General features: G+C 66.5%; 62 protein-coding genes (2 of these 62 running past the window's edge). 22 read left to right on the forward strand and 40 right to left on the reverse strand.

Features of this window, described 5'->3' with window-relative positions; genetic code table 11:
• The 3 genes in view from AB4Z10_RS16720 to epmA are tightly spaced (each overlapping or abutting the next) and all read right to left on the reverse strand, a layout consistent with a single transcriptional unit that may run on beyond the window.
• Positions 1-83, reverse strand: partial view of a DsbA family oxidoreductase gene (locus tag AB4Z10_RS16720; RefSeq protein ID WP_441471503.1) — the beginning only. 631 nt of this gene lie to the left of the window's left edge; 83 of the gene's 714 nt are visible here — the first part of the coding sequence; the start codon lies at positions 81-83; its stop codon lies beyond the left edge, outside the window.
• Complete coding sequence (locus AB4Z10_RS16725; protein ID WP_441471504.1) at positions 52-1,119, reverse strand: lysine-2,3-aminomutase-like protein; 1,068 nt, start codon at positions 1,117-1,119, stop codon at positions 52-54. Before AB4Z10_RS16725 ends, AB4Z10_RS16720 begins: the two co-directional genes overlap by 32 nt.
• Entirely contained in the window at positions 1,116-2,180 is a 1,065-nt protein-coding gene (gene epmA / locus AB4Z10_RS16730; RefSeq protein ID WP_441471505.1) for an EF-P lysine aminoacylase EpmA, read from the reverse strand. Before epmA ends, AB4Z10_RS16725 begins: the two co-directional genes overlap by 4 nt.
• Positions 2,181-2,297: 117 nt before the next feature.
• On the opposite strand from epmA, the gene efp reads away from it, so the two are divergent.
• The 4 genes from efp (at position 2,298) to AB4Z10_RS16750 (ending at position 4,735) form a co-directional block, all read left to right on the forward strand.
• Positions 2,298-2,867, forward strand: a complete 570-nt coding sequence (gene efp, locus AB4Z10_RS16735; RefSeq protein ID WP_441471506.1) for an elongation factor P — start codon at positions 2,298-2,300, stop codon at positions 2,865-2,867.
• 89 nt (positions 2,868-2,956) lie between these two features.
• Positions 2,957-3,475 (forward strand): DUF1993 domain-containing protein, encoded by a 519-nt coding sequence (locus tag AB4Z10_RS16740; protein WP_441471507.1) that lies wholly within the window; start codon positions 2,957-2,959, stop codon positions 3,473-3,475.
• Between the two features lie 19 nt (positions 3,476-3,494).
• Entirely contained in the window at positions 3,495-3,974 is a 480-nt protein-coding gene (locus tag AB4Z10_RS16745; RefSeq protein ID WP_441471508.1) for a GNAT family N-acetyltransferase, read from the forward strand.
• A 281-nt stretch (positions 3,975-4,255) separates the two neighbouring features.
• Entirely contained in the window at positions 4,256-4,735 is a 480-nt protein-coding gene (locus AB4Z10_RS16750) for a hypothetical protein (protein WP_441471509.1), read from the forward strand.
• A gap of 196 nt (positions 4,736-4,931) precedes the next feature.
• Here AB4Z10_RS16750 and AB4Z10_RS16755 read toward each other — a convergent pair whose 3' ends face one another.
• Together AB4Z10_RS16755 and AB4Z10_RS16760 are read right to left on the reverse strand one after the other, a co-directional pair.
• Positions 4,932-5,453, reverse strand: coding sequence for a rhodanese-like domain-containing protein (locus AB4Z10_RS16755; RefSeq protein ID WP_441471510.1), 522 nt, complete (start codon positions 5,451-5,453; stop codon positions 4,932-4,934).
• Complete coding sequence (locus AB4Z10_RS16760; protein ID WP_441471511.1) at positions 5,450-5,782, reverse strand: ArsR/SmtB family transcription factor; 333 nt, start codon at positions 5,780-5,782, stop codon at positions 5,450-5,452. Before AB4Z10_RS16760 ends, AB4Z10_RS16755 begins: the two co-directional genes overlap by 4 nt.
• A 48-nt stretch (positions 5,783-5,830) precedes the next feature.
• Here AB4Z10_RS16760 and AB4Z10_RS16765 point away from each other — a divergent pair, with 48 nt between their 5' ends.
• Positions 5,831-6,181, forward strand: a complete 351-nt coding sequence (locus AB4Z10_RS16765; protein WP_441471512.1) for a carboxymuconolactone decarboxylase family protein — start codon at positions 5,831-5,833, stop codon at positions 6,179-6,181.
• Positions 6,182-6,341: 160 nt separating this feature from the next.
• Here the strand turns inward: AB4Z10_RS16765 and AB4Z10_RS16770 are convergent, their stop codons facing one another.
• The 10 genes from AB4Z10_RS16770 to AB4Z10_RS16815 form a co-directional block, all read right to left on the reverse strand.
• Positions 6,342-6,998: an MBL fold metallo-hydrolase gene (locus AB4Z10_RS16770; protein WP_441471513.1), complete on the reverse strand. Its 657-nt coding sequence runs from the start codon at positions 6,996-6,998 to the stop codon at positions 6,342-6,344.
• A 35-nt stretch (positions 6,999-7,033) separates the two neighbouring features.
• The gene (locus tag AB4Z10_RS16775) at positions 7,034-7,363 is read right to left on the reverse strand and encodes a hypothetical protein (RefSeq protein ID WP_441471514.1); all 330 of its coding nucleotides are present in this window, start codon (positions 7,361-7,363) and stop codon (positions 7,034-7,036) included.
• On the reverse strand, positions 7,360-8,976 hold the full coding sequence (locus AB4Z10_RS16780; RefSeq protein WP_441471515.1) for a fumarate hydratase: 1,617 nt from the start codon (positions 8,974-8,976) through the stop codon (positions 7,360-7,362). Before AB4Z10_RS16780 ends, AB4Z10_RS16775 begins: the two co-directional genes overlap by 4 nt.
• A 167-nt stretch (positions 8,977-9,143) precedes the next feature.
• The gene (gene ptsN / locus AB4Z10_RS16785) at positions 9,144-9,611 is read right to left on the reverse strand and encodes a PTS IIA-like nitrogen regulatory protein PtsN (protein WP_441471516.1); all 468 of its coding nucleotides are present in this window, start codon (positions 9,609-9,611) and stop codon (positions 9,144-9,146) included.
• A gap of 86 nt (positions 9,612-9,697) precedes the next feature.
• On the reverse strand, positions 9,698-10,324 hold the full coding sequence (gene hpf / locus AB4Z10_RS16790; protein WP_441471517.1) for a ribosome hibernation-promoting factor, HPF/YfiA family: 627 nt from the start codon (positions 10,322-10,324) through the stop codon (positions 9,698-9,700).
• An 88-nt stretch (positions 10,325-10,412) separates the two neighbouring features.
• Positions 10,413-11,945, reverse strand: a complete 1,533-nt coding sequence (gene rpoN / locus AB4Z10_RS16795; protein ID WP_441471518.1) for an RNA polymerase factor sigma-54 — start codon at positions 11,943-11,945, stop codon at positions 10,413-10,415.
• 162 nt (positions 11,946-12,107) lie between these two features.
• Entirely contained in the window at positions 12,108-12,956 is an 849-nt protein-coding gene (gene lptB / locus AB4Z10_RS16800; protein WP_441471519.1) for an LPS export ABC transporter ATP-binding protein, read from the reverse strand.
• 55 nt (positions 12,957-13,011) lie between these two features.
• On the reverse strand, positions 13,012-13,710 hold the full coding sequence (locus AB4Z10_RS16805) for an LptA/OstA family protein (RefSeq protein ID WP_441471520.1): 699 nt from the start codon (positions 13,708-13,710) through the stop codon (positions 13,012-13,014).
• Position 13,711: 1 nt separating this feature from the next.
• Entirely contained in the window at positions 13,712-14,488 is a 777-nt protein-coding gene (lptC, locus tag AB4Z10_RS16810; protein ID WP_441471521.1) for an LPS export ABC transporter periplasmic protein LptC, read from the reverse strand.
• Between the two features lie 157 nt (positions 14,489-14,645).
• Positions 14,646-15,260, reverse strand: coding sequence for a ribonuclease D (locus AB4Z10_RS16815; protein ID WP_441471522.1), 615 nt, complete (start codon positions 15,258-15,260; stop codon positions 14,646-14,648).
• Between the two features lie 234 nt (positions 15,261-15,494).
• On the opposite strand from AB4Z10_RS16815, the gene AB4Z10_RS16820 reads away from it, so the two are divergent.
• The 3 genes from AB4Z10_RS16820 to AB4Z10_RS16830 all read left to right on the forward strand — a co-directional run bounded on the left by AB4Z10_RS16820 (position 15,495) and on the right by AB4Z10_RS16830 (position 17,810).
• Positions 15,495-15,920 carry a DUF805 domain-containing protein gene (locus tag AB4Z10_RS16820; protein WP_441471523.1) on the forward strand — a complete coding sequence of 142 codons (426 nt, stop codon included), beginning with the start codon at positions 15,495-15,497 and terminating at the stop codon, positions 15,918-15,920.
• A gap of 25 nt (positions 15,921-15,945) precedes the next feature.
• Complete coding sequence (gene dapE / locus AB4Z10_RS16825) at positions 15,946-17,157, forward strand: succinyl-diaminopimelate desuccinylase (RefSeq protein ID WP_441471524.1); 1,212 nt, start codon at positions 15,946-15,948, stop codon at positions 17,155-17,157.
• 68 nt (positions 17,158-17,225) lie between these two features.
• Positions 17,226-17,810: a hypothetical protein gene (locus AB4Z10_RS16830; protein WP_441471525.1), complete on the forward strand. Its 585-nt coding sequence runs from the start codon at positions 17,226-17,228 to the stop codon at positions 17,808-17,810.
• Between the two features lie 7 nt (positions 17,811-17,817).
• Here the strand turns inward: AB4Z10_RS16830 and truA are convergent, their stop codons facing one another.
• The 3 genes from truA to def all read right to left on the reverse strand — a co-directional run bounded on the left by truA (position 17,818) and on the right by def (position 20,358).
• Positions 17,818-18,558, reverse strand: a complete 741-nt coding sequence (gene truA / locus AB4Z10_RS16835) for a tRNA pseudouridine(38-40) synthase TruA (protein ID WP_441471526.1) — start codon at positions 18,556-18,558, stop codon at positions 17,818-17,820.
• A 156-nt stretch (positions 18,559-18,714) separates the two neighbouring features.
• A complete protein-coding gene (gene fmt / locus AB4Z10_RS16840; protein WP_441471527.1) occupies positions 18,715-19,644 on the reverse strand; it encodes a methionyl-tRNA formyltransferase in 930 nt (309 codons plus the stop codon).
• Between the two features lie 174 nt (positions 19,645-19,818).
• A complete protein-coding gene (def, locus tag AB4Z10_RS16845) occupies positions 19,819-20,358 on the reverse strand; it encodes a peptide deformylase (RefSeq protein ID WP_441471528.1) in 540 nt (179 codons plus the stop codon).
• A gap of 113 nt (positions 20,359-20,471) precedes the next feature.
• On the opposite strand from def, the gene AB4Z10_RS16850 reads away from it, so the two are divergent.
• Positions 20,472-21,656: a DNA recombination protein RmuC gene (locus AB4Z10_RS16850; RefSeq protein WP_441471529.1), complete on the forward strand. Its 1,185-nt coding sequence runs from the start codon at positions 20,472-20,474 to the stop codon at positions 21,654-21,656.
• Here the strand turns inward: AB4Z10_RS16850 and AB4Z10_RS16855 are convergent, their stop codons facing one another.
• Positions 21,657-22,166, reverse strand: a complete 510-nt coding sequence (locus AB4Z10_RS16855) for an OsmC family protein (RefSeq protein WP_441471530.1) — start codon at positions 22,164-22,166, stop codon at positions 21,657-21,659.
• Between the two features lie 42 nt (positions 22,167-22,208).
• On the reverse strand, positions 22,209-22,919 hold the full coding sequence (locus AB4Z10_RS16860) for an ATP-binding cassette domain-containing protein (RefSeq protein WP_441471531.1): 711 nt from the start codon (positions 22,917-22,919) through the stop codon (positions 22,209-22,211).
• A gap of 583 nt (positions 22,920-23,502) precedes the next feature.
• On the opposite strand from AB4Z10_RS16860, the gene AB4Z10_RS16865 reads away from it, so the two are divergent.
• The 3 genes from AB4Z10_RS16865 (at position 23,503) to AB4Z10_RS16875 (ending at position 27,604) form a co-directional block, all read left to right on the forward strand.
• Positions 23,503-26,271 (forward strand): [protein-PII] uridylyltransferase, encoded by a 2,769-nt coding sequence (locus AB4Z10_RS16865; protein ID WP_441471588.1) that lies wholly within the window; start codon positions 23,503-23,505, stop codon positions 26,269-26,271.
• A gap of 114 nt (positions 26,272-26,385) precedes the next feature.
• Positions 26,386-26,985, forward strand: a complete 600-nt coding sequence (grpE, locus tag AB4Z10_RS16870) for a nucleotide exchange factor GrpE (protein ID WP_441471532.1) — start codon at positions 26,386-26,388, stop codon at positions 26,983-26,985.
• Between the two features lie 4 nt (positions 26,986-26,989).
• Positions 26,990-27,604, forward strand: coding sequence for a trimeric intracellular cation channel family protein (locus AB4Z10_RS16875; RefSeq protein WP_441471533.1), 615 nt, complete (start codon positions 26,990-26,992; stop codon positions 27,602-27,604).
• A gap of 9 nt (positions 27,605-27,613) precedes the next feature.
• On the opposite strand, the gene AB4Z10_RS16880 is transcribed toward AB4Z10_RS16875, so the two are convergent.
• The 3 genes from AB4Z10_RS16880 to AB4Z10_RS16890 all read right to left on the reverse strand — a co-directional run bounded on the left by AB4Z10_RS16880 (position 27,614) and on the right by AB4Z10_RS16890 (position 30,287).
• Positions 27,614-28,231, reverse strand: a complete 618-nt coding sequence (locus AB4Z10_RS16880; protein ID WP_441471534.1) for an alpha-ketoglutarate-dependent dioxygenase AlkB family protein — start codon at positions 28,229-28,231, stop codon at positions 27,614-27,616.
• 2 nt (positions 28,232-28,233) lie between these two features.
• The gene (dapB, locus tag AB4Z10_RS16885) at positions 28,234-29,040 is read right to left on the reverse strand and encodes a 4-hydroxy-tetrahydrodipicolinate reductase (RefSeq protein ID WP_441471589.1); all 807 of its coding nucleotides are present in this window, start codon (positions 29,038-29,040) and stop codon (positions 28,234-28,236) included.
• A gap of 263 nt (positions 29,041-29,303) precedes the next feature.
• Positions 29,304-30,287: a Tim44 domain-containing protein gene (locus tag AB4Z10_RS16890; protein WP_441471535.1), complete on the reverse strand. Its 984-nt coding sequence runs from the start codon at positions 30,285-30,287 to the stop codon at positions 29,304-29,306.
• Between the two features lie 194 nt (positions 30,288-30,481).
• On the opposite strand from AB4Z10_RS16890, the gene AB4Z10_RS16895 reads away from it, so the two are divergent.
• A complete protein-coding gene (locus AB4Z10_RS16895) occupies positions 30,482-30,781 on the forward strand; it encodes a hypothetical protein (RefSeq protein WP_441471536.1) in 300 nt (99 codons plus the stop codon).
• A gap of 584 nt (positions 30,782-31,365) precedes the next feature.
• Positions 31,366-32,517 carry an extensin-like domain-containing protein gene (locus AB4Z10_RS16900; RefSeq protein ID WP_441471537.1) on the forward strand — a complete coding sequence of 384 codons (1,152 nt, stop codon included), beginning with the start codon at positions 31,366-31,368 and terminating at the stop codon, positions 32,515-32,517.
• A gap of 9 nt (positions 32,518-32,526) precedes the next feature.
• Here AB4Z10_RS16900 and mepA read toward each other — a convergent pair whose 3' ends face one another.
• Positions 32,527-33,465: a penicillin-insensitive murein endopeptidase gene (gene mepA, locus AB4Z10_RS16905; RefSeq protein WP_441471538.1), complete on the reverse strand. Its 939-nt coding sequence runs from the start codon at positions 33,463-33,465 to the stop codon at positions 32,527-32,529.
• A 263-nt stretch (positions 33,466-33,728) separates the two neighbouring features.
• Between mepA and AB4Z10_RS16910 the strand changes: the two genes are divergently transcribed.
• A complete protein-coding gene (locus tag AB4Z10_RS16910) occupies positions 33,729-33,899 on the forward strand; it encodes a DUF3309 family protein (RefSeq protein WP_441471539.1) in 171 nt (56 codons plus the stop codon).
• 43 nt (positions 33,900-33,942) lie between these two features.
• Here AB4Z10_RS16910 and lhpI read toward each other — a convergent pair whose 3' ends face one another.
• The 6 genes from lhpI to rpsA form a co-directional block, all read right to left on the reverse strand.
• Positions 33,943-34,890: a bifunctional Delta(1)-pyrroline-2-carboxylate/Delta(1)-piperideine-2-carboxylate reductase gene (lhpI, locus tag AB4Z10_RS16915; protein ID WP_441471540.1), complete on the reverse strand. Its 948-nt coding sequence runs from the start codon at positions 34,888-34,890 to the stop codon at positions 33,943-33,945.
• Complete coding sequence (locus tag AB4Z10_RS16920) at positions 34,890-35,228, reverse strand: LapA family protein (protein ID WP_441471541.1); 339 nt, start codon at positions 35,226-35,228, stop codon at positions 34,890-34,892. Before AB4Z10_RS16920 ends, lhpI begins: the two co-directional genes overlap by 1 nt.
• A gap of 38 nt (positions 35,229-35,266) precedes the next feature.
• Positions 35,267-35,551 carry an integration host factor subunit beta gene (ihfB, locus tag AB4Z10_RS16925; RefSeq protein ID WP_149133844.1) on the reverse strand — a complete coding sequence of 95 codons (285 nt, stop codon included), beginning with the start codon at positions 35,549-35,551 and terminating at the stop codon, positions 35,267-35,269.
• A gap of 28 nt (positions 35,552-35,579) precedes the next feature.
• Positions 35,580-36,551, reverse strand: coding sequence for a signal peptide peptidase SppA (gene sppA / locus AB4Z10_RS16930; RefSeq protein WP_441471542.1), 972 nt, complete (start codon positions 36,549-36,551; stop codon positions 35,580-35,582).
• Between the two features lie 173 nt (positions 36,552-36,724).
• Positions 36,725-38,014 carry an Hsp70 family protein gene (locus AB4Z10_RS16935; RefSeq protein WP_441471543.1) on the reverse strand — a complete coding sequence of 430 codons (1,290 nt, stop codon included), beginning with the start codon at positions 38,012-38,014 and terminating at the stop codon, positions 36,725-36,727.
• Between the two features lie 221 nt (positions 38,015-38,235).
• Positions 38,236-39,939: a 30S ribosomal protein S1 gene (gene rpsA, locus AB4Z10_RS16940; protein WP_441471544.1), complete on the reverse strand. Its 1,704-nt coding sequence runs from the start codon at positions 39,937-39,939 to the stop codon at positions 38,236-38,238.
• Between the two features lie 352 nt (positions 39,940-40,291).
• Here rpsA and AB4Z10_RS16945 point away from each other — a divergent pair, with 352 nt between their 5' ends.
• Together AB4Z10_RS16945 and AB4Z10_RS16950 are read left to right on the forward strand one after the other, a co-directional pair.
• A complete protein-coding gene (locus tag AB4Z10_RS16945) occupies positions 40,292-40,849 on the forward strand; it encodes a LemA family protein (protein WP_441471545.1) in 558 nt (185 codons plus the stop codon).
• 38 nt (positions 40,850-40,887) lie between these two features.
• Positions 40,888-41,961 carry a M48 family metallopeptidase gene (locus AB4Z10_RS16950; protein WP_441471546.1) on the forward strand — a complete coding sequence of 358 codons (1,074 nt, stop codon included), beginning with the start codon at positions 40,888-40,890 and terminating at the stop codon, positions 41,959-41,961.
• On the opposite strand, the gene AB4Z10_RS16955 is transcribed toward AB4Z10_RS16950, so the two are convergent.
• On the reverse strand, positions 41,962-42,870 hold the full coding sequence (locus AB4Z10_RS16955) for an NHL repeat-containing protein (protein ID WP_441471547.1): 909 nt from the start codon (positions 42,868-42,870) through the stop codon (positions 41,962-41,964).
• A gap of 4 nt (positions 42,871-42,874) precedes the next feature.
• Positions 42,875-43,483 (reverse strand): 2-hydroxychromene-2-carboxylate isomerase, encoded by a 609-nt coding sequence (locus tag AB4Z10_RS16960; RefSeq protein ID WP_441471548.1) that lies wholly within the window; start codon positions 43,481-43,483, stop codon positions 42,875-42,877.
• Positions 43,484-43,727: 244 nt separating this feature from the next.
• Here AB4Z10_RS16960 and AB4Z10_RS16965 point away from each other — a divergent pair, with 244 nt between their 5' ends.
• Entirely contained in the window at positions 43,728-44,960 is a 1,233-nt protein-coding gene (locus AB4Z10_RS16965) for an argininosuccinate synthase (protein ID WP_441471549.1), read from the forward strand.
• A 102-nt stretch (positions 44,961-45,062) separates the two neighbouring features.
• On the forward strand, positions 45,063-45,413 hold the full coding sequence (locus AB4Z10_RS16970) for a hypothetical protein (protein ID WP_441471550.1): 351 nt from the start codon (positions 45,063-45,065) through the stop codon (positions 45,411-45,413).
• A 93-nt stretch (positions 45,414-45,506) separates the two neighbouring features.
• Here AB4Z10_RS16970 and AB4Z10_RS16975 read toward each other — a convergent pair whose 3' ends face one another.
• The 5 genes from AB4Z10_RS16975 to fabA all read right to left on the reverse strand — a co-directional run bounded on the left by AB4Z10_RS16975 (position 45,507) and on the right by fabA (position 48,910).
• Entirely contained in the window at positions 45,507-45,752 is a 246-nt protein-coding gene (locus AB4Z10_RS16975) for a DUF2188 domain-containing protein (protein WP_441471551.1), read from the reverse strand.
• Between the two features lie 54 nt (positions 45,753-45,806).
• Positions 45,807-46,640, reverse strand: a complete 834-nt coding sequence (gene fabI / locus AB4Z10_RS16980; RefSeq protein ID WP_441471552.1) for an enoyl-ACP reductase FabI — start codon at positions 46,638-46,640, stop codon at positions 45,807-45,809.
• A gap of 142 nt (positions 46,641-46,782) precedes the next feature.
• Positions 46,783-47,052, reverse strand: coding sequence for a DUF3303 domain-containing protein (locus tag AB4Z10_RS16985; RefSeq protein ID WP_441471553.1), 270 nt, complete (start codon positions 47,050-47,052; stop codon positions 46,783-46,785).
• A gap of 7 nt (positions 47,053-47,059) precedes the next feature.
• Positions 47,060-48,286: a beta-ketoacyl-ACP synthase I gene (gene fabB, locus AB4Z10_RS16990; RefSeq protein ID WP_441471554.1), complete on the reverse strand. Its 1,227-nt coding sequence runs from the start codon at positions 48,284-48,286 to the stop codon at positions 47,060-47,062.
• Between the two features lie 111 nt (positions 48,287-48,397).
• A complete protein-coding gene (gene fabA / locus AB4Z10_RS16995; protein ID WP_441471555.1) occupies positions 48,398-48,910 on the reverse strand; it encodes a 3-hydroxyacyl-[acyl-carrier-protein] dehydratase FabA in 513 nt (170 codons plus the stop codon).
• A gap of 292 nt (positions 48,911-49,202) precedes the next feature.
• Here fabA and irrA point away from each other — a divergent pair, with 292 nt between their 5' ends.
• Complete coding sequence (gene irrA / locus AB4Z10_RS17000) at positions 49,203-49,667, forward strand: iron response transcriptional regulator IrrA (protein WP_441471556.1); 465 nt, start codon at positions 49,203-49,205, stop codon at positions 49,665-49,667.
• Positions 49,668-49,694: 27 nt separating this feature from the next.
• Complete coding sequence (locus AB4Z10_RS17005) at positions 49,695-50,471, forward strand: META domain-containing protein (protein ID WP_441471557.1); 777 nt, start codon at positions 49,695-49,697, stop codon at positions 50,469-50,471.
• A 19-nt stretch (positions 50,472-50,490) separates the two neighbouring features.
• Here the strand turns inward: AB4Z10_RS17005 and AB4Z10_RS17010 are convergent, their stop codons facing one another.
• Positions 50,491-51,021 (reverse strand): SH3 domain-containing protein, encoded by a 531-nt coding sequence (locus AB4Z10_RS17010; RefSeq protein WP_441471558.1) that lies wholly within the window; start codon positions 51,019-51,021, stop codon positions 50,491-50,493.
• Positions 51,022-51,194: 173 nt separating this feature from the next.
• On the opposite strand from AB4Z10_RS17010, the gene AB4Z10_RS17015 reads away from it, so the two are divergent.
• On the forward strand, positions 51,195-52,190 hold the full coding sequence (locus tag AB4Z10_RS17015; protein WP_441471559.1) for a 2-hydroxyacid dehydrogenase: 996 nt from the start codon (positions 51,195-51,197) through the stop codon (positions 52,188-52,190).
• A gap of 108 nt (positions 52,191-52,298) precedes the next feature.
• On the opposite strand, the gene AB4Z10_RS17020 is transcribed toward AB4Z10_RS17015, so the two are convergent.
• Positions 52,299-52,979: an HAD family hydrolase gene (locus tag AB4Z10_RS17020; RefSeq protein WP_441471560.1), complete on the reverse strand. Its 681-nt coding sequence runs from the start codon at positions 52,977-52,979 to the stop codon at positions 52,299-52,301.
• A gap of 22 nt (positions 52,980-53,001) precedes the next feature.
• Positions 53,002-53,187 carry the 3' end of a complex I NDUFA9 subunit family protein gene (locus AB4Z10_RS17025; protein ID WP_441471561.1) on the reverse strand. The gene runs 819 nt beyond the window's last position, so only the last 186 of its 1,005 coding nucleotides appear in the window; its start codon lies off the right edge, out of view — the gene reads right to left on this strand; the stop codon is at positions 53,002-53,004.

Raw genomic sequence — 53,187 nt, forward strand, 5'->3', positions numbered from 1 at the left:
TCCGAGACGATCACGAGCGGCAGCTTGTCCTGCATGTCGATGTCCTTCGTATCAGGCGGGCGGATAGCGATGCTGCCCACCATGTCGGTCTTCGGCGATGGCTTCCGCACCCGGCATCTCGCAACCGGAGAGGAAGGAAGGGCCGACCGGAATCTTGCCGGCGCCGCCGGGGATGTCGAGGATATAGGTCGGCTGGCACAGCCCCGAAAGGTGTCCGCGCAGGCTTTTGACCAGCGCCTGCCCCTCTTCCAGCGTCAGCCGGAAATGCGAGGTGCCGGGCGCGAGATCGGGATGATGCAGATAGTAGGGCTTGATGCGGTTCTCGACGAAGGCCCGCATCAGGGCGCCGAGCGTTGCGACATCGGCGTTGACGCCCCTGAGCAGCACGGACTGACTCAGCAGCACATGGCCGGCATCGGCCAGGGTCGCGATGGCCGCGCGGGCGTCATCCGTGAACTCGCGCGGATGGTTGGCGTGAACAGCGATATAGCTCGCCTTGCCGGGGATGCGCAGCGCCCTGGCATAGTCCGGCGTGATCCGGCCGGGATCGACGACGGGCACGCGGGTGTGCCAGCGCGCGACCTTGATATGCGGGATGCTGGCAAGGCGCTTGGCGACTTCGCGGATGCGGCGGGCGGAGAGGATGAAGGGATCGCCACCGGTCATGATGACTTCCCAGATCTCGGGATGGGAGGCGAGATAGGCGAGCGCTGCGTCGAGCTTGGCGCCGGTCAGCGCGTCACCGCCCGGGCCGACCATTTCGCGCCGGAAGCAGAAGCGGCAATAAACCGGACAGGCATGGACGAGCTTGAGCAAGGCGCGGTCGGGATAGCGATGCACCACGCCTTCGACCGGCGAATGGGCGTCGTCGCCGATCGGATCGGCCAGTTCCTGCGGCAGCGTGACGAGTTCGGCGGCATCAGGAATGAACTGGCGCGCAATCGGATCGGCCGGGTCCGTGGGATCGACCAGCCCGGCGACGGCTGGTGTCACTGAGACGGCATAGCGCTCCGCCACCTTCTGCAGGGCTTCACGACGCTCGGGCGCGGCAAGCCCGGCCTCGACGAGCGCGTCGATGCTGCGCAGCGGCTGGCCTCCGGGGGGCTGGTGAACGGTCATGCGCCTCCCCTGCCCGGTTCCGCAACCGGCGTCCAGAGCACATCCTCGATCCGACGCGCAGCCGTGCAGAGCATGACGAGCCGGTCGAAGCCGAGCGCAATGCCGGACGCCGCCGGCATCAGCGCCAGCGCTTCCAGGAAATCGGCATCGATCGGATAGCGCTCGCCATAGATGCGCTCCTTCTCGTCCATGTCGGCCTCGAAACGGCGGCGCTGCTCGGCCGGGTCGGTGAGCTCGCCGAAGGCATTGGCGAGCTCGACACCGCAGGCATAGAACTCGAAGCGCTCGGCCACGCGCGGATCGCCGGGCTTCGGCCGGGCGAGCGCGGCCTCGCTGATCGGGTATTCGCAGAGGATCGTGGCACGGCCGCGGCCGAGATGCGGTTCGACGCGCTCGGACAGCACGCGGCTGAAGATGTCCGACCAGCTATCGTCGTCAGCCAGCCGGATGCCGGCGGCGAGCGCCTGAGCGGCCAGCGCGGCGCGGTCCGTCGCGCCGTTGGGCGAGACGGTCGCAAGCAGGTCGATGCCGGCATGGCGCGCGAACGCACCGTGCAGCGTGAGCCGCTCGGGCTCGGCGAGGGGATCAGCCTCGCTGTCGCGCCAGCGCAGCAGGGTCGCCCCGGCGGCGCGGGCCGCCTCGGCCATCAGTGCGGCGCAATCCTGCATCAGCACCGCGTAATCCTCGCCAGCGCGATACCATTCGAGCATCGTAAATTCGGGGTGGTGCAGTGCCGTGCGCTCGCGGTTGCGGAAGACGCGGGCGAAATCGAAGATGCGCGTCTCGCCGGCCGCCAGCAGCTTCTTGGCCGCAAATTCCGGCGAGGTATGCAGGTAATAGGGATGCGACTGCGCGGCATTGTCGATCAGCGTCGTGCCGAAGCCGTGCAGATGCGTCTCGTTGCCGGGCGAGCGCTGCAGGATCGCCGCCTCGACCTCGATGAAGTCGCGCGCCTCGAACCAGCGCCTGAGCGCCGTCTTGATCCGCCCGCGGGCGAGAAGGGCCGGGCGGCGGTCGGCATGAACATCGGGGCGCCAGAACGGCGTGGGGGACGAACTCATCGAATCTCGCGTCGGAACCGTCGGGAAGCTTCCGTTTCGCGCGCGAATGCGGTAGTTGCGCGGCGACAGGAATTCGCATAGCGCGCGAGAACGCCGCGCACCAGCAAGGACATTCACGTGGTCAAGGTCATCGCCTCTTCCGTCCGCAAGGGCAACGTCCTCGAGCTCGACGGGCATCTCTGCACCGTCATTTCGGCCGAGAGCTTCTTCCCCGGCAAGGGCACGCCGACGACGCAGATCGACATGCGCCGCATCGCCGACGGCGTGAAGATGACGCAGCGCTACAAGACGACCGAGCAGGTCGAGCGCGCCTATGTCGAAGACCGCGACTTCACCTATCTCTATCAGGACGGCGAACAGTACGTCTTCATGAACCCGGAGACCTACGACCAGATCCATGTCGACAAGGACGTCGTGGGCGACGCGGCCCCTTATCTCCAGGAGAACATGAAGGTCTCGCTCTCGGTGTTCGAGGACAAGGCCGTGGCGATCGAGCTGCCGCAGCGCGTCACGCTCGAGGTCGTCGAGACCGAGCCGGTGACCAAGGGCCAGACGGCCTCCTCCTCCTACAAGCCGGCGATCCTCTCCAACGGCGTGCGCAGCGCCGTGCCGCCGCATGTTGGCGTCGGCACCCGCATCGTCGTGATGACGGCCGACGGCTCCTATGTCGAGCGCGCGAAGGATTGATCTGCTGGAGCAGAGCAAGCTGAAAGAATATTCTTTATAACGATGCGCAGCGGGCCCTTTCCGGGCCCGTTGTCGTTTCGAGGTTTCCCATGCCACTCACAGTCCAGGCCGCCGCCCTTTCCGGCTTCGTGCAGACGCTCAAGGCGCTCGACGCCATTCTCGACAAAGCCCTGGAGCAGGCCGAGACCCGCAAGATCCAGCCCGAAGTGCTGCTGACGGCGCGTCTCGCTCCCGACATGCTGGCCTTCACCCGCCAGATCCAGCTCTGCTGCGATTTCGCCAAGAACGCCGTGGCGCGGCTCTCGGGCGGCGACAACCCGCGCTTCCCCGACGAGGAGAAGAGCTTCCCGGAGCTGAAGGAGCGCATCGCCAAGACGCTGGCCTTCGTCGCCGCCGCCGACAGCGCCGCTCTCGATGCCGGGCTTTCCCGCGAGGTCACCTTCCCGCGTGGCCCCTCGGCAACCGTGACGATGACAGGCGAGGCCTATCTCACCCGCTTCGCCATCCCGAACTTCTATTTCCACGCCACGACGGCCTACGACATCCTGCGCGAGAACGGCTTCCAGATCGGCAAGCAGGACTTCCTGCTCGGCGTCTTCGACGCCTGAGGCTAGAACGGGCCGGGGCATGCCCGCGGCGCCTGCGATCACGATCGAACGCGCCTCTCCCCGGGATGCCGGGGAGATTGCCGCGCTTTATCTGGCCTCGCGCACCGAAGCCCTGCCCTATCTGCGCCGCTGCCATAGCGACGAGGAGATACGGGGCTGGATCGAGGCCGTGAGGCTGCCCACGGGCGAGACCTGGGTCGCACGCGAGGCCGGGCGCATCCTCGGCTTCTTGTCACTCGACGGCGGGGAACTCGACCAGCTCTATCTGCTGCCCGGGCATTTCAGGCGCGGCATCGGCTCGCTCCTGCTTGCCAAGGCCAGAGAACGCAGCCCCGACGGCCTCAGCCTGTTCACTTTCCAGCGGAATACGGCCGCGCGGGCCTTCTATGAACGCCATGGCTTCCGCCTCGTCGATCTCAATGACGGCACGCGCAACGAGGAGGGCGAGCCGGACGCGCTTTACGAGTGGCGGAAATCGTCGGCCACCGAGGGCTTGTAATCGGCGACCAGCCTTCCCATCTCAGGGTCACGATGATGTATCGAGGGCGTTCCACTGCTCTCCATCTTCGTTGAAGACGGCCATGAGCCGAACGTGTGACGCCGGATGTACGCGCGCCCGTTCCGGACATGGCCGTTGGCTTTTAGAATGCCCGTAGCGCCCTGGCGCTGCGGGCTTTTTCTTGCGCCCGGGGACGGAAGCGCGCGCAATGTTCATTGTATGTTCATATCAAAAAGCGCAGATTGAGTGTGAGGCGAGGCTCATTTGATGGGAGGTTCGTCATGATCTCAACCTTCAGCAGCAACAAGATGGTTGTCACGGCTTTCGCCGCGGCAGCGCTCTCCATGGGCGTCATCGCATGGTCGGCCCCCGCCGAGGCGCGGTTCGGTGGCGGCGGCTTTGGCGGTGGCGGCATGGCGTTCCATGGCGGCGGCAGCTTCCATGGTGGCGGCATGGCCTTTCGCGGCGGCGGTGTCCCGATGCGCGGTTTCGGGGGCGGCGGGTTCGCGCGTCAGGGTTTTGCGCGCCCGGCATTCGTGGGCCCCGGCTTCGTCCGGCCAGGCTTTGCCAACCGGGCGGTGTTCTTCCATGACCGGCGGTTCTACAATAACCGCTTCTTCTACGGTCCGGCCTTCGCGTTCGGCGTGGGAGCGCCCTACTACTACAACAGCTATTATGGCGACGACTGCTACTATGTGTGGCGGCGCAGTTTCGATCCGTGGGGCTATGTCGTCGCTCGCCGCGTGCTGGTCTGCCAGTGACACGGCCCTTCACGGGGCGCGACAGCTTCAGCGGCGGCAGCCCGCACCGCCGCGAAGCGATGCGGATGTGCCGGTCACGCTCGCAGTAAGCGATCGTGCGGCGTTTCATCGCGATTGACGACGACCATGAGCCGAACATGGGAGGCCGATGCACGTGCACCGTTCCCGCCGCATGGCCGTTGGCGTTTTGGCGCCGCTATGATGCGGGCGCCGCGCGGTTCCAAGGCATGCGCGCGAGCAGCATGGCCAGTCCGCACCAGCCCGTCGCACCGGCAAAGGCCAGCATCGCCCCCATGATCCCGGCAATGGCGAAAGCCACAGTCAGACCGGCAAAGCCGGCGAGGACCAGGAGCGCGACCATCATTCCGACGATCATCTGAACCTGGCGGAAGATCGACAGCCGCGGACCGGCGTTGCCGACGATCGGCAAGCCAGCGGCCCGCCAGGCGACGATGCCGCCATCGAGGCTGACGCTCTCCGCCCGCTGGGCGGCAAGCGCGCAGGCCTGAGCACTTCGCATACCGCTCTGGCACTGGAAGATCAGCGTCCGGTCGCGGGGCAGTTGCGCCAGCGCGCCCGGCAAGCCGCTCAGCGGCAGGGAGACCGCGAGCGGGATATGGCTGGCGGCAAATTCGGCCGGCTCGCGCACATCGATCAGGAGCGCTTCGCCAGCGGCCAGCTGACGCTGCGCCTCTTGCGGGGAAAGGGAACGGGTCATGATGGCTGCCTTCCGCAGAAGTGGACGTAGAGCACCCCCATCAGCTCCATCACGGCCGGATGGGCGATGAAATAGTGCAGGGTTCGGTGGTCACGCCGGAAATCGACGATGCCCTCCGCCTTCAACTTCGCCAGATGCTGGGACATCGAGGTCTGCGCGATGGCGGTTTCGGCGATCAGTTCGCCGACGCTGCGCTCGCCCTTCGACAAGGCGCAGAGGATCAGCAGTCGCTGCGGATTGGCGAGCCCCTTCAGGAAGCCCGCCACCCCTTCGGCCTTCTCAGCCATCGCCTCGGCCAGCGCCGGCTCTTGCTTCGTTTCATAATTCATGTTTTTATGATATTATAAAAATATAAACTGTCAAGGATCGACATCACCATGAGCAAGGACTACCGCACCATCACCCAGGATATTTCCGCCTATATGCGCGAGCTGCGTGGGCTCCAGCCGGAGGCGATGAAGGGCTTCAGCACCCTCGCGCAGGCGGCCGGCGCCGATGGCGCGCTCGACAAGAAGAGCAAGGAGTTCATCGCGCTCGCCATCGGCATCACGCAGCGCTGCGACGGCTGCATTGGCTTCCATGCCAAAGCCTTGGCCGGGCTCGGCGCCTCGCGCCAGGAGATCGCCGAAGTCGCGGCGATGTCGGTCTATATGGGCGGCGGCCCGGCCCTGATGTATGCCGCGGATGCGCTGCGCGCCTTCGATCAGTTCGCCGCCCCGGCAGCCTGAAGCAGCGCCCGGCCGAACCCGGGCTCTAGGATCTGTTCAGCCCTCGTCCTGAGGAGCCGTTCCGGCAGGAACGGCGTCTCGAAGGATGAGGGCTCAACACTCCAAAACAGACGCTGGAGCACGCGCCGATCAGGTTGTTTCAACCTGATCGCATCCGGCTCTAGCCCTGCAGGAAGGGGTTGTTCAGCCGCTCCTCGCCCAACGTGCTGGCCGGGCCGTGTCCGGGCAGGAACTGCACGTCGTCACCGAGCGGCAGGAGCTTTTCCCTGATCCCCGAGATCAGCGTCTCGTGATTGCCATAAGGGAAATCGGTGCGGCCGACGGAGCCGGCGAAGACCGTATCGCCGGCGAGCAGGAAGCGCAGATCCTTCTGGAAGAAGGTGACATGGCCCGGCGTATGGCCAGGGACGTGCTGGACCGAGAAGGTCAGGCCGCCGAGCGAGACTTCGTCGCCCTCCTGCAGCCAGCGCGTCGGCTTCACCGCCTTCATGCCGAGGATATCGAAGCGCAGGCCCTGCTCCGGCAGGGCATCGAGCAGGAACCGGTCCGCCTCATGCGGGCCGATGATCGGCAGCGAGAGCGCCTCGGCGAGCTCGGTGGCGCCGCCGGCATGGTCGAGATGGCCATGCGTCAGCCAGATCGCGACCGGCGTTACGCCGAGCTCCTTCAGGGCTTCCTGCAAGCGCGGCGCGTCGCCGCCGGGATCGACGATGGCGGCCTGCTTGGTCTTCGTGTCCCAGAGGATGGAGCAGTTCTGCTGGAACGCCGTCACCGGCACGACGGCGATCTGGAGCGGCGCTTCGGGCTGGTCGGTCATCGGAGAGCCTTCGGTTCGAGCGATACGAAAGGGCCTCAGCGCCCGCCGCAGCGATTGGCGAGGAGGGCGCGGTAGTTCACCAACTCGGAATCCATCTCCGCGACATTGCGCTCGCGCTCCGCCCCGCTCTGGCAGGCCGCGAAGACCGAGCGAGCCTTCTGGAGATAGCCGACATGCTCGCGAAAAGCCCGGCACTGGGTCGCCTGATCGGCGCTGGCCGCGGCCGAGAGCCGGGTCTGCTGCAAGCGGAAGCCGGCCTCGTTCTGGAACAGGTCGCGCGAGCAGGTTGCCGGGCGCGGCTGCTGGGCGAGCGCCGGACCGGCAAGCAGAGCCGACAGCAGCGCCAGGGTCAGCGCAGTCCTCATCCGAGGTTCAGCTCCTTGAAGAAGTCGTTGCCCTTGTCGTCGATGACGATGAAGGCCGGGAAATCCTCGACCTCGATCTTCCAGACCGCTTCCATGCCGAGTTCCGGATATTCCAGGACCTCGACCTTGCGGATGCAGTCCTGCGCGAGGCGCGCCGCCGGGCCGCCGATCGAGCCGAGATAGAAGCCGCCATGGGCCTTGCAGGCTTCCCGGACCGCTGCGGACCTGTTGCCCTTGGCCAGCATCACCATGGAGCCGCCGAAGGACTGGAACTGGTCGACGAAGGAATCCATGCGGCCGGCCGTGGTCGGGCCGAAGGAGCCGGAGGCGAAACCCTCCGGCGTCTTGGCCGGGCCGGCATAGTAGACGGGGTGGTTCTTGAAATACTCGGGCATGCCCTCGCCGCGCTCAAGCCGCTCGCGGATCTTGGCGTGGGCGAGGTCGCGGGCGACGACGATGGTGCCGGTCAGCGACAGGCGGGTCTTGACGGGATGCTTGCTCAGCGTCGCCAGGATCTCACTCATCGGCTGATTGAGGTCGATCTTCACGACATCGCCGCCGAGCTTCGCCTCGTCGACATCCGGCAGGTATTTCGACGGATCGGTCTCCAGCGCCTCGAGGAAGATGCCGTCCTTGGTGATCTTGCCCTTGGCCTGGCGGTCCGCCGAGCAGGAGACGCCGAGCCCGATCGGCAGCGAGGCGCCATGGCGCGGCAGGCGGATGACGCGGACGTCGTGGCAGAAATATTTGCCGCCGAACTGCGCACCGACGCCGAGCGCCTGCGTCATCTTGTGGACCTCCTCCTCCATCTCGAGGTCGCGGAAGGCATGGCCGGAGGGCGAACCCTTCGTCGGCAGCGCGTCGAGATATTTGGTCGAGGCGAGCTTCACCGTCTTCAGGTTTTGYTCGGCAGAGGTGCCGCCGATGACGATGGCAAGGTGGTAGGGCGGGCAGGCCGCGGTGCCGAGCGTCAGGATCTTCTCCTTCAGGAACGCCATCATGCGGTCCTTGGTGAGAAGCGACGGCGTCGCCTGGTAGAGGAAGGTCTTGTTGGCGGAGCCACCGCCCTTGCAGACGAAGAGGAACTTATAGGCATCCTCGCCCTCGGCGTAGATGTCGATCTGCGCCGGCAGGTTGGTCGCGGTGTTCTTCTCCTCGAACATCGAGAGCGGCGCGAGCTGGGAATAGCGCAGGTTGCGCTTGAGATAGGCGTCATGGACGCCCTCGCCGAGCGCCGATTCGTCGTCGCCGTCAGTCCAGACCTTGCGGCCCTTCTTGCCCATGACGATGGCCGTGCCGGTGTCCTGACACATCGGGAGGACGCCGCCGGCGGCGATATTGGCGTTCTTCAGCAGGTCATAGGCGACGAACTTGTCGTTCGAGGTCGCCTCGGGGTCGTCGAGGATCTTGGCGAGCTGAGCCAGATGGCCCGGGCGCAGCAGGTGGTTGATGTCGATGAAGGCTTGTTCGGAGAGCTTGCGGATCGCCTCGCGGGAGACGCTCAGGACCTCGCGATCACCGACCTTCTCGACGCTGACGCCTTCGCTTCCGAGCTTGCGATAGGGCGTCTTGTCCTCACCGAGCGGGAAGAGATCGACATGCGTGTAGGCCATGATCAGCGGCTCCGAAGCGATGAAGCGCTGCGCTCTCGATTTGGGACAGAGACCGCTCCACCGACAGGCTCGCTGTGGATCAGAACGGTCTCCAGCCGGACGCGCGGCGCCGTATGGCCGGCGTCATAGCCCGTCGACCGGCATCGTCCAAGCAGTCTTTAATGAGTTTAAGCGCAGGCGGCCTGAGTGGCCGACTCGGCAAGGATGGCGTGGATCGCCGCCGGGTCACGAATCTTGCGAACCTGCTCCAGCACCGACTGGTTGCGCAGCACGCGCGCAACGCGAGCCAGCGCCTTGAGATGGTCGGCCCCTGCCCCCTCCGGCGCGATCAGCACGAAGATGATGTCGACGGGCTGGCCGTCGAGCGCGTCGAAATCGATCGGCTTCTCAGTGCGGGCGAACAGCCCAACCAGGCGGTCGATGCCGGGCATGCGGCCGTGCGGGATAGCGATGCCGTCGCCGATCCCGGTCGAGCCGAGGCGCTCACGTTGGAGCAGCGCCTCGAAGATCTCTCGATCGGGCAAGCCCGTGAGGGCGGCGGCATGCTGGGCAAGCTCCTGCAGAGCCTGCTTCTTGCTGTTGGCCCGCAGTGGCGAAATCACCGCGGCGGGGCTCAGGAGATCGGTCAGCGTCATTCGCCCGTCCATGCATGTCCCGTGCCGGCCGAAACGCCGTCGGCACGGTTCAAGGTTCGACGGCCGGAGCGGTCGCCCCGCCGGCCTCAGGACAGCGATGCCGGCGGGTCGATCCAGCCGATATTACCGTCGCGGCGGCGGTATACGATGTTCATCCGGCCATTGCCAGCATGGCGGAAGATGATGACGGGCGAACCAGTCAGGTCGAGCTCCGCGACCGCATCGCTGACTGTCAGAACATGCAGCGATTTGGTGGTTTCGGCCACGGTCACCGGGTGATCGCCGGCGGAAACACCGTCGAACTCCTCGATATCGTCATCCGGAGCCGCAATCACATAACTGGGGATTTCGATTCCGGCGTCGCGTCCGTTGGCGGTCGAACGGTCCTTCAGCCGACGCTTGTAGCGTCGCAGCCGCTTCTCGATGCGCTCAGCCATCTTGTCGAGGCTGGCATAGGGATCGTGGGCGGTGGCGGAGGCTTCCAGCGTGATCCCCGAAGAGAGGTGGATGACGGTGTCGGTACGGAAGGCCGTACCGTCCTTGTCGACCGTGACGTGTCCCTGATAGCCGCCCTCGTAGTATTTGCTGACGGCTGCAGCGACCCGCTCTTCGGCCTGGCCGCGCAGGGCCTCGCCGACATCGAGATTCTTGCCGGAGATTCGCAAGCTCATGGACTGCTTCCCCTTGTTTAGCCATGGCCAGTGCTTGGCCATCTCCAAGAGCTAAGAACTGCGAGTCCGGGATGTCAATGTGACAAGGGCAGCATGGCGCCGATGCGCCGGCGTTTTGGAACCAAATTGCTCAACGCCCTGCGGCCGCCATCGCAACCTTCTCCCGCCGCCGCTCCATCGATGAGGGAATGCGCAGCGATTCCCGATATTTCGCGACGGTGCGCCGGGCGATGTCGATGCCGGTGGCCTTGAGCTTCGTGACGATGGCATCGTCGGAGAGCACGTCGCGCGGACTTTCCTCGTCGATCATCTGCTTGATGCGGAAGCGCACGGCCTCGGCCGAATGCGCCTCGCCATAGCCGGTGGCCGCAATCGCCGCCGAGAAGAAGTACTTCATCTCGAAGACGCCACGCGAGCAGGTCAGGTACTTGTTCGACGTGACGCGCGAGACGGTCGATTCGTGCATGCCGATGGCGTCGGCGACCGTCTTCAGGTTGAGCGGGCGCAGATGCTCGACGCCATAGGCGAAAAAGCCGTCCTGCTGGCGCACGATTTCGCTGGCGACCTTCAGGATCGTCCGGGCGCGCTGCTCCAGCGAACGCGTCAGCCAGTTCGCCGTCTGCAGACATTCGGCGATGAAGGCCTTGTCCTCGTCGTTGCGCGCCGCCTTGGAAACGCGGGCATGATAAGTCTGATTGACGAGCAGGCGCGGCAGCGTGTCCGGGTTGAGGTCGATCAGCCAGGAGCCATCGGGCGCGGCGCGGATGAAGACATCCGGAACGACCGTCTCCGCCGCCGAGCCGCCGAAGGCCCGGCCGGGCTTGGGATCGAGCCGGCGGATCTCGGCGACCATGTCGGCGATATCCTCGTCATCGACGCTGCAGACGCGCTTCAGCGCTGCAAAATCGCGCTTGGCGACGAGGTGGAGGTTCGCCAGCAGAGCCTGCATCGCCGGATCGAAGCGGTTGCGGTCGCGCAGCTGGATCGCGAGACATTCGGCAACGTCGCGTGCCGCGACGCCCGAGGGATCGAAGCTCTGGACGATGCGCAGCACGGCTTCCACTCGCTCCGCGCCGACGCCGAGACGTTCGGCAATGTCCGGGACGGGCTCGGCGAGATAGCCGCTGTCATCGACCGCATCGATGAGGTGGCGGCCGATGATGCGCTCAGCTTGATCGGCAACGGCGAGGTCGAGCTGGGCGCTGAGATGGTCGTGCAGCGAGGCTTCGGCCGTCAGCCCGCTCTCGAAGCCTTCTGGCCCGTCCTCGAAGGAGCCGCCGCGCGAGCCATAGGCGCCACCGATCACCGGAAGGCTGTCGGCGCCGCCTGAATCGCTGCGGGCCGCGCTCGGCTGCTCGCTCTGAAAGACATTGTCGAGACCGGTGCCGAGCCGGCCCTCCATCCCCTCCTGGGTATGCAGGCTTTCGGCACGGGCAAAGCTCTCGGGATCGGCTGCATGCAGGCTCTCGGCCTCCGCGCCGCTGCGCAGCGGGGCTTCCGGGCCGTCGTCCCGCTCCAGCAACGGGTTCCGTTCAAGCTCGCCGTCGACGAAGTTCTGGAGTTCCAGATGAGAGAGCTGCAGGAGCTTGATCGCCTGCAGCAACTGCGGCGTCATCACCAGGGACTGACCCTGACGCAACTCCATGCGCGGCATCATTGCCATGCGCGAAAAGCCCTTCTCGATCACGCACCGTACGGCACGCTTCTTGCTTGCGAGAGGACCCTAGCGTCTGCTCACCGCCGCGTCAAAGCCCATGCCCCATTCGTGGGCAGGAAATTTGATGCACCGCAGCAAAACGACGCAAATCGAAGCAGGCGCCCCTGGTTAAAGGCGGAAATCCTCGCCGAGATAGACGCGGCGGACATCGGGATTGGCGATGATCTCGGCCGGCGAGCCTTCCGTCAGCACGCGGCCGGAATGGATGATGTAGGCGCGGTCGACGAGGCCGAGCGTTTCGCGGACGTTGTGATCGGTGATGAGCACGCCGATGCCGCGGTCGGTCAGCTGGCGCACCAGCGCCTGAATGTCGCCGACCGCGATCGGATCGATGCCGGCGAAGGGCTCGTCGAGCAGGATGAAGGAGGGCTTTCCGGCAAGCGCGCGGGCGATCTCGCAGCGACGACGCTCACCACCGGAGAGCGCGATCGACGGCGCCTTGCGCAGCCGCGAAATGGTGAACTCCTCGAGCAGTTGGTCGAGCTGGCGCTCGCGCGCCTTGCGGTCGGGCTCGACCACCTCGAGCACGGAACGGATGTTGTCCTCCACCGACAGTCCGCGGAAGATCGAGGCCTCCTGCGGCAGATAGCCGATACCGAGGCGGGCGCGCTGGTACATCGGCAGCCCGGTGATGTCGTTGCCTTCGAGCGAAATGACACCGAAATCGGCACCGACCAGGCCGGTGATCATGTAGAAGATCGTGGTCTTGCCGGCGCCGTTCGGGCCGAGCAGGCCGACGGCTTCTCCCTGGCGCAGAGAGAGGCTGGCATCCGACACCACGGTGCGGCCGCCATAGCTCTTGCGCAGATTGCTGACGGCGAGGATTCCCGGCCCGCCGATCGCAGCAGCCGTGGCGCCAAACGCGCCCTCGCCTGCGGCGCGGTTTCCGCCGCCAAAAAGCCCGCGCAGGCGGCCGAACACTCCGCCCGGGCTCGGGGCCTGGGTCCGTGCGGGCATGGTGGCGGGGCGAGGTGCTTCGGAGACAGTCACTGCGGCACGATCGGTTGGGGGCTCAGTTGGTCGGCTTGGGGGCCGGCTTGGCGCCCGGCTTGTTCGCGTCGGGCTTGTTCGTATCCGAGTTCGGCACGAAGAAGCCCTGGACGCGGCCGCCCTTGTTGGTCTCGACATTCGCGACGCCGGTGACCGTGTTGTAGGTCAGCTTCTCGCCGCGAGTGATGTTCGGGCCATCGTTCAGGGCGACGTTGCCGGTCATGATCACGACATTGTTTGCGCGGTCGAACTCGGCATTGTCGGAGGTCGCGGCCTGGGTCTTGGACACGACCGTCACCGGCCCCTTGCAGAGGATGCGCTTGATCGAGCTGTCATTGCTGTTCGGCGCGGCCGGAGTCGCGGCAGCGGGCTTGGCAGCGCCAGCGCCGCCCTGGCCGCCGGCACGCCCTTCGTAGAGCACGGTCATCACCGAACAGCGAACCGTGGTCTCGCCCTGAACCGCCACGACATTGCCGGTGAAGACGGCCTTGTTCTCCTTGTCGAGCACATCGAGCTTGTCGGCATCGATCTTGATCGGCTCCTTGCTGTCGCCGCCGAGACCGCCGAGCGGAGAAGAGGCATTGCCGCCGCGCGCCTTGCCCTGCGCGGCCTGCGCAAGAGCCGCCTGCGGGGCTGCTGCCATGGCGAAGCCCGCGGCCAACAGCAAGGCGGCGGCGCGGAATTCCTTGGCGAAACGGAAACTGTGGCTTGCCGTGCTCATGTCACTGTCTCTTCCCGTTGCCAGCGTCGTTGGCGGGCGTGTCGCCTGCCGGAGCCACCCGATTCGCGTTCAGCAGTTCCGGCATCGGCGTGCTGCCCTCGCGCTCGGGCCCGGCGATCGTACCTGCTGGCGCGTTCCTGATGAAGACCCGGACTCGCCCCTCGAAGACGATCAACTCGCCATTGTTCTTCACGTCAAGCGTGTTGGCGTCCACCGTCGTCTCGCCGAGAGAGACCTTGACCGGCTCCTGCGAAGTCACGGCGCCGGATTTGAAGTCGATATCGGCCGTCTTCATCTGCATGTCGTGGCCGCTCTCGGTACGAACCTTCACGTCGTCGACGAGCTTGAGCTTTTCCTTCTGCGTATCGAACAGTCCGGTCTTCGCATTGACCGTCACCCAGCCCTCGCGCTCCATCTGGATGCGCGCGGTCAAGATCTGCAGCTCGATCTGCGTCGGATTCTTGATGTCTTGAAAGGCGTTCTCGGCCGTCACCTGATAGGGCCGGTTATTCTTGCGGTAGCCGGAGAGCTTCGGCGTCTCCATCCGGACCTTGCCGCCGGTGATGCCGACCGAACTGACCGAGACATTGGCGAGCTTGCCGCGGAGAGGATTGAGGAAGGGGACGACGACCAGCGCAACCACCAGCGTCACCGCGGTCACAGGGATCAGCTTGCGCAGGATGTGAACGGCCCGGGTGTGACGGCGCGCAGCAGCAAAGGCCGCACGGCGGCGCAGCGCCTGCGCGGAAATCCTCCCCGCCGGGTCGTTCAAGGTCATTGCCACAGTCATGCCCCGCGCAATGGCAGCCGCTCACGGCTTTTTCGTGTCGCCGGGCGAACCGCAACGCGCCCCCGCGCCGCTCGCTCCAGACCGGACGGGCGCGCCCCTTGCGCCAATCTTCGCGGCAGACTGACGCAAGAACCCTTCGAAATTGTCAAGTGTGAGCGAAGATGTCGGTCTCGCTCCAGCCGGCCAGGTCGAGCTCCGCACGGTAAGGCAGGAACTTGAAGCAGGCCTGGGCGAGATCGCCGCGGCCCTCGCGCGCCAGCATCGCCTCGAGCTTGGCGTGGAGCGCGTGCAGGTGCAGCACGTCGGAGGCGGCGTAGGCGAGCTGGGCCTCGCTGAGCGTATCCGCCCCCCAATCGGAAGATTGCTGCTGTTTCGAGAGCTCGACGCCGAGCAGCTCGCGCACCAGATCCTTCAGACCGTGACGATCCGTGTAGGTGCGGGTCAGCTTCGAGGCGATCTTGGTGCAGTAGACCGGAGTCGTGACCACTCCGAAAGCGTGGCGCAACACCGCAACGTCGAAGCGCGCGAAGTGGAAGAGCTTCAGCACGGCCGGGTCTTCGAGCAGGCGGATCAGGTTCTTGGGCCGCGCGCCATCCTTCAGGATCTGGACGACGTCCGCCGTGCCGTCACCACGCGAGAGCTGGACCACGCAAAGCCGATCGCGATGCGGGTTGAGGCCGAGCGTCTCGGTGTCGATCGCGACGCTCGAGCCGGCCTCATAACCGTCAGGCAGATCGCCGCGATGAAAACGGATGGTCATGCTCGAAACCTCACTCGGGCCGCGCTGAGGCGCCCTTCAACGGTACTCACGGAATGGAACGGCGGCAGACCGCGCCGCAACGACGCGCCTTCCGCAGCTAGCGACCCCGTATCGCCGGTTCAAGCCTTTTCTGATTTGGCACAACTGGCTGACCACACCGTTAACCTTTTATTCACTATAAGCTTCAAGCTTTCGTTAAGACATGCGAAAAGGGGTGGCAACGGAGCGCGACGCATGTCCCCGATTCGCCTTTTCTGCGATCTCGATGGCCGCATCGGTTTGCGCGCCTTCTGGCTCGGCAGTGCCGTCGTGGCGCTCACGCTGTTTGCGCTGCAAAGGATCCTGCCCCAGCTGATGGTTCCTCAGACCGCGCGAACCGTCCTCGCCTTCGCGAACGCCTTCGCGCTGTTTCCCTGGGCGGCGCTGGCCGCCAAGCGCGCCACCGACCGGGGCGGCAGCTCGCTCTTCGGCGTCCTGCTGGTCTGCGCGATCGTGCTGCCGGAGTACCTGCGGTTCTACATGCCATTCGGCTGGCGCCCTTCGCTGGAAGCGATATCGACCATCGCGTGGGTGGTCGCCTTCATCGATCTCGGTCTGATGCCTTCAGCCCGGGACGAGCGGGCGGAGGCGCTGGTCGCGGCCGAGGCCGGTTCCCGCTAGGCCGAAAGCGCGCTAAAGCGGCGGCATGACGAACGCACCTGCCGCTTCAGCCCCCGCCCTTTCCTTCGACCCGGCCGATCCGGCCGCGCTCACGCAGGCGCTCGTACGCTGCCCCTCCGTCACGCCGCAGGAAGGCGGCGCGCTCGCCGTGCTCGCCTCGGTTCTGGTGGCCGAGGGCTATGAGGTGCAGCGCCCGGTCTTCAGCGAGCCGGGCACGCCGGATGTCGAGAATCTCTATGCCCGCATCGGTAACCAGGCCCCGGTCTTCGTCATCGCCGGGCATACCGACGTCGTGCCCGTCGGCGATGAGGCCGCCTGGACACGCGCGCCCTTCGATGGCGCGATCGAGAACGGCATCCTTTATGGACGCGGCGCCTGCGACATGAAGGGCGGGCTCGCCGCCATGGTCTCGGCTGCGATCCGCTATCGCCGCGAGAATCCCGATGCGCCCGGCTCGATCGCCTTTCTCGTCACCGGCGACGAAGAGGGACCAGCCGTCAACGGCACGGTGAAGCTGCTGCAATGGGCGCATGAGCGCGGCGAGCGCTTCGACCACTGTATCCTCGGCGAGCCGACAAATCCGGCGACGATGAGCGACATGATCAAGATCGGCCGTCGCGGCTCGCTGACCGGCAAGCTCGCCGTCCACGGCATCCAGGGCCATGTCGGCTACCCGCATCTCGCCGACAATCCGATCCGCGGCATGGTCCGGCTGCTGGCGGCGCTCGACGCCACCCCTCTCGACGCCGGTACCGAGCATTTCGACCCGAGCAACCTCGAAGTGACGACGCTCGATGTCGGCAACCCCGCGACGAACGTCATCCCCGCCCAGGCCAGGGCCGTCTTCAACATCCGCTTCAACGACGTCTGGACGCCGGAGACCCTCGCGGCAGAGCTTGACCGGCGCCTGCGGGAGGCGGCGGGCAACACCGTGCGCTACGACATCGACTTCCAGCCGACCAATGCCGTCGCCTTCCTGACCGAACCCGGCCCCTTCGTAGCCATGGTAGCGGATGCCGTCGCCGCCGAGACCGGCAAGCGGCCGCAGCTTTCGACGACCGGCGGCACCTCCGACGCCCGGTTCATCAAGAGCTATTGCCCCGTTGTCGAATACGGTGTCGTCGGCAAGACGATGCACCAGATCGACGAATGCGTTGCCGTCGCGGACCTCGCTGCGCTTGAGCGGATCACGCATCGGTTACTCGCCAGCTATTTTGCAGCGCAACACAAGGCTTGACGCGCCGGAACCACGGGTCATTATCCGCCTTAGACGAAAGTCTAAGATCGCAGATGATGGAGACCGTGATGAGGCTCGCCGCCGACGACATCGCGCGCTCGCTGCGCGGTTCCTGGCACTTGATGACCCGCGGCACAGAGGCGCTTTCCGAACTCGACCTCAGCCGGGACGGATTCTGGCGCTCCTATCTCGCCTTCGCATTGATGCTGCCGGCAACGATCGCAATCCTCGCCGCGACGCGCCTGATGGCCGGGCTGCCGAACAGCGCCGGCCTCTTCACCGCCCCCGCGCTCGTGCTGGCGGTCATCGGCGCGCTCTGTCTCGCCATCCTCGCCGTGCCGGCCCTGCTGATCGCGCTGCGGCCCGAACTGGCGCAGGCGCCGCGCTTCACCAGCTTCGTCATCGCCTGGAATTGGGCCGGCATCGTCTCGGCCAGCCTGATGGCGGTTCCGGCTGCCGTCTTCGCACTCGGCTGGTCGACACCGCAGCTCGCGATGGTGCAGTCCGCTTTCTTCGCCGCGATCGTGCTCAGGCTGCGCTATTGCGTGGCGCGCGCCGCCTTCGGGCCGGAGGGACGCGCCATCGCGCTGCCGCTGGTCATCGCCAGCGTCGTGCTCGACTATGGCGTGATCCAGCTGTTCGACCTGTTCTGAGCCGGCCTCAGTAGTCGACCCCGGCGAGATAGAGCCCGCAGGACGGCGCCAGCGCCGCGCACTGCGCCCGGTCGCGCGCCGCCAGGATCTGGCCGAGCTTCGCTTCCGGCCAGCGCCCCGCCCCGACCATCTTCAGGCTGCCGACGATCGAGCGGACCTGATGATGCAGGAAGGAGCGCGCATGGGCGTAGACCACGATCTCCGCGCCCTCGCGCCGGACATCGAGCCGGTCGAGCGTACGCATCGGGCTGTTGGCCTGGCATTCGGCGGCGCGGAAGGTGGTGAAGTCGTGGTGGCCGAGCAGCGCCTTGGCGGCCCGGTCCATCGCCTCATGGTCGAGCTTCACGGGGACGTGCCAGACGCGTCCTCGATCGAGCGCCGGCGGCGCCCGCCGGTCGAGGATGCGATAGATGTAATAGCGGCGCTTCGCCGAGATGCGGGCATCGAAATCGCCGGAGACCTGCTCCGCGCTCAGCACGCTCACCGGGACGCTGGATTTCAGCCGGGCATTGGTCGCGTCGCGCACGACATCGGTGCGCCAGTCTTTCTCGAAGTCGACATGCACGACCTGATGGGTGGCGTGGACGCCGGCATCGGTGCGGCCGGCGCAGTGCAGCCTGACGGGATGGCCGCAGAAGGCCTCGACCGCCTCCTCGACGCTCTGCTGCACTGAAGGCCCGTTGAGCTGGCGCTGCCAGCCCGAGAACGGCGTGCCGTCATATTCGATGACGAGCTTGTAGCGCGGCATCAGACGCTCTCCCCTGCACCGTCATCCCGGACAAGCGGCGAAGCCGCGCCGATCCGGGATCCATGCCGGAGCGCTGCCGATGAAGGTTTCGGCATGGATCCCGGGTCTTCGCTTCGCTGCGCCCGGGATGACGGCGTGGAGGGTGAGATCATCGATTCAGAGCTTGTCGCCGGCCCCGAGCCGGGCGCCGCGCAGGAACTCGGCCCCGCTCATCGGCGCCTTGCCGGCGCGCTGGACCTGCAGCAGCTTCACCGCGCCGACGGCGCAGGCGACCGTGCCCTCGTCGTCAAGCAGCGTGCCGGGCTCGGCCGCGCCGCCGGCGCGCGCGGTACGCAGGATCTTCAGCCGCTCCGGCCCCTTGCCGAGGTCGATCTCGGCGAAGGCGCCCGGGAAGGGCGAGAGGCCGCGCACCCGGTCATGCACCTGCTGTGCCGGCAGCGTCCAGCTCAACTTCGCCTCAGCATTGGTGATCTTGGCGGCATAGGTGACGCCCTCTTCCGGCTGCGGCGTGAACTGCAGGCCGCCGCGACCGAGGGCGGCGAGCGCCCGCACCATCAGATCGGCGCCGAGGATACTGAGCTGGTCATGCAATTCGCCGGCGGTCAGATCCGGGCCGATCGGCAATGTCTCGACCATGGCGACGGGGCCGGTATCGAGCCCGGCCTCCATCTTCATCACGCAGACGCCGGTTTCGGCGTCCCCGGCCATGATCGCGCGCTGGATCGGCGCGGCGCCGCGCCAGCGCGGGAGCAGCGAGGCATGAAGATTGAGGCAGCCGAGCTCGGGCAGGTCGAGGATCGCCTGCGGCAGGATCATGCCATAGGCGACGACGACGGCGACATCGGCCTGATGCGAGGCGATGATCTCGGCCTGCTCCGGCGTCTTCAGCGTCGCGGGCGTGAAGACCGGGATGCCGAAGCGCTCGGCCGCCCTGTGCACCGGCGAGGGCTTGAGATCGAGGCCGCGGCCGGCCTGCGCCGGAGCGCGGGTGTAGCAGGAGACGACCTCATGCCCCTGGCCGACGATCTCCGTCAGCACCGGCACGGCGAAATCCGGCGTGCCCATGAAAATGACGCGCAAACTCATACGCTCGACTTTACCTCAGCTCCGGCATGGCACCGGAAAGAATGAAACAGCCCTCATCCTGAGGAGCAGCCGGAGGCTGCGTCTCGAAGGATGGTCCAGTAACCTCCTGAAGCATCCTTCGAGACGCCGCGTGCCGCGGCTCCTCAGGATGAGGGCCCGGATGATGCCTGTCGATTACGCGGCCCGCTCGCGCTTGGCCGCCTTGGCGAATTTCTTGGTGACGCGCTCGCGCTTCAACCGCGAGAGATGATCGATGAAGAGCACGCCGTCGAGATGGTCGATCTCGTGCTGGAGGCAGGTGGCGAGCAGACCGTCAGCCGCGATCTCATGTGTCTTGCCGTCGAGGTCCATGTAGCGGACCTTGACCTTGGCCGGGCGCTCGACCTCCTCGTAATACTCGGGGATCGAGAGGCAGCCCTCCTCGTAGGCGCTGAGTTCCTCCGAGGACCAGGTGATCTGCGGGTTGATGAAGACCTGCGGCTTCCTCGGCTCCGGCTCCTCGCCCTCCTTCGTCTCCGGCTTCGACAGGTCGATCGTCACGACGCGCAGCGGCGCGCCGATCTGGATCGCGGCGAGCCCGATGCCGGGCGCGTCGTACATCGTCTCGAACATGTCCTCGACCAGCGTCCGGATCTCGGGCGTGATAGCCGCGACCGGCTTCGAAACGAGGCGAAGCTGGGCGTCGGGCAGGATGACGAGCGGGCGAACGGACATGGGATTCCAAAGAGAAAGAGCTGTTGAGCCCGGGACATAAGCATTTGTGAGAGAGCGGTCAAACTGTTCCGCTTTCGTTCGCTATTCTACATCGAATCGGCTAGGCTCCGCGCATGAACGAGATCGCCTTCACCCTGCTTGAACGCCCGGTGACATGGGCAGAGGCCGCCCTCGGCTTCGCGGGCTTGAGCCTCGTCTTGCTGTTCATGGCGGTGATCGCTGGCTGGCGAGGCGGCAAGAACCGCGCGATCGAGGCCGCGATGGCAGCGGAACGTGCCCGCGAGATGGACGACAAGGTCGCGGAGATGAACCGCCAGCAGGCCGAGCTCGCCGGCCGGATGCAGTCGATGGCGGAAATCCTCTCGACAAGGCAGGGCGACCTCGCCCGGCTCGTCGCCGACAGGATGGACGGGCTGAGCCACAAGGTCGGGCAAGGCCTGGAGCAGAACGTCCGCCAGACAACCGAGAGCCTCGGCAAGCTGCAGGAGCGGCTGGCGGTGATCGACACCGCCCAGAAGAACCTGACAGACCTGACCTCCGAGGTGGTGACACTCCGGGACGTGCTCGCCAACAAGCAGGCGCGCGGCGCCTATGGCCAAGGCCGGATGGAAGCGATCATCCGCGACGGGCTGCCCGCCGCCTTCTTCGCCTTCCAGCCGCAGCTCTCGAACGGGCGCCGGCCGGACTGCCTGGTCACCCTGCCCGGCGACGGGCGTGGCCTTGTGATCGACGCCAAGTTCCCGCTGGAGAGCTTCACGCTGCTGCGCGAGGCGCGTGGCGAGGAGGCGAAGAAGGCCGCCGGCCAGCGCGTGCGCAGCGATGTCGGCGTGCATGTGAAGGACATCGCCGAGCGCTATTTCCTGCCCGGCGAAACACAGGACGTCGCGCTGCTCTTCGTGCCCTCGGAATCGATCTATGCCGATCTGCACGAGCATTTCGACGATGTCGTGCAGCGGGCGCATCGGGCCCGTATCATGATCGTCTCCCCCTCGCTGCTGGCGCTGGCGATCCAGCTGATGCAGTCGCTGGTGCGCGACGCGCGAATGCGGGAGGAGGCGCAGGTCATCCAGACCGAAGTCGGCAAGCTGCTTGACGATGTGCGCCGGCTCGGCGAACGCGTCGATAAGCTCGACAATCATTTCCGCCAGGCGCAGGACGATGTCGGCCAGATCAAGACCTCGGCCGGCAAAGTCACGAGCCGCGCCGAGAAGATCGGCGCGCTCGATTTCGACGACGAGAAGAGCGAGCCGAAGCTGCCCTTCGCCAAGGGACTGGAGCTGAAGGCCGCGGCGGAGTGATCAACTCCGGTTGAGCACCGCCGACAGTTCGGGCTTCACGTTCAGCGTCTGGAAGACGACGCAGTAGCGCTCGGTGAGCTTGAGCAGGGTGTCGAGCTTCTCCTGCGGCGCATCGGTCTCGACATCGAAGGAGAGGCGGATCGCCTTGAAGCCGACGGCTGCATCCTTTGCGACGCCGAGCGTGCCGCGGAAGTCGAGATCGCCCTCGGCGCGCACCACGCCCTTCTTCAACTCGATCTCGAGCGCGGTCGCCACCGCCTTCAGGGTCACGCCGGCACAGGCGACCAGAGCCTCCAGCAGCATATCGCCCGAGCAGAGCTCCGCGCCCGAACCGCCGGTCGCCGGATGCAGGCCCGCAAGCGCGATGGCGCGGCCGGTCTCGACCTTGCAGGCGATATGCTGGTCGTCGAGCTCGCCATGGGCCTTGAGCGTGATGACGGCGGCCTCGGGATTGGTCCGATACTCGTCCTTGAGCGGCGCCTGCAGGGCGCGCAGAGCGGTGACGTCCATGATCGTGATCCTCGTGAAGCGGTCCGCCGGCTTGTAGCCGCTTCAGGCCGCCGCCTCCACCTCCGGCGCGGCGTGCCGGTTTTCCTTGTCGAGCGCCCGGCGCAATTCGCGCCGCAGGGTGACGAAGCCGACGGAGCCCTCCTCGCGCGGACGGGCCAGCAGATTGTCGAGGCTGAAGGCGGGCGGCCCCGGCTGCCGTGGCAGGACGAGGATGCGATCGGCCAACCGCAAGGCCTCCTCGACGGAACCGGTGGCGATGGCGACGGCGGGTCGCGCTTGCGTACAGAGCTCCGGCAGAAAGGCGGCGAGCCGGCTGCGGGTTTCGGCATCGAGCGCCGCAAAGGGCTCATCGACCAGCAGCAGCCGCGGCCTGACCAACAGAAGGCGGGCAATGGCGAGCCGCAGCAGCCCTTCGGGCGAGAGCGCGCCCGGCCGCTGCGTCGCCTGCCCCGCGAGGCCAAGGCGCACCAGCACATTGGCGATCAGGCCCTCGCGCTCGAACGGCGTCGCCTTCGGCAGGACGAAAGCCAGGTTCTCGGTGAGATCGAGCCAAGGGAAGAAGCGCGGCCGCGCGCAGAGCAGGCCGATTTCGGCCGTCGGCACCTCACCCTCATCGGTCCGCAGGCCGGCAAGCGCACGCAGCGCCGCCCGCCGCACCTCGGACGCGCCTAGCAGGGCGACGATCTCGCCGGCAGCAGGGCGCGGCGGAACGGTCTCGGGAGAGCGGGAGAGAGTGTGAAGAGCGGCCGACATTGCTGGCTCCATCCATGAACAAGGCGGAAGGAGCGCGGACGGCAGCAGGCCGTCCCGTCGTCCCGCGCTTTAGCTGCATTTGTTTCGCGCCCGCAAGCTGAGGCTCAAATCGGCGCGTGTCCTTTTCTAAGGTCCGAACGTCCGCTTTGTCAAACGACATGCCGGCCGTCTCGACCGTCCTTTCCTGATGCGGCGCCTCGTCGCGCAGGGAGCGGTCGACCGCGCGCAGCGCCTCGCGTTTCGCGCTTCGCGAGGCGGCGGGTGATGCTTGTCATTGATGCGATCCCTCATTTCGACGACGCGAGGAATCGGGACGGGTGGCGTCCTTGGCCCCACGCTTTAGCTGCACTTATTTCGCGCCCGCAAGCTGGTGGCTCAAATCGGCGCGCATCCGCCTTTTAGGTCCAGTCGTTCTGTTTGTCGAACAACACAATCGTGATCGGCAACTGCATCATTACCGTATACAGGCTGTAGAATTTAGTTCTCTCGTCCCCTTTCCCCGCGTGCTAGAACAAATGGCAGACGACGGAACCGTGCCCACGTGACAGCCTCCTCGACAGCGCCCGCACTTGCCCTCTCCGACATGCTGCACGATCCGGAGGCGGGCATCGCGAGACTGTTCGAGGCGGCGCGGCGGAAGGACAAGGCGGAGAAGCGGCAATTGCTGGTGGCGGCGCTGCGGCAGTTGCTCGACGATGGCCGGGTTTCGGCCAAGGCGATCCTGACCGGTCCGCGCGGCGGGCTTTCCTGCGCGCACCGGCTCTCGGCCGTGATGGATGCGGTCGTCATCGGGCTGCACAAGGCCGCGACTTCGTATTTCTATCCGGCCGACAACCCCTCGCAATCGGAGCGGATCGCGGTGGTCGCCGTCGGCGGCTATGGCCGCGGCACGCTGGCGCCCGGATCGGACGTCGATCTTCTCTTCCTCTTCCCGCATAAGCAGACCGCCTGGGGCGAGAGCGTGGTCGAATCCATGCTCTATCCGCTCTGGGACCTGAAGTTGAAGGTCGGCCATTCCGTGCGCTCGGTCGATGATTGCGTGCGCGAGGCGCGGGCGGACATGACGATCCGCACCGCCCTGCTGGAGGCACGCTTCCTGGTGGGCGACCGGGCGCTGTTCGACGAGATGACCCGCCGCTTCAATGCTGAGGTGGTCGAGGGCACGGCCGCCGCCTTCACCGAGGCCAAGCTCGCCGAGCGCGAGACGCGGGTGCAACGGGCCGGCGCGTCGCGCTATCTGGTCGAGCCCAACGTCAAGGACGGCAAGGGCGGCTTGCGCGACCTCAATACGCTGTTCTGGATCGCCAAATATTCCTACCGCGTCGATGACGTGCGCGAACTGGTCGCGGCCGGGCTCTTCGACGAGGACGAGCTGCAGATGTTCCAGCGCTCGGAGGAGTTCCTCTGGCGCGTACGCTGCTGGCTGCATTTCATCACCGGACGCGCCGAGGAGCGGCTCTCCTTCGACCTGCAGCGCCAGGTCGCCGCCGCAATCGGCTATGTCGGCCGCAGCGGCCAAGCCCCCGTCGAGCGCTTCATGAAGGCCTACTTCCTGATCGCCAAGGATGTCGGCGACCTCACCGCCATCGTCTGCGCGGCGCTGGAAGCGCGCCAGCAGAAGCCGCGCGCGACGCTCTCCCGGCTTTTCGATACCCTGGCGAAGCGCAAGCGTGAGCGCTCCCTCGGCCATCGCGACTTCAAGCTGACGAGCCAGCGGCTCAACGTCGTCGACGACAGCGCCTTCGAGCGCGACCCGGTCAATCTGCTGCGGCTATACGAAATCGCCAGCCGCGAGGATCTCGCGATCCACCCCGGTGCAAGCCGCCTGGTGACGCAGTCGCTCAGACTGGTGACGCCGGGCCTGCGCAACGACCCGGAAGCCAACCGCATCTTCCTCGAAATCCTCACCGCCCGGCGCTCGCCGGAGGTGGTGCTCCGCCGCATGAATGAATCCGGCCTGCTCGGCCGCTTCATCCCGGATTTCGGCCGGGTCGTGGCGATGATGCAGTTCAACATGTACCATCACTATACGGTGGACGAGCATCTGATCCGGGCGATCGGCGTGCTGGCCGAGATCGACGCTGGCGTGCTCCAGGCCGAACACCCGCTCGCCAACGACATCATGCCGACCGTCGCCAACCGGCGTGCGCTCTATGTCGCCCTGTTCCTGCACGACATCGCCAAGGGCCGGCCGGAGGACCATTCGCTCGCCGGCGCCCGCATTGCCCGCAAGCTCGGCCCGCGCTTCGGCCTGACCAGCGCGCAGACCGAAACCGTGGCCTGGCTGGTCGAGCACCATCTCGATATGTCGACCGTGGCGCAGAGCCGCGACCTGGGTGACCCCAAGACGATCGAGAGCTTCGCCGCGACGGTGCAGACCCTGGAGCGGCTGAAGCTGCTGCTCATTCTCACCGTGGCGGACATCAAGGCAGTCGGTCCCGGCGTCTGGAACGGTTGGAAGGGCCAGCTGCTGCGCACGCTCTATTTCGAGACCGAGCTCGTGCTGGCAGGCGGCCATTCGGCCGTCGAGCGCAAGGCGCGCGTCGCCATGAAGCAGGACGCGCTGCGTCAGCGCCTGGCGGATTGGAGCGCGGAGGAGCGCGACGCCTATATCGCGCGCCACTACCCGGCCTACTGGATCAAGGTCGATCCCGACCGGCAGGAAAAGCACGCCCGCTTCCTGCGCGAGGCCGAACAGGCAGGGCGGACGACCGCGACCATCGTCGAGACGGACAAGTTCCGCGGGGTGACCGAGCTCACCGTGCTGGCGCCGGACCATCCGCGCCTGCTCGCCATCGTCACCGGAGCCTGCGCGGCGGCCGGCGGCAACATCGTCGACGCCCAGATCTTCACCACCAGCGACGGGCTCGTGCTCGATACCATCTCGGTCTCGCGCGCTTTCGACCGCGACGACGACGAGCTGCGCCGGGCCGAGCGGATCGCGGCCGCGATCGAGCGGGCGCTGAAGGGCGAGATCAAGATCGCCGATCTGGTGGCCCAGCGCCGGGCGCCGCCGCCACGCGGCCAGACCTTCCAGGTGCAGCCGGAAGTCATCATCGACAACGTGCTGTCGACGCGCCACACCGTGCTCGAGGTCTCCGGCCTCGACCGGCCGGGCCTGCTCTACGATCTCACCACCGCGATCGGGAAGCTCAACCTCAATATCGCCTCGGCCCATATCGCGACCTTCGGCGAAAAGGCGGTCGACGTTTTCTACGTCACCGACCTGACCCATGCGAAGATAGTCTCGACCGGACGACAGCTCTCGATCCGCAAGGCGCTGCTCGACGTCTTCAAGCTCGAGGCCGAGAAGCCGGCGCCGGCCAAGGTGAAAGTGCCAGCTCGCGCTTGATTTAACGGGCTATAAGGCCGATATCCGGCACGAACGCGGCTGCGCCCCAATATGATCGGCCCCGGCTCTGCAAGGAGCGGCGCAGCCAGCCAGACAAAGGGACCTGAAGATACGATGACGCAGAACCCTGCGACGCAAGACCCCAATCTCGAAGCCGCGGCCGATGCAACCGAGCAGGCCACGGCCGCCGAGGGCACCGAAGCCCTGGTCGCGAAGCTCCAGGCCGAGCGTGACGACCTCAAGGACAAGCTGCTGCGCACCCTGGCCGAGATGGAGAATCTGCGCCGCCGCACAGAGCGCGAGATCGCCGATGCCAAGGCCTATGCGGTGACGAGCTTCGCGCGCGACATGCTCGGCTCCTCGGACAATCTGCGCCGGGCGCTGGAGAGCTTGCCCGAGGCCGCCCGCAACAGTGCCGAAGGCGACGTGAAGACGCTCTACGAAGGCGTCGAGCTGACCGAGCGCGAGCTGCTTAAGACGCTGGAGCGTCACGGCGTACGCCGGATCGATCCGCAGGGCGAGAAGTTCGACCCGAACCTGCACCAGGCGATGTTCGAGGCACCCGACGCCGCGATCGCCAAGGGACTCGTCTCGAAGGTGATTCAGGTCGGTTATAAGATCGGCGAGCGCGTTCTGCGCCCGGCGCTGGTCGGTGTCTCCGCCGGCGCGCCAAAGGCGGCGGAACCGCCGGCCGGCGACGCGCCCAAGCACTGACGCCGTGTTCGAAGCCGCCGGCGTCGCCATCTTCGCGCTGACCGGCGCGATCGTCGCGGCCCGCAAGGGGATGGACCCGTTCGGTTTCATCCTGCTGGCAACCGTCACCGGTGCCGGCGGCGGCACGTTGCGGGACGTTCTGCTCGGGAACAGCGCGTTCTGGGTGAATGACCCATCCGATGTCGCGGTCTGCGTCGTGGTGGCGCTCAGCGCCTGGACGACGGCCTATTTCCGGCCCGGCCTCCTCGAAGGCTGGGCCGGCCGCAAGGTCCTGATCTGGGCCGACGCGGCCGGGCTCTCGCTTTTCGCCGTCATCGGCACGTTCAAGGGCCTTTCGGCTGGCGCGCCGGTTCTTTCCGCCGTGGCGCTCGGGGCCATGACCGCAAGTTTCGGCGGCATTCTGCGCGACATTCTGGCCGGCGACAGGCCGATGGTGCTCTGGAGCCGCGATTTCTATGTCACAGCGGCGACAGCCGGAGCGGCCGTCACTGCCCTGCTGGTCGGGCTCGGCCTTCCGACCGCGATCGTCATGCTGGGCGGCCTGACCGCCGGCTTCGGTCTCAGGGCCGGTTCGCTGCTGTGGGGCTGGGCATTCCCGGGCCTGCCCGGAAAGCTCTAGGGTCCGAACTCAGGGCTTCGTCACGCGCCTGAGCGTCAGATTGATCCGCCCGCCTTCCGGCAGCAGCGTCGAGGAACCGGAGAGGATCCGGTCGATGCCGTGATAGGCCAACCGCGCCTCGCCGCCGAAGAGCAGCACATCGCCGGAAGAGAGCTTGAGTGAGGTGGTCTTGCCGCCGCGTTCCGCCCCGCCGATGCGGAAGATCGCAGCGTCACCAAGCGAAACCGAGAGGACCGGGGCATCGAACTCCTGCTCGTCGCGGTCCTGGTGCAGGCCCATCTTCGCGCCACCGGCATAGAAGTTGACGAGGCAGGCCTCCGGCGGATGCGGATAGCCGGAAAGCTCGCCCCAAAGATCGAGCAAGGGCGCGGGCATGATCGGCCAGGGCTCGCCTGTCTCGGGGTGTTCAGGCTGATAGCGATACCCCCGCTCGTCGGAGACCCAGCCGAGCGGGCCGCAATTGGTCATCCGCACCGAGAACGGCTTGCCCGTCTTCGGCATGCGCGGTTGGAAGAACGGCGCCTTGCGGGCGACCGCGCGCAGTTCCGCCAGCAGCGCGGCCTGCTCCATCGGCGCGAGCCGGCCCGGCCAGTGGACGACACCCGGCGCGACGACGAGGCGGGTCATGGTCAGAGCGTATCGAGGCCGAGCACGTCGGCCATGGAGTAGAGCCCAGGCGCCCTGCCTCGCCCCCAGAGCGCCGCCTTGACCGCCCCCTGTGCGAACAGACTGCGATCCTCGGCGACATGGGCAAGCTCGAGCCGCTCGCCCGCACCGGCGAAGATCACCTTGTGGTCGCCGACGACCGTGCCACCGCGCAGGGCGGCAAAGCCGATCGTACCGGGCTCGCGCGCGCCGGTGATGCCGTCTCGCACGGCAACGCGATGCTGCGCCAGATCGACGGCGCGCCCTTGCGCCGCCGCCTCGCCCAGAAGCACCGCGGTGCCCGAGGGGGCATCGACCTTCATGCGGTGATGCATCTCGACGATCTCGATGTCCCAGTCCGTGCCCAAAGTCGCGGCGACCTTGCGCACCAGCGCCGCCAGCAGGTTGACGCCCAGGCTCATATTGCCGGAGCGGATGATCGGGGTGCGGCGCGCCGCCTCGGCCAGCCGAGCGAGATGCGCGGGCTCCAGCCCGGTCGTGCCGACGACATGCAGGATACCAGCCTCGGCGGCGAGATCGGCGAAAGCGATCGTCGCCTCCGGTGCGGTGAAATCGAGCACGGCATCCGCCGCGGCGAAGGCAGCGGCGGTATCGCTCGTCACGGCGACGCCGAGCGAGGGCAGACCGGCGAGCACGCCCGCATCGGCACCAAGGGCAGCGGAGCCTACGCGCTCAATCGCCGCCACCAGCCGGCAATCCTCGGCCTGATCGATGGCGCGGATCAGCATCCGCCCCATGCGCCCGGCGGCTCCAACGACGACGAGACGCATATCACTCATGGCAGGCAGGCTCCGGGCTCTTTCGACGGCAAAGACGCCATGGCTTGGCCAGTATCGCAATAGGCCGGTTTTCGCTAGATCGCCGCGCGTCCGGCCGGGCGCGGCAACGGCGACCTATCTATCTGTTATCGCACCGGATTGTTCCGAAAAGTGGATTCCGTCTTTCGATCCGATCCTGTGGCGGCCCACCCGAAAGCCGGACAAAACAAAACGGCCGGGTTGCCCCGGCCGCTCTGGTTTCTCACGATGGCGGATCAGGCCGCCTGCTGGATGCCCGAGAGCTTCCAGGCGCCGCCGCGCTCGCGCAGGAAGGTCCAGTATTCCTTGACCTCCTGGGACTGCGTCGGATTGCCGTCGACAACCTGGCCGCTCTTGCGATCGTAGAGCGCGTTCGTCAGGCTGAAGCGCATCGCGACGGTGGCGTAGTCGTTGTCGCCCTCGCGCCAGGCCTGGGACAGATCGCCCTGGAGCAGCTTGACGTCGGAGACGCGGTCGGCAACGCCGCGGCGGGCGTTCGCCGTCAGGTCCTCGTCGAAATACCCGAACATCTCCGGCGTGGTGCGCTGGCGCAGACCGGCCTCGTCTTCGTTCGAATAGGCGGTGTTGATCTCCCCGAGCAGGCGCTCGAAGCTGTTGAAGTCATCGCCGGCGAGCTCGATCGGCTGGGGCTGGGCGGCGGCAGCCGCGGCGCCGCCGCCGAAGCCGCCCATGCGGGCTGCGGCCGGCTGCGGCCCGTCATAACCCTGGCGGGCATAGGGCGCGCCCGCACCGGCGAGCTGAGGCTCGGACCGGCGGCGGAAGAAGCGGATGGCGAGCATCACGATGCCGGCGATCAGCGCGAGCTGCAGCAGGAAGCCGAACACGCCGGCAAGCGAAGCCAGGCCGCCGAAGAAACCCGAGCCGGAGAGCATGCCGAACAGGCCGGCGCCGAGCAGGCCCGCGCCGATGCCCATCATCATGTTGCGGGCGAAGGACGGGCGAGCCGCCTGCGCGGCAGCCGCGCCTGCGGCAGGGCCGGCAAAGGACGGCGACGGCGAGGGGGGAGCCGTGCGCTGGAAGGTCTGGGCGCCACCCGGCGTCGTGTTGGTCGCAGGCGGCGCGCTGTTGGTGAACGACCCGCGGCTGCCCGAGCTGCGGCCGCCGCCCGGACGGGCTTCGGCAACGAGCGGCACGAGCAACAGGGCCCCGGCGACCAGGGCGACGGCACGTCCACGACGGGCGAGCGAAATCAGAGACATTGTTCCTCCCGGAGCCCACCATGGGCCCACCGGCCCAGAATATGGAGAGCGATTGCATTCCACGCAAGGCCTCGGCCGGCTAACAGACTGAAATCTCTTACTCTTTCAAATCAGTACATAATCATTCGTCGCGATCGGGCACGCATGGTAAAATGGTCGCCGACCTCGCCATGCTAAAGGCAGGGAGAGAGCCCATGACCGGATCCGGACCGAGGCCTCACCGACATCGGGCGCTGCGCTGGCTGCTCGCGCTCGCCGTGTTGTTCCTGATCAGCGAAGCCGCTGCAGCTGGCGAAACAGCCGTCGCGCTCGACCCGCCGCGTCTCGCGCAGGCGCCGGAGCCGCTCTGCTTCTGCTGGAACGATGGCCGCAAGATCGCCGAAGGATCGAACTCCTGCATCAGGACCACTCAGGGCCGCCGGCTGGCGACCTGCGGACGGGTCGTGAACATGATGTCCTGGCAGATCACCGAAACACCCTGCCCCGAAAGCTGAGGCGCAGCGAGCGACCCTGCATCAAAACAGAAGCGCCGCCGGGATGTCCCGGCGGCGCTGCATTTTCATGACTCTTGTGGTCCTAGCGACTTCGAGACTGACCCCGTCAGAACGCTCCCAGAACGATTGCCATCATGAACACGAAGGCCGCACCCATGATCCATCGGTCGAGACGTAGCGTGATACTCATCACACCCTCCTCCTGTCATTGACCTGTCGCGGAAGCTAGCAGAACTGACGGGGGCCGCAAGGGGGCGAGACGGTGGCGGCGCAACGGCGGAGGCTAGATCATCCTTAAAACTTGCTTAAAGCACTGATTAGATTTGGGGATATTTCGAAAGAGAAAACGTCGCAGAAGCGTCTTCTCACACCCCTCGCCTCGCCGGCGCCATGTTTCTCCACCGGGCTTCGCCGGCTGATCTTCACCGCGACTGGGAGCTGCTGCCCGGTCGCGCCCGGCACCGACGGTTAACGCGCCGCCAGCCCGAATTAAGGGCCGGTTCACCACCCCGTCAAAGTTAATCCGGCTGTGGCGGCCGGGGCGCAGTCGGTTGAGAAACCGTTCACCAAACGCTTCGCATTTGATGGGTATGCGACGCGCAAAACTCGCCCTCTTCGCACTTGGTCTGGTCGGCGCCGCCGGCCTGGCCGGCTGCGGCAAATTCCAGAAGCCGCAGCGCGCTCCCTGGCGCGACCAGGCCGAAGCAACCTGCATGGCCTCCGGCCAGGTGCAAATCTCGAGTTATGTCAGCCTGCGTGGCAAGGCGATCGACGGCCCCGGAATCTGCGGCATGCAGCAGCCGCTGAAGGTCACGGCCCTGCAGAACGGCAGCGTCAGCCTGACGAGCCCGGCCCTGCTCGCCTGCCCGGTCGTGGCGACGACCGACCAGTGGTTCGCCGAGGTCGTGCAGCCCGCCGCGATGAACATCCTTGGCGCACAGGTGATCGAGATCCGGTCCGGCTCCTATTCCTGCCGCGCGATGAACAACGGCACCTACACGACGCGCACGTCGGAGCATGCCTATGGCAATGCCGTCGACGTCTTCTCCTTCCGGCTGAACGACAACCGCGTCGTCACCGTCAAGGACGGCTGGCGCGGCTCGCCGGAGGAACAGAACTTCCTGCGCGAGATCTTCGTCGGCGCCTGCACCTATTTCGGCACCGTGCTCGGCCCCGGCGCCGATCCGATGCATTACGACCACCTCCACATCGACCTCGCCCGCCACGCGAAGGGACGGCATATCTGCAAGCCGATCATCAAATACACGCCGAACTACAACCTGCCTCCGCCGGACCCGGCCCGGCCCTATTCCTCGGCTCAGAACGCCCCGGCATCTCCGCGCGGCAGTGCGCCGGCTGCCACGGCCTATGCCAGCGGGCCGCTGCTACGCCAGCCGAACGAAGGCCTGCGTCCGCCCGGCGCCGTGCAGGGCGGCTATCCGGTCGCGAACAACGGGCGAGGCCAGGACAACAGCCTCGACGCACAGCAGCGCTTCCTGGAGCAATATGACGCGCGCCAGCGCCAGGGACGCTTCCAGCCTCAGCCCTTGCCAAGCGAAACGCGCGGGCCGCTCGCCCTGCCCGGCGCGGTCGAGCCCTCGGAGGAGGAGGCCGCCCTCGGCGATGGCGGCGGCTCGGGCGTCGTCGACCAGCAGGGCTCCGAGGAGGCGATGCCGATCAACCCCGAGCACGACCCCTTCGCCTACAGCTCAGGGCGCGTACCGCGGAGGCGCTGAGGCGAGACCTCAGTGCGAAACGAGCACCTGGCGGCATTCCGGCGGCAGGGCATCGAGCGACATCGGCGGCTTGGGCTTCGGCTTCGGACCCGGCTTGGGCTTGGGCGGATTGAAGATCGCCTGATACTGGCGCTCGACCCAGCCGCTCAGCTCCGCCCCGCAACCATCGCCGAAATTCGGCGGCTCCTGGCCCTGGCAGCTCGCCATGCCGGCCGGGCAGGCCATGCGGATGTGGAAGTGATAGTTGTGGCCCCAGATCGGCCGCACCTTATCCAGCCAGCTCTTGTCCGCCCCGGCCTCCCGGCAAAGTGCAACCTTGAGCGCCGGATTGACGAAGATGCGCTCGACGCGGGGTTCGGCGGCAACAGCCTTGATCAGGCGCGTATGGGCCGGGGTCCAGTTGCGCGGATCGACGTCACGCCAGTCGGCGCGGGCCATGTTGACCGCTGGCATGTTCTCGCGCCCCTCGCGGTCGATCCGGCCCTTCGGCATCGGCGTGAGCCAGACATCGGCATCGAGCCCGATCTGATGCGAGGCGTGGCCGGTGAGCATCGGACCGCCGCGCGGCTGCGACATGTCGCCGACCAGAAGGCCCGGCCAGCCGGTGATGCGAGGCACGTCGCGGGCGAGCTTTTCGAGGTAATCGATCAGGACCGGATGGCCCCAGTTGCGATTGCGGTTGAGCCGCATCACCTGCCAGCTCGGCCCGTCGACCGGCAGCGCCTCGGCGCCGGCAAGGCAGCCGCGGGCATAGGAGCCGATGGCGCGCGCCTGCATGCTCGCCGGCGTCGTCTTCTGGCCGAAGAGCGCACGGGCGGCATCAGGATAGGCGGCGATGTTGGCGGCCCGCGTCTTCGCCTCCTGCTCGGCGGTCGACTGTGCCAGGGCGGCGGTCGGCAGGAGAGCCAGCGACGCGAGAAGGGCGGCGATTCGGGAGGTATTGCGCATGACGGCAGAATCGCCGCGACCTTCGGCGGCGGTCAAGCGCGACGGCTGGGCAGGCGGCGCGGCGAATTGCAGCCTCGGGCCGAGGGGACGGAAAGCGGCCTGCTCTTCCTGCAATCCGAAATGAGGAAATGGGGCGACCCGATCCGGGGGGCCCGCATCAAGCTCGAATGATCCCGAAGGCCTTTGCTCGGAACCGACCATTTCCGGACGGCGTTTCCCGTTGGAACGCCCCCCACAGGGGCACCGATTTACGGGAGCTTACCATGTCCACCGTCCTGATCGTCCTGCTCGTCATCCTGCTGCTTGGCGGCGGCGGGTATTACGGCCACCGCAGCTACGGCACTGCCGGCCTCGGCGGCGTGCTCGGCCTTGTCCTCGTCATCGTGCTGATCCTGTGGCTGCTCGGAGCCATCGGCGGCGCGCCTATGGCGTAGCCGCGCGCAGTTGATCGGCAGGGATCGCGCTACGGCTCAGGCGTCAGGCGCGATTGTCCCAGACCGCGATGGCAGCCGCCAGATCCTCGAGCGCGACGCCGACCGACTTGAACAGCGTGATGCCGCCGCCCTCGATCTGGCCGGCGATCCTGCCATGGCAGAGATCGGCCAAGGTGCCTGCGACCTGGTCGGCGCTGTAGCTGCCCTCGGCAATCGCGACGGCGACATCGCCGCCCTCGTCGATCGCCTTGCTGGAATCGACCACGACACGGGCACGATGCAGCGCATCGGCATCGGCCTCGCGCATCTGCATGGTGAAGCCGCCGATGAGATCGAGATGCGCCTCGCGCTTCAGCCAATGGCCGTGGATCAGCGGTTCGGTCGCATTGGTGGCGCAGGAGATGATGTCGGCGGTGCGCGCCTCGCCTTCGAGATCGATGGTGGCACGGGCTTCGATGCCATCCTTCGCCAGTTCGGCGACGACAGCCTCGGCCGCCTCCGGACGGCGGGCCCAGATCGCGATCTCGGTCAGCGGCCGGACCGAGCGATGCGCCTTGATGATGAAGGGCGAAAGCGCGCCGGCCCCGACCATCAGCATGCGACTGGCTTCCGGATTGGACATGTAGCGCGAAGCCAGGGCCGAGGCAGCGGCGGTGCGCCAGGTCGTCAGGCGGTTGCCGTCCATCACCGCGAGCGGCGCGCCGGTTTCGCCATCCATCAGCAGATAGGCGCCCATCACGCCGGGCAAGTTGCGGCGGCCATTGCCGAAGAAGACCGAGACGATCTTCGTACCGATATAGGGCTTGTCGACATCCGGCCCGCTCCAGGCCGGCATGGTCAGCAGAATGGCGCTTTCCTCGCCCGGCCGCTCGATCGCGTATTGCCCGCGCTTGGGGGCGATGACCTCGCTGCGGAACGCGTCATCGAGAATGTCGATCAGGGCGGGGTAGCTCAGGGCGGCGTCGATCTCGGCCGCATCGAAAAGGCGCATCAATTACGTCCGCTGGTCAGGGCCGGCAGGGCAGAATCGGGAACGGCGGAACGCAGGGCCTGCGTCTCGGAGCGCAGGGTCTCGACCTCGCGACGATTGCGGCGCGCAGCCTTGCGGTGCTTGCCCTGGGCGACCCAGGACGCCAGGCCGCCGACAAGGACGCCGACGGCGATCGCCGCCAGCACCACGGCGAAGAGCGGCAGCTCATAGGAGAGCGCCGGCAGGTCCCGGCTGAAGGGATCGAGAGAAACCCGCACCGGCGCGCGGTTCGCCACCGAAAACAGCACGATCAGCAGCGCGACTGGAACCAGCACCAACGCCTTGAGAAAGGCCTTCATCACGTTCTCCGTGCCGGCAGGAACGGCCGGCTCTCGGCTTACGACTTGCCGTTGAGGCGCAGCCGCAGCTCCTTGCCCGTCTTGAAGACGGGGACGAACTTCTCCTCGACCTCCACCGCATCGCCCGTGCGGGGGTTGCGGCCGACGCGGGCGGAGCGCGCCTTGCGCGAGAAAGCGCCGAAGCCACGCAACTCCACCCTGTCGCCGCGCGCGAGAGCCTTCACGACCTCGTCCAGGATGGCCGAGACGATGTTCTCGATGTCGCGCTGATAAAGGTGGGTGTTCTGATCAGCGATCCGCTGAACGAGTTCGGATTTAATCATCGCCGGAGTATAACCATTTGTATCAACATCACTTTTCAGCGGCAGGCTGCCAGAGCGCCAAGGGCGCGTCAAGCCGCAAGCCGACCGGCTGGTCCGCGGCCCGCGCGATCGTCGCGGCCAGTGCCTCGAGCCCCGCGCCGCGCGCCATCGCCTCGGCCAAGCTCCATAGGCCAAAGGAGGAGGATTCGCTGCGGCGACGCCAGTCCCGCACCTTGAGATCCTTGGCGACGCCCCTCTCGCTTTCGAGCCAGGCGATCGCCTCGGTCTCGCCGCCGATCTGGTCGACCAGCTTCAGCGCCTGTGCCTGGCGGCCGGAATGGACCCGCCCGTCCGAGACGGTGGCCAGTTCGGCGTCGGCGAGGTGACGTCGGTCGCGCACCATCTGCTTGAACCAGGCGTAGTTGTCGTCGACGACGCGCTGGAGCGCCTCGCGCGCCTCCGGAGAGGTCGGCTCGAAGCCGCTCGGCGCGGCCTTGAGCGGGCTCGACTTGATCGACTCGACCTTGACGCCGACCGTATCGAGCAGATGCGAGACATTGGGGAACTGGAAGAGCACGCCGATCGAACCGACGAGCGAGGTCTGGCGCGCGACGATGCGGTCCGCGCCCATGGCAGCGATATAGCCGCCGGAAGCAGCGACGCCGTCGACCACGGTGACCATCGGCTTCTTGGCCGCGAGCTGGCGCAGCGCCGTGTGCAACGCCTCCGAGCCGGAGGTGGTGCCGCCAGGGCTGTCGACCCTGAGAAYGACGGCCGAGACGACGCTGCTGTCCTCGACCGACTTGATCAGGTCGAGCGTGCGACGATCGCCGGAGATGAAGCCGGAGACGGTGACGCGCGCGATATGCGCGCTCGACAGGCTCACGGGGCTATCGCCCCTCCAGGCGAGGCCGCCGACCACTGCGGCGACGATCACACCGAGCACGGCAAGCACGCGCCAGAGCGTCAGCTTGCGCCGCAGGCTGCGGCGATCGGCGAGCAAGTCGGCATCGGACGACATCGGGCACTCCTGGAGCATGTTCCAACCGACTTGGCGGTCAGAGCATGCTCAACTTTTTGATTTGGCGCGAATTCTTTTCGCTCGACCGATCCCGGCCGAACGGAAAGCGAGCGGCGGCTGCGGGTCCGTGATGTAGACCCGACATGCCGGGCCGGCAAGGCGCGAGCTTGCCTTCAGGCCGCGACCGAGACGCGCGCCCGGTCGAGCGCGAGCAGCGCGAGGCCACTCGCGACCGAGCGGAAGGCATCGCCGATATGCACCTTCCCGGCGCCGAAACGTCGATCGAACAGGCTGCGCACCGCCGGGACATAGGAGGTTCCGCCGGTCATGAAAACCGCCTCGATGCGATCCCCGCCGAGACCGGCCTCCGCCAGAGCGCGGTCGAGCGCGGCTTCGATCGCGCCGACGTCGTCGGCGATCCAGCGCTCGAAATCGGTGCGGCGGATCTGCTTCTCGATGGTGACGCCCATCTGGCCGAAGCTCAGCGTGGTCGCCTCATTGTCGGAGAGCGCGACCTTGGCGGCAGAAACGGCGCGATAGAGCTCGTAGCCGAGATCGTATTCGATCACCGTCAGCAGGTCCTCGAGCTTGCCGGGCTCGACCGCCTCGCGGATCAGGGCATTGAGCTCCGCCATGGTCTCGCGGCTCTTCATCAGCGAGAGCTTGTGCCATTGCGCGAAGGCGGCGTGATAATGCGCGGGGACCGGCAGGAGCTTGCCGAAGGAGCGATAATCCGTGCCCTTGCCGAGCGCCGGCGAAACGGCGTGCTCGATGATGCGGTAGTCGAAGGTGTCGCCGGCGACGCCGACACCGGCGTGGGAAAGCGGGATGGCTTCAAGCCTGCCGCCCTCCCCCGGCTCAAAGCGCATCACCGAGAAGTCGCTGGTGCCGCCGCCGAAGTCGGCGACCAGCATGGTCTGCGGCTCCTTGAGATCGCGTGCGTACCAATAGGCGGCGCCTAGCGGCTCATAGGCGAAATCGACTTGGCTCATCCCGGCCTTGCCGTAGGAGGCCTTGAGGCGGGCGACCGCGAGCTCTTCGTCGGGCCGTTCGCCGGCGAAGACGACCGGGCGGCCGGATATCAGTGGCAGCGCGTCATGACCGGCGAGGCCCGCCGAGAGATCGGCCAGGAAGACGCCGATCAGATCCTCCAGCCGGAAAAGCTTGCCGAACAGCCGGGTTTCCTGAAAGGCGCGGCTGGAAAGATGGGTCTTGAGCGACTGCAGGAAGCGGTGCTCGGCGGTCATTCCCAGCGCCATGTCGAGCGCATCGGGGCCGCTGACATGGGTGACGCGGGTCTCGGGCGGGCGCCCCTCGCGCCAGAACATCAGCGCCGAGCGATAGGCGTCGACCGCGCCCTGCCTGGTGACGAAGGAGCGTGTCATGACCGAGCCGTCCGCTCCCGCCAACGCGACGACGCTGTTGGTGGTGCCGAAGTCGATGCCGATAGCGGCGGGGGTCATGGCGGGCTCCTTTCGCGAGATGGACAGGCCAGCCCTCATCCTGAGGAGCGGGCGCAGCCCGCGTCTCGAAGGATGTTCCAGAGCGCACTGGAGCATCCTTCGAGACGCCGCTGCGCGGCTCCTCAGGATGAGGGCTGAGGATAATCAGCCGAAACAAAAGCCCGCGCGGATTTCTCCGCGCGGGCCGAATTCGAAGGCCGGCCGCTTCCGCGGCCGAAACCTCACTTCTTGTCGGTGGCCTTCTTGAGCGCGGCGCCCAGAATGTCGCCGAGCGAGGCGCCGGAGTCGGACGAACCGAACTGGGCGATCGCCTCCTTCTCCTCAGCCATCTCCAGAGCCTTGACCGAGACCTGGATCTTGCGGGCCTTCTTGTCGAAGAGCACGACGCGGGCGTCGATGCGCTCGCCGGCCGCGAAGCGCTCGGGGCGCTGCTCGGAGCGATCGCGGGCCAGCTCGGCGCGCTTGATGAAGGTCATCATGTCGGTGTCGGCGATCTTAACGTCGAGACCCGACTCCTTCACCTCAACCACCTCACAGGTGACGATCTGACCCTTCTTGAACTCGCCGGCATCCACGAAGGGATCGCCGCCGAGCTGCTTCAGGCCGAGCGAGATACGCTCCTTCTCGACGTCCACATCGAGAACGACGGCCTGCAGGACGTCGCCCTTCTTGTATTCCTCGATGACCTGCTCGCCCGGACGGTTCCAGTCGAGATCCGAGAGATGGATCATGCCGTCGATATCGCCTTCGAGACCCAGGAACAGGCCGAACTCGGTCTTGTTCTTGACCTCGCCCTCGACCGTCGAGCCCGACGGGTGCTGCTCCGCGAAGAGCTCCCACGGGTTGCGCAGGGTCTGCTTGAGGCCGAGCGAGATGCGGCGCTTGACCGGATCGACCTCGAGGATCGCGACGTCGACTTCCTGCGAGGTCGAGACGATCTTGCCGGGGTGGACGTTCTTCTTGGTCCAGGACATCTCGGAGACGTGGATCAGGCCTTCGATGCCCGGCTCCACTTCGACGAACGCGCCGTAGTCCGTGATGTTGGTCACGCGGCCCTTGAGGCGGGTGCCGACCGGGTAACGCTCGGCAATGCCATCCCACGGATCGGCCAGCAGCTGCTTGATGCCGAGCGAGATGCGGTGCGTGTCCTGGTTGATCTTGATGATCTTGACCTTGACCGTCTGGCCGATGGTCACGACCTCGGACGGATGGTTCACGCGGCGCCACGCCATGTCGGTGACGTGCAGCAGGCCGTCGATGCCGCCGAGGTCAACGAACGCACCGTATTCGGTGATGTTCTTGACGACGCCGTCGATGACCTGGCCCTCTTCGAGCGAGGCGACGAGCTCGGAGCGAGCCTCGGCGCGGGTCTCTTCGAGGACGGTGCGGCGCGACACGACGATGTTGCCGCGGCGACGATCCATCTTGAGGATCTCGAAGGGCTGCGGCTGGCCCATCAGCGGGCCAACGTCGCGGATCGGGCGGATGTCGACCTGCGAGCGCGGCAGGAAGGCCACGGCGCCGTCGAGGTCGACGGTGTAGCCGCCCTTGACGGTGTTGAAGATCATGCCGGTGACCTTCTCGCGGGCCTCGAAGGCCTTCTCGAGCTTGACCCAGCTCTCTTCGCGACGAGCCTTGTCGCGCGAGATGACGGCTTCGCCGAGCGCGTTCTCGATCCGGTCCAGATAGACCTCGACCTCGTCGCCGACGTTCAGTTCCTGCTCACGGCCGGGGCCGGTGAATTCCTTGAGCGCGACGCGACCTTCGGTCTTCAGACCGACGTCGATGATCGCCATATCCTTCTCGATGGCGACGACCTTGCCCTTGATGACGGAGCCTTCGAGGGCCTCGTTCCGGGTGAAGGACTCTTCGAGCAGGGCGGCGAAATCCTCGCGACCCGCGCTGTAGCTTTCAACTGCAGACATGTAATCTCCTGGGAGCCGGCCGCGTATCCCGCGGATGTCCGGCTTGGGCGCCTGGGCTGGTGTTGCGTTCCGGACCGCTACCGTCAGCTTCTCCTCTCGGAGGAATCCCGCCCCGATATACTCGGGGCCGGAGGCGCCATGCCGCCGGTTCGATCCGTATCCAAAGGGCCCGCTTCCAGCACGAAACGGGAGCAGGTCTCGAAGACCGCCCCCGGCGCATGATCGATCACGGCCCTTCGGACAAGGGCGATGTAATCCACTCCGGTCGTCAGAGCAAGCTTTCTGCCGCTTTTCCGAGGTCTCCGGCCGTGCCAGTGTGCATGCTCTAGGGCCGGCACAAGGGGAGCTTTGCATGGGCTGGGTCATACTCGGGCTGATCGTGGCCCTCGTCGTCTATGCGATCATGACCTATAACGGGCTCGTGACGATGCGGCAGCGCGTCAACCAGGCCTTCGCCGACATCGACGTCCAGCTCAAGCAGCGCCACGACCTGATCCCCAACCTCGTCGAGACGGTAAAGGGGTATGCGACACATGAGAAGTCGACGCTCGACGCGGTGATCGCCGCCCGCAACGCCGCCCAGGGCGCCAGCGGCGTGCACGACAAGGCGGCCGCCGAGCAGCAGCTTTCCGGTGCCGTCGGGCGGCTGCTGGCGCTGGGCGAGGCTTATCCCGACCTCAAGGCCAGCGCGAACTTCCAGCAGCTGCAGGTGGATCTCGGCAATGTCGAGGACAAGCTCGCGGCGGCGCGGCGCTTCTTCAACAATGCGGTCGGCGAGTTCAACGCGGCGATCCAGGCCTTCCCGGCCGTGCTGTTCGCCCCGCAGATGGGCTTCACGCAGCGCGAATTCTTCGATGTCGGCGAGACCGCGCGTGCCCAGATCGAGGTCGCGCCGAGCGTGAAGTTCTAGCGCAAGACTGCCGGCGGCAGGCAGGGGGAGCGCGAGCGATGGCTCAGGCCTTCGGGCTCTATACCCATCAGCGCAACAACCGGATCAGGTCCAACCTCCTGATCGCCGGGCTCTTCCTGCTCGTCTACCTCACCGCCTGGGGCCTGCTGCTGATCGCGTATGGCTATGGCGGCGTGCCGCGCGGGCAAACCGTCTTCGGCGAGGCGAACCGCATCTTCCGCTCCTGGTTTCCCTTCATCACGCTGGCGACGATCCTCTGGATCTTCGTCGGCTTCCGCATCAATGTCGCGCTGATCGGCGCGGTGACCGGCGCCAGGGGCATCACGCAGGCGGACAACCCCAAGCTCTACCGGATGCTGGAGAATCTCTGCATCTCGCGCGGCCTGTCGATGCCCAGGCTCGCCATCATGGAGAGCGATGCGCTCAACGCCTTCGCCAGCGGCGTGAACGACAAGCAGTTCACCGTGACCGTCACCAGCGGCTTGCTGGCACAGCTCAACGACGCCGAGGTCGAGGCGGTGCTCGCCCATGAGCTGACCCATATCCGCAACGGCGATGTCCGGCTGATGGTGGTCGCGGTGGTGATCGCCGGCGTGGTCTCCTTCATCGGCGAGATCGTGTTCCGCGGTTTCGGCCGCAGCAGGATCAGGGTTTCGTCGGACGATTCCAAGAAGGGCAACGGGCTGGCGATCGTCATCGGCGTCGCGGTGATCGCGATTTCCTGGTTCCTGGCCGTACTGATCCGGCTGTCTCTGTCGCGGTCGCGCGAATATCTGGCCGATGCCGGAGCGGTCGAGCTGACCAAGAACCCGGATGCGATGATCTCGGCCCTGCTCAAGATTTCCGGCCGGGCCGACATCGACGGCATTCCCTCCGGCGTGATGGACATGTGCTTCGAGAACGACCCCGACGATTTCGCCGATCTGTTCTCGACCCACCCTTCCGTCACCAAGCGCGTGCAGGCGCTGATCGAGACAGCGGGCGGACGCATGCCGGAGATGCCGCCGCACCCGCCCAAGCTCGCCGAACGTCAGGACCTGCAGACCATGGTGGAGGAGACGGCGGCGCGCGGCCCCTGGTCCCGCCCGCCGGCAGCGCCCGGCCAAGGCTGATCAGGCGACGACCAGCTTCGCGGGGTCGATCTCGAAAACGAGCGGATAGAAGGTGCTCCAGCGGTTCCAGCGCTGCGTCCCGGCCTCGCTGACCGCCCAGAGCTTGCCGTCCGGCGCGCGGCCGAGGTCTTCGATGCCGCCGGGGGCCGCGTAACGCGCCAGGACGGCGCCGGTGCGGCTGTCGAGCCTCGACAGGTATGCGGGTCGATTGCCGGCGCTCTGCGATATCCAGATGCTCCCGTCATCGCCGAAGGTCGCGCCCTGCGCGAGGAGCGGCAGCGGGATGGTCGCCGCCGCATCCGCGAGGCCGATCGCCGCCTCGCTCCCGGACAGCACCCGGGCGACCGGCACGGCATGGAGGCTAGGCATGCCCTCGCGGCGGAAGGGACCGAACCAGAGCCTGTCGCCGGATGCAGCAAGGAACGAAGGTCCCATCGCCTTGTCGACGCGCGCCTCCTTCAGCGGCACGCATTCGCCAACGCGGCAGGATTCCTTAAAATCGAGCGCGAGCAGACGTCCCGAATTGGCAACGAACAGCGTGTCCTTGACCATGGCGAGGCCACCCGGATGGCCGTAGGTCGCCGGCAAGGCGAAGCTACCGAGCAAACGCCCATCGGTGCGGGACAGGCGAAAGAGCTGGGACGGACCATTGTCCTGATCACGCTCGCTGCTGCGATAGGCGGCGATCAGGATCTCGTCGCGATAGACCGTCAGGCCCTGGGGAATGTAGCCTTCGTTCAGACCCGGAGACCAATAGCGGCGGCCGATGGCAGGCTCATTGGGCACGGCGCTGAGTTCGCGCATATCGTAGCCCGGCGCGTCGCCGGACAGGGACGGGCGCGCCAGCGCAGCGGGAGCCAGAAAGAAACCTGCGCCCGCCGCCAGGAGCCGGCGGCGATCCACGATCACGATTTCAGCGCCCGTCCTGCGCCCATTCGAGCGCTTCCTCCAACCGATCGTCGCCCCAGAACAATTCACCATCGCCGGCGACGAAGAAGGGCGCGCCGAAGATGCCGATGGACTTGGCATATTCGATCTCGGCTTTGAGCCGGCCCTTGACCTCCTCGCTGCGCGACAGCGGCAGCGCGACATTGGGATCGCTGCCGGCCTCCTTCAGCGCCGCCGTCAATACGGCTTCCTCCGCGATGTTCTTGCCTTCGCAGAACTGGGCCCGGAACAGAGCCCGCGAAAAGACCGGCGTCCACCCCGCTTCGCGGCCGGCCAGCGCCAACCGCGTCGCGGTCAGCGAATTCTGGGGAAAATTGTCGGGCTTGATGAAGCTGAACCCCTGCCGCCGGGCGCGCCGAGCCGTGTCGCGCCACATGTAACGGCCCTTGCTGGGGAAGAGTGCGAAGGGCGAGCTGTTCCAACCCTGCGCAGCAAAGATCGGCCCCAGCAGGAAAGGCCGCCAGCGCAAGGAGACACCGGCCTCCTCGGCCAGCTTCTCGATTCTGAGTGCACTCAGGCAGGAATAGGGCGACGCGAACTCATACCAGAAGTCCAGAACGGGACGATTCGGCATTCAGCCTCCGAACAGGTCGTCATCTCGTGTCGCGCATCGATGAGCCTGCGCCCTCCGAAGCACGACCGCAAGCGCCGCGAACGGGCGCTATCGGAAAGTGGGACGACGCCGTCGCCAACGCCGACCCATCACAGGACGACGCGGGATCGATCAGAAGGTTCCGATTGCTTCGCCCCGAACCCTGCGATAGTGCGCCATTGCGTCCGAAACGCGGCCCGCGGGCCGCCAGCAGGAAATTGATCAGATGGCTGACAGCAGCGTGAAGAAGGTCGTCCTCGCCTACTCCGGCGGACTCGACACCTCGATCATCCTCAAATGGCTGCAGACCACCTATCGATGCGAGGTCGTGACCTTCACGGCCGATCTCGGTCAGGGTGAGGAGCTCGGCCCTGCCCGCGACAAGGCGCTGCTGCTCGGTATCAAGCCGGAGAACATCTATATCGAGGACCTGCGCGAGGAATTCGTGCGCGACTACGTCTTCCCGATGTTCCGGGCGAATGCCGCCTATGAGGGCGTCTATCTGCTGGGAACCTCGATCGCGCGGCCGCTGATCGCCAAGAAGCTGATCGAGATCGCCGAGAAGACCGGCGCCGACGCCGTCTCCCACGGCGCCACCGGCAAGGGCAACGACCAGGTCCGCTTCGAGCTCACCGCCTATGCGTTGAAGCCCGATGTCGTCGTTATCGCGCCTTGGCGGGAATGGGATCTGCGCTCGCGCGAGCAGCTCATCGCCTTCGCCGAGCAGCACCAGATCCCGATCGCCAAGAACAAGCGCGGCGAGGCCCCCTTCTCCGTCGACGCCAACCTGCTGCACGCGTCCTCGGAAGGCCGTGTGCTGGAGGATCCGGCGGTCGAGGTGCCCGATTACGTCTATTCGCGCACGATCTCGCCGGAGGACGCGCCGGACACCCCGACGATCGTCACGGTCTCCTTCGAGAAGGGCGACGCGGTCGCGATCGACGGCGAGAAACTCTCGCCGGCGACGCTGCTCGCCAAGCTCAACGATCTCGGCCGCGACAACGGCATCGGCCGGCTCGACCTCGTCGAGAACCGCTTCGTCGGCATGAAGAGCCGCGGCATGTACGAGACGCCCGGCGGCACGATCCTGCATGCGGCCCATCGCGCCATCGAATCGATCACGCTCGACCGCGGCGCGGCGCATCTCAAGGACCAGATCATGCCGCAGTACGCCGAGCTGATCTATAACGGCTTCTGGTTCTCGCCGGAGCGCGAGATGCTGCAGGCGCTGATCGACAAGAGCCAGGAATTCGTCACCGGCGACGTCCGCCTCAAGCTCTACAAGGGCGGCGTCCACGTCATCGGCCGCTCTAGCGACTACTCGCTCTACGATCAGGACCTCGTCACCTTCGAGGAAGGCGCCGTGGCCTATGACCACCGCGACGCGGCAGGCTTCATCAAGCTCAACGCTCTGCGCCTGCGCACGCTGGGCCAGCGCAAGAAGAAGCTCGGTCTCTGAGCCCTCTCCTACGAAAGCCCGCCTATCGGCGGGCTTTCTTTTTTGAACCGACGGCCTCCTGAAGCGTTCAGCACTCTCCATTATCGATGTGAGTGCTTCTGCATGCTCCGCTGCCTCGCCGCCGTTCTGATCTCCACCGCGCTATCGGCTTCCGCCTTCGCACAAGAAGTCCCACCGAAGAGCGAGAAGCCGGCCACGCCGGAAATCGCGACCTGCAAGGCAGCGGCGCTCCAGACGCTCCACGCCAGGGAGCCGGAGATCAAGGACATCTATATCGACGAGGACGGCACCACGGTCGCAGTGTCGGAATCGAAGATCGAGACCATTCCGGTTACGCGCATCGTGATGGGTGAGGCCTATCTCCGGACCGACCGCTCCGACAAGCCCCGCCGTTTTCTCTGCCTCCTCGGCGAGAACAGCAAGGTGCTGCTGACCTTCTTCACCGCGCGCTGAAGCCGCATCCGATCGCGTTTCGGTTCGATCGGCGCGTGCCCCAGAGACGCTCCCGGCCTGATCGGCTTGGATCGGAGGCGAAGCGCACCGCCTCTAGGGCTCGTCGATGACCTCGGTCGCGGGCCGGTCGTGGCCATCGGCCAGTTCCTGGTGCCACTGGCCGTCCTTGTCCTGATAGACGATGCCATCGGTGTGGCCGGCGACCATCTGACGTGCCGCCGCCCGCGTGGCGGCCTTCAGCGCCGCCTCATGCGAACGGAAGGTTTCCGACAACACGTCGCCGACCTTATAGGCCCACCCGCCATCGTGCTCGACGATCTCGTACTTGACCAGGGCCATCGCACGTCCTCCTTCCGATCCGGGGAGAACGATGGTCCCGCCGCAGGGTTCCGTCTACTCCCCGTTGCCGCTGTCGGCGGCGCGCAGGCTGTCGAGCGTCGGCATCGAAGTGATGTGATAGCCGGCGTCGATGTGGTGGATGTCGCCTGTTACACCACCCGACAGGTCAGAAAGATAGTATAGAGCCGAGCCGCCGATCTCATCGAGCGAGACGGATTTGCGCAGCGGCGAGTTGGCCCGCTGCCAGGACAGCATGGCGCGCGCATCCGAGATGCCGGCACCGGCCAGCGTCCGCACCGGCCCGGGCGAGAGAGCGTTCACGCGGATGCCGCGCGGGCCGTAGTCACCGGCGAGATAGCGCACGCTCGCCTCGAGCGCCGCCTTGGCCACGCCCATGACATTGTAGTTCGGCATGATCCGGGTCGAGCCGCCATAGGTCAGCGTGATCATGCTGCCGCCCTTCGGCATGCGGTCCGCGGCGCGCTTGGCGATCTCGGTGAAGGAGAAGCAGGAGATCACCATGGTGCGCGAGAAGTTCTCGCGCGAGGTGTCGGCATAGAGCCCCTTGAGCTCGTTCTTGTCGGAGAAGCCGATGGCGTGGACGACGAAGTCGAGCGTGCTGCGCTCGGGATCGCCACCCCAGGCCTCGTCGAGAGCCGCAAAGGCCGCGTCGACGGAAGCGATGTCCTCGACGTCGCAGGGGATGACCAGATTCGAGCCGAGGCTTTCCGCCAGCGGGCGGACGCGCTTGCCCAGCGCATCGCCCTGATAGGTGAAAGCGACCTCGGCACCATGCGCGTGAAGGGTGCGGGCAATGCCCCAGGCAATCGAGTTCTGGTTGGCGACGCCCATGATGAGGCCGCGCTTGTTATGCATCAGCGGGAGCATGGCACACTCTGAGAGAGATCTTCAGGAACGGGTCGGATGGCGGGAGAGGAGGAAAACGCTCGGCAACTCTGGCTCGTCAAGCCTGAACGGCATCTGCGGATTGCACGCCCGTTGCACGGGCGGCGAACGTGACGCAGCACAACTAGGATTTCAGCACCGCGGCAGCCGCCGCCTTCGACGCCGCTACAGGGACGATCTCGAAGCGGGCAAGATCGCTCCACCGCAGAACCCATTCCTGCAGCAGAGCGACATCGTCGCATTCCATGATCTGGAAGCAGCGTCCCAGATCGGCGGCGACCCAGCTTTCGACGTAGCGCAAGCCTTCCGGCGCCATACGCCCGCGCTCATGGAAGCGGGCGTAGACATCCTTCACGCGGGCCTGATCGAAATGCTCGATCACCATGAAGAGCATGGCGGCCTCAGGCCTCCAGGCGCTTCATCACGATGGTGGCGTTGGTGCCGCCGAAACCGAAGGAGTTCGAGAGGACGCAGCCGAGTCCGGCATTGTCGATGCGCTTGCGCACGATCGGCATGTCGGCAAAGGCGGGGTCGAGCTCCTCGATATGGGCGCTCTCGCAGATGAAATCATTGTTGAGCATCAGCAGCGAGTAGATCGCCTCCTGCACGCCGGTCGCGCCGAGCGAGTGGCCGGTGAGCGACTTTGTCGCGGAGATCGGCGGGCTCTTCTCGCCGGCGCCGAACACGGCGCGGATCGCCTCGATTTCCTTGGCGTCGCCGACCGGGGTCGAGGTGCCGTGCGGATTGATGTAGTCGACCTTGGCCTTCACACCCTGCAGCGCCATGCGCATGCAGCGCTCCGCGCCCTCGCCCGAGGGGGCGACCATGTCGTAGCCGTCCGAGGTCGCGCCATAACCGACGATCTCGCCATAGATCTTGGCGCCGCGCGCCTTGGCGTGCTCCAGCTCTTCCAGCACGACGACGCCAGCGCCGCCGGCGATGACGAAGCCGTCGCGCCGGACGTCATAGGCACGGGAGGCGACCGACGGCCGATCGTTGAAGTCGGAGGACATCGCGCCCATGGCGTCGAAGAGGACGGAGAGCGTCCAGTCCAGCTCCTCGCAGCCACCGGCGAAGATCATGTCCTGCTTGCCCCACTGGATCAGCTCGTAGGCATTGCCGATGCAGTGGTTGGAGGTCGCGCAGGCCGAGGAGATCGAATAGTTGACGCCCTTGATCTTGAACCAGGTCGCGAGCGTGGCCGAGGCGGTCGAGGACATGCCCTTCGGCACGGCGAAGGGGCCGACCTTCTTGGAGGAGCCGCTCTCGCGGGCCTTGTCATAGGCGTCGATCAGCGCGCGGGTCGAGGGACCGCCCGAGCCCATGACGATGCCGGTCCGCTCGTTGCTGACTTCGGCCGGTTCGAGCCCGGCATCGACGATCGCCTGCTCCATCGCGACCTGATTCCAGGCCGAACCGCCGCCGTGGAAACGCATGGCACGCCGGTCGAGCACGGTCGCAGGATCGAGCGTGGGAACGCCCGCGACCTGGCTGCGGAAGCCGTGCGCGGCGAAGTCGGCGACATGGGAAATGCCCGATTTCGCTTCGTGCAGCGAGGCCAGGACCTCCTGCGTGTTGTTGCCGATGGACGAGACGATGCCCATCCCGGTGACGACGACGCGTCTCATGCTCGCTTCACTCCAGCTGTGAGCACGCGGCGGGCTGGCCCGCCGCTCTGGATTCGTACCGCGCAAATGGACCTCGCAGCAGCAGCGCGCAAGGTCGCGGTGCGTTTTTCCTCAGGCCGATTCCGGCTTGAACAGGCCGACGCGCATGTCGCTGACCGTATAGATGCGCTCGCCGTCCGCCTCGAGCCAGCCATCGGCAATGCCGAGCACGAGCTTCGACTTGAAGACGCGCTTGAAGTCGACGCCATAGACGACCCGCTTGACCGTCGGCAGCACCTGATCGGCGAACTTCACCTCGCCGACGCCGAGCGCGCGGCCGCGGCCCGGCAGGCCGAGCCAGCCAAGGAAGAAGCCGGTGAGCTGCCAGAGCGCATCGAGGCCGAGGCAGCCCGGCATCACCGGATCACCCTTGAAATGGCAATCGAAGAACCAGAGGTCGGGCTTGATGTCGAACTCGGCACGGACGAGGCCCTTGCCGTGCTCACCGCCCTCTTCGGCGATCTCGGTGATGCGGTCGAACATCAGCATCGGCGGCAGCGGCAGCTGCGCGTTGCCCGGCCCGAACAGTTCCCCGCGGCCACAGGCGAGGATCTCCTCGTAGCTGAAAGACGACTGACGCTGCATTCCCGTTCCGCTCCTTTGCGCCGGCTGGATTCGGCACGGCATATTCTGCGCCGTGCCTAACACAGCGGGAACCCGAAACGAAAGGGCGCAGGCGCGCCGACCCACACGCCAGCGTCAAAAACAGCCGCAGCCATGCGCCAGATCAAAGCGGACAGGGCCTTCATCCGCTAGGAAGTCGGTGTCGTGCTTGCGACGGTGAAGCTGAGGTCCTACATTTCTTTAGGATGATTTCAATAAACCGGCGGAGCTGCGGGCGCCCGTTGCGAACAAAGACACGAGAACGAGAATTGGCATGAGCGATCTGACTTCGCAAAACCAGGGCGACGGCTTGGTTGTGCGGCAGGGCTGCCCCTTCCACGATGTCCGGCAGAAGTTGCGGCGTGTCGGCCTGCGGCCAACCCGCCAGCGCGTTTCGCTCGGCTGGGTGCTCTTCGCCAAGGGCCAGCGCCATGTCAGCGCCGAGATGCTCTATGAAGAGGCGATGAAGGAGCGGATCCCGGTCTCGCTCGCGACGATCTACAACACGCTGCGCCAGTTCACCGAGGCAGGTCTCCTGCGCGAACTGACGCTCGACGGCGCCAAGGCCTATTTCGACACGGCCGATCACGAGCATCACCATTTCGTCGTGGAAGGCGAGAACCGGGTCATCGATATCCCGGCGCAGGAGATCGACGTCGCCAGCCTGCCGACACCGCCCGAGGGCTACCAAATCGCACGCGTCGACGTCGTGGTGCGGCTGCGCAAGATTGACGGCTGAGCCGGCCTCCTTTCGCTTGAAAGGTCGATGACGATGCGCTCTCTCCGCCCCCTGATCTCGCGGCGGACCTTCGCGGGGCTGGCTTTCGCCGCGGCTCTTCCCTCCATTCCCGCTGTCGCGGCGCCGCGGACGCTGAGCGGCACCGTGTCCTATCGCGAGCGCATGCTGCTGCCACCGAGCGCGATCGTCGAGGTCAAGCTCCTCGATGTCTCCCTGGCCGACGCGCCGGCTCGCACCATCGCCGAAACCCGTGTCTCCGGACGGCGCATCCCGGCGCCCTGGACCCTGCATTTCGATTCGCAGCAGATCGAACCGCGGCGCAGCTACGCGCTGCAGGCACGCATCCTCGATCGGGGACAGCTGCTCTTCACCACCACGGAACGACACGGCGTCTTTGCAGGCGGGCCGGACCAGACCGAAATCTGGGTCCAGCGCGTGGCGGCGCAGGATCAGCCGGCCACACCGGCCTCCTCCCCTATCGGGAGCTGGCGCCTCGCCAGTCTCGGCGGCGCCGAGACACCGGCTTCGATCACGACCGCCATCACCATCGCCGACGATGGCAGAGTGTCCGGACGCGGCGGCTGCAACGGGTTTGGCGGCAACGCGACCGTCCGGGGCCGGACGATCCGGTTCTCGCGCATGGTCTCGACGATGATGGCCTGCGCACCCGACGTGATGAATCAGGAGCAGCGCTTCCTGAAGACTCTCGAGCGGGTACATCGCTGGAGCATCGAGCGTCGCACGGGGCGGCTCGCCTTGCTCGACCGGGGCGGCCGGCCGCTGATGACGCTAACCCGGCAGTAGCCCCGACTGCCCGCCCGTCTCAGTCAACCTTTTCGTTCGGATAGACGCCCCAGAGGCGCTCCTGGCGGATAAAGCCGATGATGTTGCCGACGCTGACGCGGCACCAGGCATTGGCGCAGGAGTTGACATTCGTGACGACCCCCGCCTGCAGCCGGGCGACCACGTTCGCGTCCTCCGATGCGCTGCTACGCATCGGGAACACCTCGTCCTTGTTCCGGGACCACGGCGCCACGAGCGCAGTGCGGCGTCCGGAAAGCAGGCTGTGCAGCACCCAGCCCTCGGTGCCGTCGGCATCGCGCACGCGGCGCCAGGTCTCGAATTCCGCCGTCACCTCGACCGGCAGCCCGGCGCGCTGATAGACCCAGCGGGTGCGATGCTCCTTCGACGGCCCCTCGCGCAAATTCACCCGGTCCGTCTTTAGGCTGACATAGCGCGGCACCGGAAGGCCCGTGACGGAGCCCGCTTGCATGTCCTGCGCGGCGGCGGTGAGCGACGAACCGATGAAGAGTGCGCCGATCAGGGCGATTTGGCGCATCGTCGTAACCTTCATCCGCCGTTCTCCCTGTTCGGCACCCTGCCCCCGGCGAAGGGTCAAGTTGTCTTCCGCTGCGCCGCCGCATAGACAACTCATACGGGGCTGCGCAACCGCTCCATTCCTGGGCCAGCAGGGTTAATGGCTGGTTGAAGGCCGCGGCGAATACGGATGACGGAAGGGTGACCGGCATGTCGAAGAAGAAACCCCTGGTCGTGGTGACGCGCAAGCTGCCCGCGGTGGTGGAAACCCGAATGCGCGAGCTGTTCGACGCCAGGCTCAACATCGATGACAAGCCGATGTCGCAGGCCGCCCTCGTCGAAGCCGTGAAGACCGCCGACGTGCTGGTCCCGACAGTCACCGACAAGATCGACGCCGCCATCATCGCGCAGGCCGGGGACCAGCTCCGGCTCATCGCCAATTTCGGCAACGGCGTCGACAATATCGACGTCGCCAGCGCCGTGCAGCGCGGCATCACCGTCACCAACACGCCCGGCGTGCTGACCGACGACACCGCCGACATGACGATCGCGCTGATCCTTGCCGTGGCGCGCCGGATCGCCGAGGGCGCCCGCGTCATCCCCGACGACGACTGGGCCGGCTGGTCGCCGACCTGGATGCTTGGCCGGCGCATCACCGGCAAGCGCCTCGGGATCGTCGGCATGGGACGCATCGGCCAGGCCGTGGCGAAGCGCGCCGCCGCCTTCGGCCTGTCGATCCACTATCACAACCGCCGCCGGGTCGATCCGCGCACCGAGGAGAGGCTCGATGCAACCTACTGGGATTCGCTCGACCAGATGCTGGCGCGGATGGATATCGTCTCGGTGAACTGCCCGCATACGCCGGCAACCTATCACCTGCTCTCGGCGCGCCGCCTCAAGCTGATGAAGCCGGACGCGATCCTGGTGAACACCGCACGCGGCGAGATCGTCGACGAGACGGCGCTCGCCCGCATGCTGGAAGCCGGAGAACTCGCCGGCGCGGGCCTCGACGTGTTCGAGAGCGAGCCCGCCGTCAATCCGCGACTGCTCAAGCTCGCCCGCCAGCACAAGGTCGTCGTCCTCCCGCATATGGGCTCGGCCACCCATGAGGGCCGCGCCGACATGGGCGAGAAGGTCATCGTCAACATCAAGACCTTCATGGACGGCCACAAGCCGCCGGATCGCGTGCTGCCGAGCATGCTCTAGCAGCGGACCGAAAAGTGGAATCCACTTTTCGGCAGAATCCGATGTTCTGACAAAGCGATAGATCGCTATGCGCCCGTGGGACGCATGGCGATCTGAAAGCCGGGCGCCTCAGGCGGCGTGGAGCTCCGCGAGCCGCGCCGCCTCGCCCGGCCAGTCCCGATAGGTGTCGATCACGCCAGTGGCCCCTGCAGCCAGCAGGCGATCGCGCATACGCGGCTTGTCATGGGCCGTTCCGGTGAAGCCCACCACCTGCATGCCCGCCGCCCGCGCAGCCTGCACGCCCGGCACGGAATCCTCCAGGACGAGGCAATTTGCCGGCTGAACAACCATCTGCGCAGCGGCGAAGAGGAAGACGTCAGGCGCCGGCTTGCCGCGGGCGACCTGCGACGCCGAAAAGACATGCGGATCGAACAGGTCGAGAAGGCCGGCGAGGCCGAGGTTGCGCCGCAACGGTTCGAGGCTGGTCGAGGAAGCAACGCAACGGCGCCCGGCGAGCAGAGGCAACGCCTCCCGCACCCCCGGCAGCGCCCGCAGCTCGCGTTCGAGCCGGGCAGCCACGCCGTCCTCGATTCTGCTCTCGAAATCGGCCGGCAGCCGGCGGCCGAGCGCCGCTTCGATCACCTTGAAGCCATCGGCAAGCGGAATGCCGACGAGATGCGCGTTATAATCCTCGATCGTCCACTGCGTCAGGCCGATCTCGTGGCAGAGCACGAGACTGACCTCGCTGTAGAGCGTCTCGCTATCGATCAGCGTGCCGTCGCAATCGTAGATGACGAGATCGAACGGCATCGTCGCCTCCCGGCGCTGCCGCTCAGCTCGCCCGGGCAGTGTCGAACTGGCCGGCCTTGCGGAAGCGCCAGAGATAGGAGGAGATGATCGCCTCGACCGAAGTCGGAGCAATGCCAATCCCGGCGAAGTCCCGGCCTTCCTTGGCCGCGGCCGAGGAGACGACGTTGTCGCTTTGCAGCAGCGTCACCTGATCACGGGTCAGGACCAG

Origin of the sequence: Allobosea sp. RAF48 (genome assembly GCF_052114025.1) — a bacterium.
GTDB lineage: Bacteria > Pseudomonadota > Alphaproteobacteria > Rhizobiales > Beijerinckiaceae > Allobosea.

Coding starts and splice junctions, on each gene's coding strand:
- AB4Z10_RS16970 (WP_441471550.1), top strand. CDS start 45,063: ATGCTCCGCTGCCTCGCCGCCGTTCTGATCTCCACCGCGCTATCGGCT.
- truA (WP_441471526.1), bottom strand. CDS start 18,558: ATGCCGCGCTACAAGCTCGTCATCGAATATGACGGCACGCCGTTCTCG.
- AB4Z10_RS16975 (WP_441471551.1), bottom strand. CDS start 45,752: ATGGCCCTGGTCAAGTACGAGATCGTCGAGCACGATGGCGGGTGGGCC.
- AB4Z10_RS16725 (WP_441471504.1), bottom strand. CDS start 1,119: ATGACCGTTCACCAGCCCCCCGGAGGCCAGCCGCTGCGCAGCATCGAC.
- dapE (WP_441471524.1), top strand. CDS start 15,946: ATGACGAACGCACCTGCCGCTTCAGCCCCCGCCCTTTCCTTCGACCCG.
- lhpI (WP_441471540.1), bottom strand. CDS start 34,890: ATGCGCCTTTTCGATGCGGCCGAGATCGACGCCGCCCTGAGCTACCCC.
- AB4Z10_RS16910 (WP_441471539.1), top strand. CDS start 33,729: ATGTCCACCGTCCTGATCGTCCTGCTCGTCATCCTGCTGCTTGGCGGC.
- AB4Z10_RS16850 (WP_441471529.1), top strand. CDS start 20,472: ATGAACGAGATCGCCTTCACCCTGCTTGAACGCCCGGTGACATGGGCA.
- AB4Z10_RS17010 (WP_441471558.1), bottom strand. CDS start 51,021: ATGAAGGTTACGACGATGCGCCAAATCGCCCTGATCGGCGCACTCTTC.
- mepA (WP_441471538.1), bottom strand. CDS start 33,465: ATGCGCAATACCTCCCGAATCGCCGCCCTTCTCGCGTCGCTGGCTCTC.
- AB4Z10_RS16920 (WP_441471541.1), bottom strand. CDS start 35,228: ATGAAGGCCTTTCTCAAGGCGTTGGTGCTGGTTCCAGTCGCGCTGCTG.
- AB4Z10_RS16900 (WP_441471537.1), top strand. CDS start 31,366: ATGGGTATGCGACGCGCAAAACTCGCCCTCTTCGCACTTGGTCTGGTC.
- fmt (WP_441471527.1), bottom strand. CDS start 19,644: ATGAGTTTGCGCGTCATTTTCATGGGCACGCCGGATTTCGCCGTGCCG.
- AB4Z10_RS16805 (WP_441471520.1), bottom strand. CDS start 13,710: ATGAGCACGGCAAGCCACAGTTTCCGTTTCGCCAAGGAATTCCGCGCC.
- epmA (WP_441471505.1), bottom strand. CDS start 2,180: ATGAGTTCGTCCCCCACGCCGTTCTGGCGCCCCGATGTTCATGCCGAC.
- AB4Z10_RS16945 (WP_441471545.1), top strand. CDS start 40,292: ATGGGCTGGGTCATACTCGGGCTGATCGTGGCCCTCGTCGTCTATGCG.
- lptC (WP_441471521.1), bottom strand. CDS start 14,488: ATGACCTTGAACGACCCGGCGGGGAGGATTTCCGCGCAGGCGCTGCGC.
- AB4Z10_RS16895 (WP_441471536.1), top strand. CDS start 30,482: ATGACCGGATCCGGACCGAGGCCTCACCGACATCGGGCGCTGCGCTGG.
- irrA (WP_441471556.1), top strand. CDS start 49,203: ATGAGCGATCTGACTTCGCAAAACCAGGGCGACGGCTTGGTTGTGCGG.
- rpoN (WP_441471518.1), bottom strand. CDS start 11,945: ATGGCAATGATGCCGCGCATGGAGTTGCGTCAGGGTCAGTCCCTGGTG.
- ptsN (WP_441471516.1), bottom strand. CDS start 9,611: ATGACGCTGACCGATCTCCTGAGCCCCGCCGCGGTGATTTCGCCACTG.
- AB4Z10_RS16745 (WP_441471508.1), top strand. CDS start 3,495: ATGCCCGCGGCGCCTGCGATCACGATCGAACGCGCCTCTCCCCGGGAT.
- AB4Z10_RS16765 (WP_441471512.1), top strand. CDS start 5,831: ATGAGCAAGGACTACCGCACCATCACCCAGGATATTTCCGCCTATATG.
- AB4Z10_RS16865 (WP_441471588.1), top strand. CDS start 23,503: ATGCTGCACGATCCGGAGGCGGGCATCGCGAGACTGTTCGAGGCGGCG.
- AB4Z10_RS16890 (WP_441471535.1), bottom strand. CDS start 30,287: ATGTCTCTGATTTCGCTCGCCCGTCGTGGACGTGCCGTCGCCCTGGTC.
- AB4Z10_RS16855 (WP_441471530.1), bottom strand. CDS start 22,166: ATGGACGTCACCGCTCTGCGCGCCCTGCAGGCGCCGCTCAAGGACGAG.
- AB4Z10_RS16935 (WP_441471543.1), bottom strand. CDS start 38,014: ATGACCCCCGCCGCTATCGGCATCGACTTCGGCACCACCAACAGCGTC.
- rpsA (WP_441471544.1), bottom strand. CDS start 39,939: ATGTCTGCAGTTGAAAGCTACAGCGCGGGTCGCGAGGATTTCGCCGCC.
- AB4Z10_RS16775 (WP_441471514.1), bottom strand. CDS start 7,363: ATGAGGACTGCGCTGACCCTGGCGCTGCTGTCGGCTCTGCTTGCCGGT.
- AB4Z10_RS16815 (WP_441471522.1), bottom strand. CDS start 15,260: ATGACCATCCGTTTTCATCGCGGCGATCTGCCTGACGGTTATGAGGCC.
- ihfB (WP_149133844.1), bottom strand. CDS start 35,551: ATGATTAAATCCGAACTCGTTCAGCGGATCGCTGATCAGAACACCCAC.
- AB4Z10_RS17015 (WP_441471559.1), top strand. CDS start 51,195: ATGTCGAAGAAGAAACCCCTGGTCGTGGTGACGCGCAAGCTGCCCGCG.
- def (WP_441471528.1), bottom strand. CDS start 20,358: ATGTCCGTTCGCCCGCTCGTCATCCTGCCCGACGCCCAGCTTCGCCTC.
- AB4Z10_RS16965 (WP_441471549.1), top strand. CDS start 43,728: ATGGCTGACAGCAGCGTGAAGAAGGTCGTCCTCGCCTACTCCGGCGGA.
- AB4Z10_RS16950 (WP_441471546.1), top strand. CDS start 40,888: ATGGCTCAGGCCTTCGGGCTCTATACCCATCAGCGCAACAACCGGATC.
- AB4Z10_RS16830 (WP_441471525.1), top strand. CDS start 17,226: ATGAGGCTCGCCGCCGACGACATCGCGCGCTCGCTGCGCGGTTCCTGG.
- lptB (WP_441471519.1), bottom strand. CDS start 12,956: ATGCCCGCACGGACCCAGGCCCCGAGCCCGGGCGGAGTGTTCGGCCGC.
- AB4Z10_RS16770 (WP_441471513.1), bottom strand. CDS start 6,998: ATGACCGACCAGCCCGAAGCGCCGCTCCAGATCGCCGTCGTGCCGGTG.
- AB4Z10_RS17005 (WP_441471557.1), top strand. CDS start 49,695: ATGACGATGCGCTCTCTCCGCCCCCTGATCTCGCGGCGGACCTTCGCG.
- fabB (WP_441471554.1), bottom strand. CDS start 48,286: ATGAGACGCGTCGTCGTCACCGGGATGGGCATCGTCTCGTCCATCGGC.
- AB4Z10_RS16755 (WP_441471510.1), bottom strand. CDS start 5,453: ATGACCCGTTCCCTTTCCCCGCAAGAGGCGCAGCGTCAGCTGGCCGCT.
- AB4Z10_RS16860 (WP_441471531.1), bottom strand. CDS start 22,919: ATGTCGGCCGCTCTTCACACTCTCTCCCGCTCTCCCGAGACCGTTCCG.
- dapB (WP_441471589.1), bottom strand. CDS start 29,040: ATGCGTCTCGTCGTCGTTGGAGCCGCCGGGCGCATGGGGCGGATGCTG.
- grpE (WP_441471532.1), top strand. CDS start 26,386: ATGACGCAGAACCCTGCGACGCAAGACCCCAATCTCGAAGCCGCGGCC.
- fabA (WP_441471555.1), bottom strand. CDS start 48,910: ATGCAGCGTCAGTCGTCTTTCAGCTACGAGGAGATCCTCGCCTGTGGC.
- AB4Z10_RS16985 (WP_441471553.1), bottom strand. CDS start 47,052: ATGCTCTTCATGGTGATCGAGCATTTCGATCAGGCCCGCGTGAAGGAT.
- hpf (WP_441471517.1), bottom strand. CDS start 10,324: ATGGCCAAGCACTGGCCATGGCTAAACAAGGGGAAGCAGTCCATGAGC.
- AB4Z10_RS16820 (WP_441471523.1), top strand. CDS start 15,495: ATGTCCCCGATTCGCCTTTTCTGCGATCTCGATGGCCGCATCGGTTTG.
- fabI (WP_441471552.1), bottom strand. CDS start 46,640: ATGCTCCCGCTGATGCATAACAAGCGCGGCCTCATCATGGGCGTCGCC.
- AB4Z10_RS17020 (WP_441471560.1), bottom strand. CDS start 52,979: ATGCCGTTCGATCTCGTCATCTACGATTGCGACGGCACGCTGATCGAT.
- AB4Z10_RS16740 (WP_441471507.1), top strand. CDS start 2,957: ATGCCACTCACAGTCCAGGCCGCCGCCCTTTCCGGCTTCGTGCAGACG.
- AB4Z10_RS16750 (WP_441471509.1), top strand. CDS start 4,256: ATGATCTCAACCTTCAGCAGCAACAAGATGGTTGTCACGGCTTTCGCC.
- AB4Z10_RS16760 (WP_441471511.1), bottom strand. CDS start 5,782: ATGAATTATGAAACGAAGCAAGAGCCGGCGCTGGCCGAGGCGATGGCT.
- AB4Z10_RS16960 (WP_441471548.1), bottom strand. CDS start 43,483: ATGCCGAATCGTCCCGTTCTGGACTTCTGGTATGAGTTCGCGTCGCCC.
- AB4Z10_RS16880 (WP_441471534.1), bottom strand. CDS start 28,231: ATGACCCGCCTCGTCGTCGCGCCGGGTGTCGTCCACTGGCCGGGCCGG.